The sequence below is a fragment of the Streptomyces sp. NPDC091649 genome (genome assembly GCF_044756785.1).
Lineage (GTDB): Bacteria > Actinomycetota > Actinomycetes > Streptomycetales > Streptomycetaceae > Streptomyces.
The window spans coordinates 327,703-385,373 of sequence record NZ_JBIVTR010000003.1; the positions used below are offsets into that span (position 1 = coordinate 327,703).

Annotated in this window: 46 protein-coding genes (2 of these 46 only partly in view); 27 read left to right on the top strand and 19 right to left on the bottom strand. The window is 71.9% G+C overall.

Features of this window, described 5'->3' with window-relative positions; genetic code table 11:
- Nucleotides 1-307 carry the 5' end (the start) of an NADPH-dependent 2,4-dienoyl-CoA reductase gene (locus ACIQMU_RS09015; RefSeq protein WP_352238725.1) on the bottom strand. 1,709 nt of this gene lie to the left of the window's left edge, so the window shows 307 of its 2,016 coding nt (coding positions 1-307); it begins with the start codon at nucleotides 305-307; the stop codon falls past the left edge of the window.
- A gap of 214 nt (nucleotides 308-521) precedes the next feature.
- Here ACIQMU_RS09015 and ACIQMU_RS09020 point away from each other — a divergent pair, with 214 nt between their 5' ends.
- Complete coding sequence (locus tag ACIQMU_RS09020; protein ID WP_352238724.1) at nucleotides 522-1,049, top strand: DoxX family protein; 528 nt, start codon at nucleotides 522-524, stop codon at nucleotides 1,047-1,049.
- A 140-nt stretch (nucleotides 1,050-1,189) separates the two neighbouring features.
- On the opposite strand, the gene ACIQMU_RS09025 is transcribed toward ACIQMU_RS09020, so the two are convergent.
- Both ACIQMU_RS09025 and ACIQMU_RS09030 read right to left on the bottom strand, forming a co-directional pair.
- Entirely contained in the window at nucleotides 1,190-3,319 is a 2,130-nt protein-coding gene (locus ACIQMU_RS09025; protein WP_352238723.1) for an MMPL family transporter, read from the bottom strand.
- Between the two features lie 141 nt (nucleotides 3,320-3,460).
- Entirely contained in the window at nucleotides 3,461-3,961 is a 501-nt protein-coding gene (locus ACIQMU_RS09030; protein WP_352238722.1) for a helix-turn-helix domain-containing protein, read from the bottom strand.
- A gap of 101 nt (nucleotides 3,962-4,062) precedes the next feature.
- Between ACIQMU_RS09030 and ACIQMU_RS09035 the strand changes: the two genes are divergently transcribed.
- A complete protein-coding gene (locus tag ACIQMU_RS09035; protein WP_352238721.1) occupies nucleotides 4,063-4,902 on the top strand; it encodes a DUF1206 domain-containing protein in 840 nt (279 codons plus the stop codon).
- Between the two features lie 34 nt (nucleotides 4,903-4,936).
- On the opposite strand, the gene ACIQMU_RS09040 is transcribed toward ACIQMU_RS09035, so the two are convergent.
- On the bottom strand, nucleotides 4,937-5,458 hold the full coding sequence (locus ACIQMU_RS09040) for a DUF4383 domain-containing protein (RefSeq protein WP_352238720.1): 522 nt from the start codon (nucleotides 5,456-5,458) through the stop codon (nucleotides 4,937-4,939).
- A gap of 242 nt (nucleotides 5,459-5,700) precedes the next feature.
- Nucleotides 5,701-6,909 carry a cysteine desulfurase-like protein gene (locus ACIQMU_RS09045; RefSeq protein WP_402688530.1) on the bottom strand — a complete coding sequence of 403 codons (1,209 nt, stop codon included), beginning with the start codon at nucleotides 6,907-6,909 and terminating at the stop codon, nucleotides 5,701-5,703.
- Nucleotides 6,910-7,512: 603 nt separating this feature from the next.
- Here ACIQMU_RS09045 and ACIQMU_RS09050 point away from each other — a divergent pair.
- The 6 genes from ACIQMU_RS09050 to ACIQMU_RS09075 are packed head-to-tail and all read left to right on the top strand — an operon-like array spanning nucleotide 7,513 to nucleotide 23,634.
- Nucleotides 7,513-8,478, top strand: coding sequence for a sterol desaturase family protein (locus tag ACIQMU_RS09050; protein ID WP_402688531.1), 966 nt, complete (start codon nucleotides 7,513-7,515; stop codon nucleotides 8,476-8,478).
- A 41-nt stretch (nucleotides 8,479-8,519) separates the two neighbouring features.
- Nucleotides 8,520-17,960: an amino acid adenylation domain-containing protein gene (locus ACIQMU_RS09055; RefSeq protein WP_402688532.1), complete on the top strand. Its 9,441-nt coding sequence runs from the start codon at nucleotides 8,520-8,522 to the stop codon at nucleotides 17,958-17,960.
- Entirely contained in the window at nucleotides 17,950-19,632 is a 1,683-nt protein-coding gene (locus ACIQMU_RS09060) for an NAD(P)/FAD-dependent oxidoreductase (RefSeq protein WP_352238716.1), read from the top strand. The genes ACIQMU_RS09055 and ACIQMU_RS09060 overlap by 11 nt, the downstream gene beginning before the upstream one ends.
- Entirely contained in the window at nucleotides 19,629-21,350 is a 1,722-nt protein-coding gene (locus ACIQMU_RS09065; protein ID WP_402688533.1) for a phytoene desaturase family protein, read from the top strand. Before ACIQMU_RS09060 ends, ACIQMU_RS09065 begins: the two co-directional genes overlap by 4 nt.
- On the top strand, nucleotides 21,347-22,402 hold the full coding sequence (locus ACIQMU_RS09070; protein WP_352238714.1) for an NADP-dependent oxidoreductase: 1,056 nt from the start codon (nucleotides 21,347-21,349) through the stop codon (nucleotides 22,400-22,402). Before ACIQMU_RS09065 ends, ACIQMU_RS09070 begins: the two co-directional genes overlap by 4 nt.
- A gap of 41 nt (nucleotides 22,403-22,443) precedes the next feature.
- Nucleotides 22,444-23,634 (top strand): cytochrome P450, encoded by a 1,191-nt coding sequence (locus ACIQMU_RS09075; RefSeq protein ID WP_402688534.1) that lies wholly within the window; start codon nucleotides 22,444-22,446, stop codon nucleotides 23,632-23,634.
- A 64-nt stretch (nucleotides 23,635-23,698) separates the two neighbouring features.
- On the opposite strand, the gene ACIQMU_RS09080 is transcribed toward ACIQMU_RS09075, so the two are convergent.
- Nucleotides 23,699-24,211 carry a M23 family metallopeptidase gene (locus tag ACIQMU_RS09080; RefSeq protein WP_352238712.1) on the bottom strand — a complete coding sequence of 171 codons (513 nt, stop codon included), beginning with the start codon at nucleotides 24,209-24,211 and terminating at the stop codon, nucleotides 23,699-23,701.
- Nucleotides 24,212-24,538: 327 nt separating this feature from the next.
- Between ACIQMU_RS09080 and ACIQMU_RS09085 the strand changes: the two genes are divergently transcribed.
- Entirely contained in the window at nucleotides 24,539-24,919 is a 381-nt protein-coding gene (locus ACIQMU_RS09085) for a VOC family protein (protein WP_352238711.1), read from the top strand.
- 292 nt (nucleotides 24,920-25,211) lie between these two features.
- Here the strand turns inward: ACIQMU_RS09085 and aztA are convergent, their stop codons facing one another.
- Nucleotides 25,212-25,955, bottom strand: a complete 744-nt coding sequence (gene aztA / locus ACIQMU_RS09090) for a zinc ABC transporter ATP-binding protein AztA (protein WP_402688535.1) — start codon at nucleotides 25,953-25,955, stop codon at nucleotides 25,212-25,214.
- A 15-nt stretch (nucleotides 25,956-25,970) separates the two neighbouring features.
- Between aztA and aztB the strand changes: the two genes are divergently transcribed.
- From aztB to ACIQMU_RS09130, 8 genes are all read left to right on the top strand, one after another.
- Nucleotides 25,971-26,831 carry a zinc ABC transporter permease AztB gene (gene aztB, locus ACIQMU_RS09095; protein WP_352238709.1) on the top strand — a complete coding sequence of 287 codons (861 nt, stop codon included), beginning with the start codon at nucleotides 25,971-25,973 and terminating at the stop codon, nucleotides 26,829-26,831.
- A 21-nt stretch (nucleotides 26,832-26,852) separates the two neighbouring features.
- Nucleotides 26,853-28,088, top strand: coding sequence for a hypothetical protein (locus ACIQMU_RS09100; RefSeq protein ID WP_352238708.1), 1,236 nt, complete (start codon nucleotides 26,853-26,855; stop codon nucleotides 28,086-28,088).
- Nucleotides 28,085-29,056 (top strand): zinc ABC transporter substrate-binding protein AztC, encoded by a 972-nt coding sequence (gene aztC, locus ACIQMU_RS09105; RefSeq protein WP_352238707.1) that lies wholly within the window; start codon nucleotides 28,085-28,087, stop codon nucleotides 29,054-29,056. The genes ACIQMU_RS09100 and aztC overlap by 4 nt, the downstream gene beginning before the upstream one ends.
- A gap of 90 nt (nucleotides 29,057-29,146) precedes the next feature.
- The gene (gene aztD, locus ACIQMU_RS09110; RefSeq protein ID WP_352238706.1) at nucleotides 29,147-30,349 is read left to right on the top strand and encodes a zinc metallochaperone AztD; all 1,203 of its coding nucleotides are present in this window, start codon (nucleotides 29,147-29,149) and stop codon (nucleotides 30,347-30,349) included.
- A 231-nt stretch (nucleotides 30,350-30,580) separates the two neighbouring features.
- Complete coding sequence (locus tag ACIQMU_RS09115; protein ID WP_352238705.1) at nucleotides 30,581-32,083, top strand: Y4yA family PLP-dependent enzyme; 1,503 nt, start codon at nucleotides 30,581-30,583, stop codon at nucleotides 32,081-32,083.
- On the top strand, nucleotides 32,073-33,410 hold the full coding sequence (locus tag ACIQMU_RS09120) for a pyridoxal-phosphate dependent enzyme (RefSeq protein ID WP_352238704.1): 1,338 nt from the start codon (nucleotides 32,073-32,075) through the stop codon (nucleotides 33,408-33,410). The genes ACIQMU_RS09115 and ACIQMU_RS09120 overlap by 11 nt, the downstream gene beginning before the upstream one ends.
- Complete coding sequence (locus tag ACIQMU_RS09125; RefSeq protein ID WP_352238703.1) at nucleotides 33,407-34,630, top strand: aminotransferase class V-fold PLP-dependent enzyme; 1,224 nt, start codon at nucleotides 33,407-33,409, stop codon at nucleotides 34,628-34,630. Before ACIQMU_RS09120 ends, ACIQMU_RS09125 begins: the two co-directional genes overlap by 4 nt.
- An 80-nt stretch (nucleotides 34,631-34,710) precedes the next feature.
- Nucleotides 34,711-35,508: a class I SAM-dependent methyltransferase gene (locus ACIQMU_RS09130; protein WP_352238702.1), complete on the top strand. Its 798-nt coding sequence runs from the start codon at nucleotides 34,711-34,713 to the stop codon at nucleotides 35,506-35,508.
- 58 nt (nucleotides 35,509-35,566) lie between these two features.
- On the opposite strand, the gene ACIQMU_RS09135 is transcribed toward ACIQMU_RS09130, so the two are convergent.
- A complete protein-coding gene (locus ACIQMU_RS09135; RefSeq protein ID WP_352238701.1) occupies nucleotides 35,567-36,127 on the bottom strand; it encodes a GNAT family N-acetyltransferase in 561 nt (186 codons plus the stop codon).
- Between the two features lie 316 nt (nucleotides 36,128-36,443).
- Between ACIQMU_RS09135 and ACIQMU_RS09140 the strand changes: the two genes are divergently transcribed.
- Complete coding sequence (locus ACIQMU_RS09140; protein ID WP_352239000.1) at nucleotides 36,444-36,755, top strand: hypothetical protein; 312 nt, start codon at nucleotides 36,444-36,446, stop codon at nucleotides 36,753-36,755.
- A 91-nt stretch (nucleotides 36,756-36,846) separates the two neighbouring features.
- On the opposite strand, the gene ACIQMU_RS09145 is transcribed toward ACIQMU_RS09140, so the two are convergent.
- From ACIQMU_RS09145 to rpmF, 3 genes are all read right to left on the bottom strand, one after another.
- Nucleotides 36,847-37,410 (bottom strand): DinB family protein, encoded by a 564-nt coding sequence (locus ACIQMU_RS09145; RefSeq protein WP_352238700.1) that lies wholly within the window; start codon nucleotides 37,408-37,410, stop codon nucleotides 36,847-36,849.
- Nucleotides 37,411-37,596: 186 nt separating this feature from the next.
- Nucleotides 37,597-38,784 carry a GTP-binding protein gene (locus tag ACIQMU_RS09150; protein WP_402688536.1) on the bottom strand — a complete coding sequence of 396 codons (1,188 nt, stop codon included), beginning with the start codon at nucleotides 38,782-38,784 and terminating at the stop codon, nucleotides 37,597-37,599.
- A 6-nt stretch (nucleotides 38,785-38,790) separates the two neighbouring features.
- Nucleotides 38,791-38,961, bottom strand: coding sequence for a 50S ribosomal protein L32 (gene rpmF, locus ACIQMU_RS09155; protein WP_352238698.1), 171 nt, complete (start codon nucleotides 38,959-38,961; stop codon nucleotides 38,791-38,793).
- Nucleotides 38,962-39,334: 373 nt separating this feature from the next.
- On the opposite strand from rpmF, the gene panD reads away from it, so the two are divergent.
- Both panD and ACIQMU_RS09165 read left to right on the top strand, forming a co-directional pair.
- Complete coding sequence (panD, locus tag ACIQMU_RS09160; RefSeq protein ID WP_402688537.1) at nucleotides 39,335-39,760, top strand: aspartate 1-decarboxylase; 426 nt, start codon at nucleotides 39,335-39,337, stop codon at nucleotides 39,758-39,760.
- A gap of 63 nt (nucleotides 39,761-39,823) precedes the next feature.
- Nucleotides 39,824-40,177, top strand: a complete 354-nt coding sequence (locus ACIQMU_RS09165) for a GNAT family N-acetyltransferase (protein ID WP_402688538.1) — start codon at nucleotides 39,824-39,826, stop codon at nucleotides 40,175-40,177.
- Between the two features lie 815 nt (nucleotides 40,178-40,992).
- On the opposite strand, the gene ACIQMU_RS09170 is transcribed toward ACIQMU_RS09165, so the two are convergent.
- The 4 genes from ACIQMU_RS09170 to ACIQMU_RS09185 form a co-directional block, all read right to left on the bottom strand.
- Nucleotides 40,993-42,483, bottom strand: coding sequence for a diaminopimelate decarboxylase (locus ACIQMU_RS09170; protein WP_352238695.1), 1,491 nt, complete (start codon nucleotides 42,481-42,483; stop codon nucleotides 40,993-40,995).
- 92 nt (nucleotides 42,484-42,575) lie between these two features.
- Complete coding sequence (locus ACIQMU_RS09175; protein WP_402688539.1) at nucleotides 42,576-43,373, bottom strand: family 1 encapsulin nanocompartment shell protein; 798 nt, start codon at nucleotides 43,371-43,373, stop codon at nucleotides 42,576-42,578.
- Nucleotides 43,373-44,443: a Dyp-type peroxidase gene (locus tag ACIQMU_RS09180; RefSeq protein WP_402688540.1), complete on the bottom strand. Its 1,071-nt coding sequence runs from the start codon at nucleotides 44,441-44,443 to the stop codon at nucleotides 43,373-43,375. Before ACIQMU_RS09180 ends, ACIQMU_RS09175 begins: the two co-directional genes overlap by 1 nt.
- 512 nt (nucleotides 44,444-44,955) lie before the next feature.
- Nucleotides 44,956-45,489 (bottom strand): DUF5709 domain-containing protein, encoded by a 534-nt coding sequence (locus ACIQMU_RS09185; RefSeq protein ID WP_402688541.1) that lies wholly within the window; start codon nucleotides 45,487-45,489, stop codon nucleotides 44,956-44,958.
- 545 nt (nucleotides 45,490-46,034) lie between these two features.
- Here ACIQMU_RS09185 and ACIQMU_RS09190 point away from each other — a divergent pair.
- The 3 genes from ACIQMU_RS09190 (at nucleotide 46,035) to ACIQMU_RS09200 (ending at nucleotide 49,795) form a co-directional block, all read left to right on the top strand.
- Nucleotides 46,035-46,178, top strand: coding sequence for a hypothetical protein (locus tag ACIQMU_RS09190; RefSeq protein ID WP_352238691.1), 144 nt, complete (start codon nucleotides 46,035-46,037; stop codon nucleotides 46,176-46,178).
- Nucleotides 46,179-46,450: 272 nt separating this feature from the next.
- Nucleotides 46,451-47,926, top strand: coding sequence for a UDP-N-acetylmuramoyl-L-alanyl-D-glutamate--2,6-diaminopimelate ligase (locus ACIQMU_RS09195; RefSeq protein WP_352238690.1), 1,476 nt, complete (start codon nucleotides 46,451-46,453; stop codon nucleotides 47,924-47,926).
- A gap of 252 nt (nucleotides 47,927-48,178) precedes the next feature.
- Nucleotides 48,179-49,795 (top strand): carboxylesterase/lipase family protein, encoded by a 1,617-nt coding sequence (locus ACIQMU_RS09200; protein WP_402688542.1) that lies wholly within the window; start codon nucleotides 48,179-48,181, stop codon nucleotides 49,793-49,795.
- A gap of 143 nt (nucleotides 49,796-49,938) precedes the next feature.
- Here the strand turns inward: ACIQMU_RS09200 and ACIQMU_RS09205 are convergent, their stop codons facing one another.
- Nucleotides 49,939-50,301, bottom strand: a complete 363-nt coding sequence (locus tag ACIQMU_RS09205; protein WP_352238688.1) for a hypothetical protein — start codon at nucleotides 50,299-50,301, stop codon at nucleotides 49,939-49,941.
- A 162-nt stretch (nucleotides 50,302-50,463) separates the two neighbouring features.
- On the opposite strand from ACIQMU_RS09205, the gene sigJ reads away from it, so the two are divergent.
- The 3 genes from sigJ (at nucleotide 50,464) to ACIQMU_RS09220 (ending at nucleotide 53,999) form a co-directional block, all read left to right on the top strand.
- A complete protein-coding gene (gene sigJ, locus ACIQMU_RS09210) occupies nucleotides 50,464-51,399 on the top strand; it encodes an RNA polymerase sigma factor SigJ (RefSeq protein WP_402688543.1) in 936 nt (311 codons plus the stop codon).
- Between the two features lie 404 nt (nucleotides 51,400-51,803).
- Nucleotides 51,804-52,949, top strand: coding sequence for a S1 family peptidase (locus tag ACIQMU_RS09215; protein WP_402688544.1), 1,146 nt, complete (start codon nucleotides 51,804-51,806; stop codon nucleotides 52,947-52,949).
- 288 nt (nucleotides 52,950-53,237) lie between these two features.
- Nucleotides 53,238-53,999, top strand: a complete 762-nt coding sequence (locus ACIQMU_RS09220; RefSeq protein WP_352238685.1) for an isocitrate lyase/phosphoenolpyruvate mutase family protein — start codon at nucleotides 53,238-53,240, stop codon at nucleotides 53,997-53,999.
- 63 nt (nucleotides 54,000-54,062) lie between these two features.
- On the opposite strand, the gene ACIQMU_RS09225 is transcribed toward ACIQMU_RS09220, so the two are convergent.
- Genes ACIQMU_RS09225 through ACIQMU_RS09235 form a run of 3 tightly spaced genes read right to left on the bottom strand, consistent with a single transcriptional unit; the run spans nucleotide 54,063 to nucleotide 57,285 of the window.
- Nucleotides 54,063-54,956, bottom strand: a complete 894-nt coding sequence (locus ACIQMU_RS09225) for a carbohydrate ABC transporter permease (protein WP_352238684.1) — start codon at nucleotides 54,954-54,956, stop codon at nucleotides 54,063-54,065.
- Nucleotides 54,949-55,962 (bottom strand): sugar ABC transporter permease, encoded by a 1,014-nt coding sequence (locus ACIQMU_RS09230; protein WP_352238683.1) that lies wholly within the window; start codon nucleotides 55,960-55,962, stop codon nucleotides 54,949-54,951. The genes ACIQMU_RS09225 and ACIQMU_RS09230 overlap by 8 nt, the downstream gene beginning before the upstream one ends.
- Nucleotides 55,963-55,974: 12 nt before the next feature.
- On the bottom strand, nucleotides 55,975-57,285 hold the full coding sequence (locus ACIQMU_RS09235; protein WP_402688545.1) for an ABC transporter substrate-binding protein: 1,311 nt from the start codon (nucleotides 57,283-57,285) through the stop codon (nucleotides 55,975-55,977).
- Between the two features lie 141 nt (nucleotides 57,286-57,426).
- Between ACIQMU_RS09235 and ACIQMU_RS09240 the strand changes: the two genes are divergently transcribed.
- On the top strand, nucleotides 57,427-57,671 hold the beginning of the coding sequence (locus tag ACIQMU_RS09240; RefSeq protein ID WP_402688546.1) for an ROK family protein. It continues 1,090 nt past the right edge of the window; the window shows 245 of its 1,335 coding nt (coding positions 1-245); its start codon is at nucleotides 57,427-57,429; the stop codon falls past the right edge of the window.

The following is a 57,671-nucleotide window of genomic DNA, read 5'->3' on the forward strand; positions in this document are numbered from 1 at the left end:
TCTGCATCGCGATCCGGCCGCCCGCCGCGTGCACCGCCGAGGTGATCTCCCGGTGCTGCTCCGCCTCCGCCTCGGTCGTCATCTTCGCCCCGCCGGGGAAGGAGCAGGCCCGCTCGCTCGGGGCGATGCCGCCGGTGACGATCAGGCCGACGCCGCCCCGGGCGCGCTCGGCGTAGAAGGCCGCCATCCGCTCGAAGCCGTGCTCGGCCTCCTCCAGGCCGGTGTGCATCGAGCCCATGAGCACCCGGTTGGGGAGGGTGGTGAACCCGAGGTCCAGCGGGCTCAGCAAGGTCGGGTACAGGCTCATCCGGGATCTCCTCCGCAGGGGGTCGTCGCGTCAGTTGTAGACCACCCCGAGTCGGCTATGCAACAAGTTGCATAATGATCTGCGTCGCACTCCGGGCCGTGTCCCGCCGGGGCCGCGCCCCGGACGGCCCAGTCCGACCGGGCCCCCGGACCGGGGGCCGACGACAGTGGGAGCCGTAGGAAGCCGCCCCGAACCCACACCCCCGGGAGTCCCCATGGCCAGCGTCAACCGGCGTGATCTCGGTCTGCTCGCCCTGCGCGTCGGAACCGGCGCCGTGCTCGCCGCCCACGGCAGCCAGAAGCTGGCCGGCTGGTTCGGCGGCGGAGGCATCCAGGGCACCACGGCCGCGATGGAGGCGATGGGTTTCCACCCGCCCAAGCACAGCGCGGTGGCCGCCGGGCTCGGCGAGGCGGGCGGCGGCGTGCTGCTGGCGCTGGGCCTCGCCACCCCGGCCGCCGGCGCGGCCGCCGCCGGAGCGATGGCCGGTGCGGTGTCCGTGCATGCCCCGGCGGGCTTCTTCGCCCAGGGCGGCGGCTACGAGTACCCGGCGTTCCTCGGCTTCACCGCTGCGGCGATCGGTCTCACCGGCCCCGGGCGCTACTCCCTGGACCACGCCACCTGCCATGTCTTCGACCGCCCCTGGATGGTCGCGCTGGCCTTCGCGGGCAGCGCGGCCGCGGCCGCCGCCGTGGTCGGCAAGCGCACGAAGGGGCAGGCGGAGCGGCAGCGCGAGGAATCCTGACGAGCGCCCCGCCGCCACGGACCTCCGCCGCCGCAGACCTCCACCGGCGGGGGCCTCCACCGCCGCGGAAGCCCCCGCCGGTGCGGAGGCCCCCGCCGGTGCGGAGGCCCCCCGCCGGCGCGGAGGCCGGGCCGGGCCGCCTACCGGGACGCGGACCCGGCCTCCGCGAGCGTGTCGCTCCGGCCGTCGGCCCCTTCCCTGCTCAGGGCTCCGGGCCACCACGCCTTCGGCCCGATGTCCCGCACCAGCGCCGGTACGAGGAGCGACCGGACGACCAGCGTGTCCAGCAGGACGCCGAAGGCCACGATGAACGCGATCTGGAGCAGGAACGCCAGCGGAATCACACCCAGTGCGGCAAAGGTGGCCGCCAGGACGACGCCCGCCGACGTGATGACCCCTCCGGTCGCGGTCAGCCCGCGCAGAATGCCCTCCCTGGTGCCGTGCCGCAGCGACTCCTCCCGCACCCGGGACATCAGGAAGATGTTGTAGTCGACGCCCAGAGCGACCAGGAACACGAATCCGTACAGCGGCACCGATGAATCCGTGCCGCTGAATCCGAAGACGTGCGTGAAGACCAGTGAGGAGATGCCCAGCGTGGCCAGGAAGTTCAGTGCCACCGTCACCACCAGCAGCACCGGCATCAGCAGCGACCTCAGCAGGAAGACCAGGATCACCAGGATGATCGCCAGCACCACCGGCACGATGAGCGTGCGGTCGTCCTCCGCCGTCCGCTGGGTGTCGTACTGCTGCGCGGTGTAGCCGCCGACCAGGGCGTCCGAGCCGGGCACCGCGTGGACCGCGGTGCGCAGCGCGGCCACCGTCTCCTTGGCGCCGTCGCTGTCGGCCGCGTCCTTGAGGGTCGCGTCGACGCGGACCTTCCCGTCGACGACGAGCGGCTCGCCGCCCGGCCGCCCGCTCGCGCTCACCGGCGCGGCCGAGGCCACGCCTTCGGTGCGTTCGGCCGCCTCGGTCACCTCGGTCAGCCGGTCGGCCGCCGCGACGATCACCACCGGATTGCCCGAGCCGCCGGGGAAGTGCTCGCTCAGCGTCTCCTGTGCGGCCACGGACGGGGCGTCGTTGACGAAGATCTCGTCGAGGGGGACGCCCTTGGAGGTGAGTGTGGGGGCGAACGCGGCACAGGCGATCAGCGCCGCCAGGGTGACCGCCCAGACCTTGCGGGGCGACCGGTCGACGAGGGCGGCGACCTTGTGCCAGACGCCGTGGCCGCCCGACGCCTTCTCGGCGGGCTTCGGCTTCGCCGGCCAGTAGGCGCTGCGGCCAAGGAGCACCAGGACGGCGGGCAGGAAGGTGAGGGCGCTCAGGACGGAGCAGACGATCCCGATGGCACCCACCGGCCCGAGGGCCCGGTTGTTGGTGAGGTCGCTGAGCAGCAGGGCGAGCAGCCCCAGCGCCACCGTCGCGGCGCTGGCCGTGATCGGACCGAAGGACTCGCGCAGCGCGGCCCGCATCGCGGCCATCCGGTCGCCGTGGACGGCGAGCTCCTCCCGGAAGCGGGCGGTGAGCAGCAGCGCGTAGTCCGTCGCCGCCCCGATCACCAGGATCGACAGGATGCCCTGGACCTGGCCGTCCACGCGCACGACGTCGTGGTCGGCGAGGACGTAGACGATCGCGCAGGACAGGGCGAGGGCGAACACGGCGCCGAGGATGATGACGAAGGGCAGCAGCACGCTCCGGTAGACCAGCAGCAGGATCACGAGCACCGTGATCAGGGCGACCCCGAGCAGCAGCCCGTCGATGCCCGCGAAGGCGTCGGACAGGTCGGCCTGCGTGGCGGCGGGTCCCGCCAGCTGGACCGTCGTGCCCGGCACGGACGCGCCCGCCCGCTCGATCTCCTCCAGCACCGTCGGCAGCTCGTCCCCGAGGCCGGGGCTCAGCTGCACGATGCCCTGGAGCGCGAGGCCGTCCTCGGAGGGCAGGGCGGGGGAGGGCTTTCCGACGACGCCGTCGCTCCCGGCGAGTGAGGCGAGGGCGCCGGTGGCCGCCTCCCGCTGTGCGTCGTCGAGCGGCGCGTCGTCGTCCGCCGAGGTCCAGACGAGGATGGCCGGCAGCGTTTCGTTCTGCTGGAACGCCTTCTGGGCCTCGATGACTTGGGTGGACTCGGCGTTCTGGGGCAGGAAGGCCGCCTGGTCGTTGGTGGCGACCTCGCCGAGCTTCCCGGCGTACGGGCCGAGCCCGCCGCCGATACCGAGCCAGGCGATCAGCAGGACGACGGGGATCAGCCAGCGAATCGATCGTGCGGGGGTGGACATGTCTCTCCCGGGGGTGGAGATAACTCAGTGGTTAACCATCTCAATCATTGAAATACATTACGGGGTCGCTCCGCCGGGACCGTACGGGGGTGGCTGCGGCGCGGCCCGTCCTCCCATGGACGCACCGCGCCGGGGAAAATCTCAGCGACGCGCCGGAGGGAGCTCCGCCAGCTCCTCGTTCATGGCGGCGAGGAAGCGCAGGACGGTCGTCAGCTCCGTCCCGCTGAAGCGGGCCCTGGCCCGAGCCGTGGCCTCGGCGAGCGGCATGAAGTAATCACGGGCGGCGGTGCGGGCACTCGGCTCGTAGTACACGTGGACCACCCGGCGGTCGGTGCTCTCCCGGGCCCGCCGGACGTGCCCGGCCCGCTCCAGCCGGTCCAGGCAGGCGGTCACGGCGCCGGAGGTCAGCCCCAGGTGCTCGCGCAGGGCGCCCGGCGTCAGGGGCGACGGGGCGTCGAGGATGGCGGCCAGCGCGTTCACGTCCGTGGGGTGCAGCCGCTGGTTCGTCGCGAACCCGTGGGTCATCCGGTTGATCTCGCCGTTCATCCGGCGCAGCTCGACGGCGAACGCCTGGAGGTCTGCGAGCGGTGCCTCGGATTCCGAGGTGCCGCTCCGGGTCGGTCGGTCCTCGGCGCTGGTCACGCCCTCAGCGTATAGAACCGGAGCTGCCGCGGATCTGTGGTCTCCGCCGTCGGCTCCGGCCCGCGGGGATTCCCTCCGCCGGACCGGGGCAACCGGAGGTCATGGATACCCGTTCAGTAGCAGCACAGGGGCGAGGCCGGGCCAGGCGGGCCGCGAACAGCACCGCGATGGAGGCAGGAGCCCGCGCCGGCTTCGTGGCGCGTGGGGTGATCTACCTCCTCGTGGGCGCCCTCGCTCTGCGGATCGCCCTCTCCGGCGGCGGGAAGCAGGCCGACCGGGGCGGTGCGGTCGCCGAGGTGTCCGGGAGCCCCTTCGGCGGGATCCTCTTGTGGGCGCTCGGCCTGGCCCTGGTGGGGATGGCCGTCTGGCGGCTGTCCGAGGCGTTGTTCGGCCAGACCGGGCCCGACGGCCGCGAGCCCGCCAAGCGGGCCATGGCGGCGGGGCGCAGCGTCTTCTACGGATGTGTGGCCTACTCCGTCCTGTCCTTCGCCGCCGGTGACTCCGGCAGCGGGAGCGGGTCGTCGGACAGGCAGTCGCAGGACGTCACCGCCAGGGCGCTCGACTGGCCGGGCGGCCAGTGGATCGTCGGCGTGGCCGGCGGCGCGGTGGCCTGCGCCGGCCTCTGGATCGCGGTCCGGGCGCTCCTGCGGAAGTTCCACGAACACCTGAAACTGTCGCAGATGTCACGGCGGACCCGCCGCGCCGTCGACTTCACCGGGGTGTTCGGCGGTGCGGCGCGCGGCATCGTCTTCGCCACGGCCGGTGGTTTCGCCGTGGCCGCCGCGATCGGGCACCGGCCCGACCGGTCCAAGGGCATGGACGACACCCTCCGCTCCTTCACCGGCACCCCGGCCGGGCCGTGGCTCCTGGTGGCCGTCGCCCTGGGACTGGTCGCCTTCGGCGTGTTCTCCTGGGCCAACGCCCGCTACCGCAAGGTCTGAATCCGTCACCGCCCGAGAAGGGGCCGTGCGTACTTCACCGTCCGGCCGGGCCGCCCACCGGCACCCTGCCGCGTGCGGCGGCTTCGCGATCCGCCTGCTCCGGGTGGCGGCGGCGCCAGTACGGGTTGTCGTGCGGCAGGCCGCCGGAGACCCGCCCGTACATCCCGAACGTGAGGATCAACAGCCCCATCACGAAGCTGAAGACCACGTTCGACATGCCGAAGTCGAGGATGTTCGCGGGCCGGTCCAGGATGAAGAGGTGACCGAAGCCGCTCAGCAGGAAGAGCGAGCCGACGGTCACGTTCACCGTGGACGCCGTGTTGCCTCCGATCGCCGCTCCCGCGATCAGCACGCCGCCGACGATCACCGAGATCAGGCTGAGGAGACCGTTGGTCGACAGTCCGGCGATCTCGCTGCCGCTGGTGTCGAAGAAGCTCAGCCGGTCCGCGAACCCCAGAAGGCCGAAGGCCAGCAGGATGGCGCCGCAGAGGCCCGCGCCGATGCGGTACACCGTCGCCAGCCGGTGATCGACAGGGAGTTCGTCGCTCAGTTTCATGGCCGTCTCCTGTCAGTGCTGTCACGGGTCGGGGCGCGGGCGCCCCGCTGCCCGAGGGCGGGGCGCCACGCGGAGCCCCGCTGTCTCCAGCGAACCGCGCGGCGACGCGCCGGGCAAGTGATGCTGTCGGCGCCGCCCGCCGTGAGCCCGCGAGCGGGAGACCGCAAGGGAGCGGTACATCGAGGCCGAAACCGCCGCCGTGGCGTGCCTCCGGCGCTCCGCCGGCCGCCGGCCGGGCCCCCTCACCGCAGGAAGTCGGACAGTCCCGTCAGGAGCCGCTCCACGTCCTGCGCGTCGTTGTACGCGCAGAGCCCGACCCGCAGGCCGCCGCTGTCGCCGAGGCCCAGGTGGCGGGAGGCTTCCAGGGCGTAGAACGATCCGGCGGGCGCGTGTACACCCGAGCGGGCGAGCGAGCGGTGGGCGTCCGCCGGATCGCGGCCCTCGAAGGTGAACAGCAGGGTGGGGGTCCGGTCGGCCGCCCGGGAATGCGCCGTCACACCGTCCAGTTCGCCCACCGCTTCCTCGATGGTCCTCCGCAGTGCCCTCTCATGGACGTCGATCGCCGCGTACGCCGACCGCAGCCGCTCGCGGCGTCCGCCCGCCGTGCCGGGGCCGGCCCCCAGATCCGCGAGGAAGTCCACCGCCGCGATGGTCCCCGCCATCGCCTCGTAGGGCAGGGTGCCGAGTTCGAAGCGCTCCGGTACGGCATCGGTGGACGGCGCCAGCTTGTCCGGGCGGAGGGCGCCGAGCACCTCGGGCCGGGCGGCGAGCACGCCGTGATGGGGCCCGAAGAACTTGTACGGGGAACAGACGAAGAAGTCCGCCCCGAGCCGTTCCACGTCGACGGCGTGGTGCGCGGTGAGATGGACCCCGTCCACGTAGAGCAGCGCGCCGGCCCGGTGGACGAGTTCGGCGACGGCCGGGATCTCGGGACGGGTGCCGATGAGGTTGGAGGCGCCGGTGACCGCGACCAGCCGGGTCCGTTCGGTGATCTGCGCGCCGACGGCCTCCGGCGGCAGTTCGCCGGTGTCAGGGGCGAAGTCGGCCCACCGCACCACCGCGCCCACGCGCTCGGCGGCCTGCACCCACGGACGGATGTTGGCATCGTGATCGAGCCGGCTGACCACCACCTCGTCCCCCGGGCTCCAGGACGCGGTCAGAGTGCGCGCGAAGTCGTACGTGAGCTGGGTGGCGCTGCGGCCGAACACGATTCCGGCCGGGTCCGCGCCCAGCAGATCCGCCATCGCCTGCCGGAACCCGAGGACGATCCGCTCCGCGTTCACCTCCCCGGGCAGGGTGCTGCCCCGGATCGACAGGGGCCGGCTCATCGCCTCGCCGATCGCGGCGATGACGGAGGCAGGGGTCTGCGTGCCGCCCGGCCCGTCGAAGTGCGCCGTACCGGACCGCAGGGCGGGGAACTGCGCGCGCACCGCGCCGACGTCGTACGACAAGGGGACTCCTCGATTCACTGATGCACTGCCGGATACCGGTGTGATCATCCCAGGCCGGCGCCCTCCCGCGGAAGGGACGAAGGCCCCTGGTGGCGAGGCAGGCGCCCGCACCGCTCGCGGACCGGGCAATGAGCCGGGGAGCCCGCCCGTGGCGGGGCGCTTTCGGGGCGGTGTTTCCGCGCGGGCGCACCGCCCCCGGCTCCCGCACGCGCCAGAGCGTGAAATATCGCGTTGCGGCGCACCGGAACGCGCCGTCTTTCGGCGTCGCGATCATCCTACGAAGAAACTGCTCGTACACATGAACTCATTTCGGCTGTGCGATTTCTCCGGCATTCCCGTGGCGGGCAAATGTGGTGGGCGAATTTCTCCGGGTCCGTCGCGATTAAAGCCGTGGCAGCGGGAAATAGATGAGCTGGGCTGATGAGGTCGGGGGCATCGGTTCACGCCACGACCGCATGACATCGAGGTCGGGCGTCCCGAAGTCGCCGGCGTGGGGGGCACGGCCGTCATCCGGGGTTTCCTGCCATGCCCGCGGGTGCCCTGAACTGCGCTGATGAGATGCGATGGTCTCTTCCCGTCACTGTCACCTGTGGAGGGTCACGGATGGACGAGCGCGAGCGCTCCACCGATGGCGAAATCTATTCGGCCGAAGTTTCGGCTGCCGTCCCGGCCGGTTTTTCGGCCGACCGGAAGAGCTGGGTCAGCATTGTCCCTGCGTCATTCCTTCGCTCCGTCGCCTACCCCGCTCTTCTCCTCGCCGTCGTTCTCGTGGGGGTGGCCGCATTGTGGCGGCAGTGGGACCCGGCGTGGGTCAGTCCGCTTTTTCTGCTCGGGACCATAGCCTATCTGGCGCTCCTGGAACGGCTGATTCCTTACGACCGGACCTGGCATCCCGGAAAGGATGAATGGCGCTGGTACGGCATCTACTTTCTGCTCACCATGGCCGGAAGTGGACTGGCGCAATTGCTGGTCGCGCTGGCCGTCGGCCTGATCTCGCCCGCGGAGCCGGTCCTCCACCTCGGGGTGGAGGTCCCCGGCGCTCTCCTCGCCGGATCGTTCGTCAGCTACCTGGTGCACCGGCTGGGCCACCGCAACGCCCTGCTCTGGCGACTGCACGGGGTGCACCACGTGCCGGAGAAGGTCAACGTCGCCAACAACGGCGTCAACCACGTCCTGGACATCGTCCTGGCCCAGAGCCTGGTCCAGCTGACCCTGGCCCTCGTCGGGTTCTCCCGCCCCGCGGTGCTGGTGGTCGGACTCTTCGTCGCCGCCCAGGGCTACTTCGTCCACGCCAACATCGATGTCCGCATCGGCCCCCTCAACCATCTGCTGGCCAGCCCCGAGCAGCACCGTCTGCACCACAGCACCGATCTGTCCGAAGCCGGCCACTACGGCTCCGACCTCTCGTGCTGGGACCGCCTCTTCGGCACTTTCACCTGGCGTCCCGGCCGCGAACCCGCCGCCGTCGGTCTCCACGACCCCGCCACCTTCCCGGGCACCGGCGACATCCTCGCCGCCCTCCTGCACCCATGGCGACGCCGACCGGCACCGGGCCCCGGCCCCGGGTGACCGCCGCCCCACGACGCTCCACCACGACTTGAGGAGTTCGAATGGCCGACGCGAACAACCGGGCGTCACGGAACAAGGTGGCGATCATCGGGATGGGCTGCCGCCTGCCCGGCGGCGCCTCGGACCACCGCGCGTACTGGCGGAATCTGGTGGAGGGCAAGGACTGCATCACGCCCACACCCCCCGACCGGTACGACGTCGGGTCCCTCGGCAGCCGGTTCCGCGACAAACCCGGTCGCCTCGTCGGCGGACGCGGGGGGTACATCGACGGCTTCGACGAGTTCGATCCCGCGTTCTTCGGCATCAGCCCCCGCGAGGCCGACCACATGGACCCGCAGCAGCGCAAACTGCTCGAAGTGGCCTGGGAAGCCCTGGAGGACGGCGGCCAGCGGCCTGCCGACCTCGCCGGCGGCGACGTCGCCGTCTACGTCGGCGCGTTCACCCTGGACTACAAGATCCTGCAGTTCGCCGACCTGGGCTTCACCTCGCTGGCCGCCCACACCGCGACCGGGACCATGATGACGATGGTCTCGAACCGCATCTCGCACTGCTTCGACTTCCGCGGCCCCAGCCTCTCCATCGACACCGCGTGCAGTTCCTCCCTGGTCGCCGTGCACCTCGCGTGCCAGGCGCTGAACAGCGGGGAGAGCGACCTCGCGCTGGCCGGCGGCACCCTGCTGCACATGGCCCCGCAGTACACCATCGCGGAGACCAAGGGCGGCTTCCTGTCACCCGAGGGCCGCTCCCGCACGTTCGACGCGGCCGCCGACGGCTACGTACGGGCCGAAGGCGTCGGCCTCGTCGCGCTGAAGAGGCTGGACGACGCCGTACGGGACGGGGACCGGATCCACGCGGTCGTCCTCGGCAGCGGCGTCAACCAGGACGGCCACACCAACGGCATCACCGTGCCCAACCCCGACGCGCAGGTCGACCTCATCCGCCGGGTCTGCGCCGAGGCGGGCATCACCCCCGGGGCGCTCCAGTACATGGAGGCGCACGGCACCTCGACCCCGGTCGGCGACCCGATCGAGGCGAACGCGCTGGCCCGCGCGCTGGCCATCGGCCGGACCCCGGGTGACCGCGCCTACGTCGGCTCGGTCAAGACCAACATCGGGCACACCGAGTCCGCCGCCGGGATCGCCGGACTGATCAAGACGGTCCTGAGCCTCAAGCACCGGACGATCCCGCCCCACATCAACCTGGAGAACCTCAACCCCGCCATCGACCCGGCCACCCTGCCCTACGAGATCCCCACCCGTCCCACCGCCTGGCCGGACCACGAAGGGCCGGCCCGCGCGGGGGTCAACTCCTTCGGCTTCGGCGGCACCAACGCGCACGTCGTCCTGGAGGAGGCGCCACCGATCCCGCCGGACACCCGCCCCACCGCGCCCGACGGGCGACGCTGGAGCATCCTGCCGCTCAGCGCCCGGAACCCGGACGCCCTGGTGGAGATGGCGGCCGGAATCCGGGGCGAACTGACGGGCGGCGACGGCCCGGCCGTGGCCCTCGACGACCTCGGCCACACCCTGGCCCACCGCCGTCAGCACCTGCCCGAGCGTCTGTCCGTCGTCTACTCCTCGCGCGCCTCCCTCGACGAGGCACTGGCCGCCCACCAGCGCGGCGAGGCCCACCCCCGGGTCGTCCGCGGCCGCGTCCGGGACGCCGCCGGCCGGCGGCTGGTCCAGGTCTTCACCGGCATGGGCCCCCAGTGGTGGGGCATGGGCCGCCAACTACTGGCGGAGGAACCGGTCTTCCGCGACGCCGTCACCGCGTGCGACCGGGCGATGAGAGAGTTCGCCGACTGGTCCCTGATCGAGGAGATGACCGCCGACGAGCCGGACTCCCGGATGGGCGAGACCTGGCTCGCCCAGCCCGCGAACTTCGCCGTGCAGGTCGCCCTGGCCGCCCTGTGGCGGTCCCACGGGGTGCGCCCCGACGCGGTGGTCGGCCACAGCACCGGCGAGATCGCCGCCTTCCACGCCGCGGGCGTCTACTCCCTGAGGGACGCGGCCAGGATCGTCGTGCACCGCAGCCGCCTCCAGCAGACCCTCGCCGGGACGGGCGCCATGCTCGCCGTCAGCCTGTCCGAGGACGAGGCGGAGCGACGGGTGCGCCCCTACAGCGACCGCGTCTCCCTCGCCGCCGTCAACAGCCCCACCGCGATCACCCTGGCCGGCGACGAGGCGGCACTGGCCCTGCTGGCCGACGAACTGCGCGCGGAGCGGAAGTTCGCGAAGTTCCTCACCGTCGAAGTGCCCTACCACAGCGTGGGCATGGAACGCATCAAGGACGAACTGCTCGCGGAACTCGCACCGTTGCAGCCCCGCGCGGCCCAGCTGCCGCTGTACCTCACGGGTGTCGAGGGCACCGCGCAGGGCGCGGAACTGGACGCCGCGTACTGGTGGAAGAACGTCCGTGACCGGGTGCGCTTCCGCTCCGCGGTCGACCGCATCGCCGGCGACGGCCACCAGGTGTTCCTGGAGATCGGCCCGCACCCCGTCCTCGGCCACGCGATCCGCGAATGCCTGGAGGCGGCCGGGACGACCGGGCTCACCCTGCCCTCGATCCGCCGCCGGGAGAACGAGAGCGAACGCTTCGCCGCCTCCCTCGGCTCCCTCCACAACCTGGGCGTCACCGTCGACTGGAACGTACTCCAGCCCGCCGGCCGCCCCGTCACCCTCCCCCGCCACCCCTTCCGGCGCGACCGCCACTGGACCGAGCCCCGGCCGGTGGCCCAGGTCCGGCTGGGCCACCGTGACCACCCGCTCCTGGGCCGCCGCACCGACCGTACGGAGCCCGCCTGGCAGGCCCGCCTGGACACCGAGGACCTGCCGTACCTGGCCGACCACCGCATCCAGGACACCGTGGTCTTCCCCGCCGCCGGCTATCTGGAAATGGCCGCCCAGGCCGTCCTGCGGCTCACCGGCGGCACCACCGCCGTCCTCGCCGACATCGAACTGCGCAAGGCGCTCTTCCTGCCGGACGGCGAGGAGCGGACCGTGGAGGTGTCGCTCTCCCTGGAGAACGCGGCCTTCACCATCGCCTCCCCGGCCGGCGAGGACGGGGAACGGGCCGTGCACGCCAGCGGGACCGTCCGCACCGGGCAGCGCCGCCGCACGACCCCGCCGCTCGACGCCCCCGCGATCCGGGCCCGGTCGCTCCGGCGCCTCGACGGCCCCGACTGCTACACGGCGCTGGCCGGCCTCGGCTACCACTACGGCCCCGCCTTCCAGGCCGTCGAGGAGGTGTGGATCGGCGCCGGAGAGGTCCTCGCCCGGATCCGCCCGCCCCGGGCGATCGGCGACGACGCCGCCGGCCACCACCTCCACCCCGTCCTCCTCGACGCCTGCTTCCAGACCCTGCTCACTCCGCTGATCCTCGACCGGCCCGCCCCGGACACCGGCATCAGGCTGCCGCTCTCCCTGGACGAGGTCGCCCTCGAACCCATCGGCGACCAGCCGTTCTGGGCGCACGCCACCCTGCTCCCCGGCGACGCCGGCACCACCCTCGGGAACATCGCCCTGTACGCCGACGACGGGTCGCCGCTCGGCCGCGTCCTCGGATTCCGCGCCGCCGACGTGGAGAAGGCGGCCACCGCTGTCGCCCGGACCACGATCGACTCCTGGCTCGCCGAACCCGTCTGGACCGACTGCCCGCCGCTGCCCGCCGAGGACACCGGCGTACGACCGCGGGAACTCCACGACCATGCCGGGTGCGGGGAGCGGCCAGGAAGCGACGGCGACCGCCGTCCGGCCTCCGCGCAGGGCCACGACTGGCTGGTCCTCGCCGACGCCGGGGGCGTCGCGGACGCCTTCGCCGCTCTGGCCGCGGCCCGGGGCGAACGCTGCCGCCTGGTGCGCCGGGGCGCGGCCTACACCGCCTCCGGAGACGGCGCCACGTTCGTCGTCGACCCCGGGTGCGACGCCGATCTGCGCCGCCTCCTCGCCGACCTGGACCGCGACGGCGGCCCCTTCCAGGGGACCGTCCTGCACCTGTGGAACCTCGACGCACCCGCCCTCGCGGAGTGCGACCGGGCCTCCCTCCGCGACCACACCGGCGCGGGCGCGTACGCGTTGATCGCCCTCGCCCGCCTCCTCTCGGCCCGGGGCGACGAAGGCCGCCTGCACATCGTCACCCGGGGCGCTCAGCCCGCCCTCCCCGGCGAGGGCCCCGAACCCCTCGGAGCGCCCGCCTGGGGCATCGGCCGCGTACTGCGGCACCAGGAGCTGATCGGGCACCCGGGCAAACTCATCGACCTCGACCCCCGGCGGCAGCCGGGACCCGCCGGTGACCGCGCCGAAGCCGAAGCACTCCTCGGCGAGGCCCTGAACGACGACGAGCAGGAGATCGCCCTGCGCGACGGCGGCCGCCGCACCAGCCGCCTCCGCCCCGCCCAGGGCCTGACCCGGCCGCTGCCACTGCGGCTGAGGGCGGACGGAAGCTACCTGGTCACCGGGGCGTTCGGCGCACTCGGCCGACTGCTGTGCCGCACCCTCGTACGACGCGGGGCCCGCCGGATCGTCCTGGTCGGGCGCACCCCCGTCCCGGCCCGGGAGAAGTGGGCCGGCACCGACCCCGCCACCGCCGAGGGCCGGGCCGTGGCCCTGCTCCGCGAGCTGGAGGCGCTCGGCGCGCAGCCCGTCCCGGCGACCCTGGACATCACCAACGAGGACGCCCTGATCGGCTGGCTCGACGCCCACCGGAACAGCGGGGCGCCACCCGTGCGCGGGGTGTTCCACCTCGCGGGGCAGGTACGGGACACGCTCGTCGCCGATCTGGACCGGGCCGCCTTCGACGCCGTCCACGACCCCAAGACCATCGGGGCCCACCTCCTGCACCGGCACCTGCGGGACGAACCCCTCGAACACTTCGTGCTCTTCGCCTCGATCGCCTCCCTGCTGACCACGGCCGGCCAGACCAACTACGCCGCCGGGAACGCCTTCCTGGACGCCCTCGCCCACCACCGCCGCGCCCAGAGCCTGCCCGCCCTCAGCCTGGACTGGGGCCCCTGGGCCACCGGAATGATCGAGGAACTCGGCCTGGTCGACCACTATCTGCACAGCCGCGGCATGAGCTCGCTGTCCCCGGAGGCGGGGATGGCCGTGCTGGAACGCGTCATCGGCCAGGACCACGCCCAGCTGGTCGTCGCCACCGTCGTCGACTGGCCCGTCTTCCTCGCCTGGTACCCCTCCCCGCCACCGCTGGTCGCGGACCTCGCCGCAGCCGCCGCCCCGCCCCGCGACGCCGCCTCCGGCAACGGCTTCCTCGACACCTTCCGCACCGCCGACGAGGAGACCCGCCGCGCCCTGGTCGCCGAGCGGTTCGCCGCCCTCGCCGCCACGGTGCTGCGCACCGGCACGGACCGCGTCGACCCCGCCACCGGACTCGGCGAGCTCGGGCTCGACTCGCTCCTCGCCATGGAGCTACGGGCCCGGATCCACGCCGAACTCGGCGTCTCCCTGCCCGTGGTCGCCCTGCTCAGCGGCACCCCGGCCGGAGAACTCGCCGCCCAGCTCCACGACGGCCTCACCGCCCTGGCCGCGGCCGACGCCTCCGACGGTGCGGCGGGCGCGGTCGAACTCCACCGGGACGAGCGGCAGTATCCGCTGACGCAGAACCAGAAGGCGCTCTGGTTCCTCGAACACCTCAACCCCGGCGGCCACGCGTACAACATCGGCGGCGCGGTCGAGGTGAACGTCACGCTCGAACCGGACCTCATGTTCGAGGCCGTCCGCCGCCTCATCGCCCGGCACCCCGCCCTCCGCACCAACTTCCTCATGATGGACGGGCAGGCCGTGCAGCGGGTCTCCGAGGACGCCGCGAGCGACCTCGCCCTCTTCGACGTCCAGGGCGAGGACTGGGAGACCATCCACGCGACGATCGTCCAGGAGTACCGCAAGCCCTACGACCTCGCCCACGACCCACTGATCCGTTTCCGCCTCTTCAAGCGGGGACCTGACCGCTGGATCATCATGAAGGCCGTCCACCACATCGTCTCCGACGCCATCTCCACCTTCACCTTCATCGATGAACTCCTCGCCGTATACGAGGCGTTGCGCCGCAACCAGGAACCCCAGCTCCCACCGGTCGAGGCCCGCTACCTCGACTTCCTCAACCAGCAGAACACGTTCCTGTCCGGACCCGCGGCGGCCGGAATGCTCGACTACTGGCGCTCCCACCTGCCGGCCGAGGTCCCGCTCCTGGACCTGCCCGTCGACAAGCCGCGCCCGCCGGTCCAGACGCACAACGGGGCCTCGGAGTTCTTCGTCCTCGACGCCACCCTCAGCGCCCGCGTCCACGCGCTGGCCCGCGCCCACGGCGTCACCCCGTTCATGGTGCTGCTGAGCGCGTACTGCCTCCTGCTGCACCGCTACTCCGGGCAGGACCACATCGTCGTCGGCAGCCCGGTGACCGGCCGGACCCGGCAGGACTTCGCCTCCGTCTACGGCTACTTCGTCAACCCGCTGCCCCTGCACGCCGATCTCTCGGAGGACCCGACCGTCACCGAACTGCTGCAGCAGGTCCGCCGGACCGTGCTCGGCGGACTGGACAACCAGGAGTACCCCTTCGTCCTCCTCGTCGAGGAGCTGGGCCTCCAGCACGACCCCAGCCGCTCCGCCGTCTTCCAGGCGATGTTCATCCTCCTCACCCACAAAGTCGCCTCCGAGCAGTACGGATACCGCCTGGACTACATCGAACTGCCGGAGGAGGAAGGGCAGTTCGATATAACACTGTCGGCCTACGAGGACGAGGCCGAAGGCCGCTTCCACTGCGTGTTCAAGTACAACACCGACCTCTTCCTCCCGGAGACCATGCGCCGCATGGCCGCCCACTACACCCGCCTCCTCGACCGGATGACCCACGCTCCGGGCGAACAGCAAGCCTCCCGCCTGGAGATGCTCGGCGACCGGGAGCGGGAGCGGCTCGTGGGGGAGTGGAGCCGCCCGGCCCTGCCGCTCACCGGGCCCGCGGAGCCGTTCACCCCGGTCCACACGCTGATCGGCCGCGTCGCGGCCGAGCACCCCGCGGCCGTCGCCGTGACCACACCCGCGCCGCACGGCGGGGCGCACCGGCTGACCTACGCGGAACTGGACCGGCGGGCCGCCGACACCGCCGCCCGGCTGCGGGCCCTCGGCATCGGCGACGGCTCGGTGGTCGTCCTGTGCCTGGACAAGTCACCCGAGCTGATCATCGCCCTGCTCGGCGTGCTCAAGGCCGGCGCCGCCTACCTCCCGCTCCGGCCCGACCAGCCCGCCGACCGGCTCGCCCACCTCGTGAGGACCACCGGCGCGGCACTCGTCCTCGTCGCGGACGACGCCACACCGGAGCAGACCGGGGCCGTGGCCGTCCCGACGCTCACCCTCGCCGCGCTCGGGCACACCGAACCGCACCCGGACGGACCGGCGCCCGGGACTCGCCCGGAATCAGCCGCGTACGTCATCACCACCTCCGGGTCCACCGGCCGCCCCAAGGCCGTCCGCGTCAGCCACCGCAACCTCGCCTCCGCACACGACTCGTGGCGTCAGGAGTACCGGCTGGAGACGGACGTCCGGGTCCACCTCCAGATGGCCGAACCGTCCTTCGACGTGTTCACCGGCGACCTGGTGCGCGCCCTGTGCTCGGGCGGCACCCTCGTGCTGGCCGACCGCGACCTCCTCTTCGACACGGCCCGGCTCTACCGGACGATGCGTCAGGAGCGGGTCGACTGCGCGGAGTTCGTCCCCGCCGTGATCCGCGGCCTGATGGACCACTGCGCCCGGGAAGGGCTGCGGCTGGACTTCCTGCGGCTGCTGGTCGTCGGCTCGGACGCCTGGAGCGTGGGGGAGTACCGCCGGCTTGCCGAGCTGTGCGGACCGGGCACCCGCCTCCTCAACTCCTACGGCCTCACCGAGGCCACCATCGACAGTGCGTTCTTCGAGGGGCCCGTCGACGACCTGGAACCCGGCGCGATGGTCCCGATCGGCCGGCCCCTGCCCAACACCACCCTCCACGTCCTCGACGCCCACGGTGAACCCGTCCCGCCCGGCGTGCCCGGCGAACTCTGGATCGGCGGCGAGGGAGTCGCCCTCGGCTACGCCGGGGACCCCGAGCAGACCGAGGAGCGCTTCGTCACCCGCAGGCTGGCCAGGGACGCCGACGCCCGGCCCGAACGGCTCTACCGCACCGGCGACATCGCCCGCTGGGACGCGCGCGGCCGCGTCCACCTGCTCGGCCGCACCGACGGACAGGTCAAACTGCGCGGCCACCGCATCGAGATCGGCGACATCGAGGCGCACCTGGCGCAGTGGCCGCCGCTCGCCCGCGCCGTCGTCACCGTACGCCCGGACGCCGGGGGAGAGGCGGCCCTCTGCGCCTACTGCGTACCGTCGCCCGGCGCGACCCTGGACGTCCGGGCCCTGCGCCGCCACCTGGCACGCTCGCTGCCCTCGTACATGATCCCGTCCCACTTCACCGAACTGCCCGCCCTGCCGCTGACCGCCAACGGCAAGGTCGACACGGCCGCTCTGCCCGCTCCCCGGGCCGCGTCGGGGGACCGGCCCCACGAGGAACCCGTGACCCTGTACGAGGTCAGCGTCGCCCGGCACTGGAAGACCTTGCTGGGGCGTGAACAGATCGGCCTGGAGGACGACTTCTTCGAACTCGGCGGCAGCTCGATCAAGCTGATCGAACTCCTCCACCGTCTGCGCACCGAGTTCGGCGTCGGCGTCCCCGTCAGCAGGCTCTACCAGGTCACCACCCTGCACGGCATGGCCGCCACCGTGGAGGACGTCCTGCTCGGCACCACGGCCGACGAACTGCCCAGCCTGACCTTCAACGCCGGACAGGCCCCCGCCCTCTTCTGCTTCCCGCCCGCAGGCGGCCACGGGCTCGTCTACCGGGGCCTGGCGGGGCACCTCCCCGACTACGCCGTCACCGGCTTCAACTACCTCCCCGGCGACGACAAGGTCGCCCGGTACGCCGACCTGATCGAAGCCGCCCGGCCCGACGGCCCCTGCCTCCTGCTGGGCTACTCCCTCGGAGGCAACCTCGCCTTCGAGACGGCCAAGGAGCTGGAGCGGCGAGGCCGCCACGTCGCCCACGTCGTCATCCTGGACTCCCGCCGCATCCTCACCGCGTACGAACCGGACGCCTCGGGCATCGCCGCCTTCGAGACCGAACTCGCCGACCACGTACGCAAGCACACCGGATCCGAGGCCGTCGCCCGCGAGACCCTCGCCCACGCCGCCGAATACCTCGCCTTCTGCGGTCGCACCCCCAACACCGGCACGGTCGCCGCCACGGTCAGCGTCATCACCGACGAGGAGAAGGCCGCCCTGTACGCCGCCGGACAGCACGGCACCTGGCACGGCAGTTCCACCGGCGTCACCGCCGTACTGCGCGGGTCCGGCGTCCACGCCGACATGCTCGACGCCAAGCACCTGCCCCGCAACGCCGAACTGGTCCGCTCCGTCCTGACGGGAGCCCCGGCCCATGGCGGATGACGAGGGAACCGACTGGACCAGCAGGGAACGCACCCCGGGCGCCCCGCCCCGCGTCATCGTCGTCGGCGCGGGCGTGGCCGGCCTCTCCACCGGCGTCTACGCGCAGATGAGCGGCGCCAGGACCCGCGTCTTCGAGAAGCATGTGCTGCCCGGCGGCTGCTGCACCGCATGGTCGCGCGACGGGTACCTCTTCGACTACTGCATCGAATGGCTCATCGGCACCGCCCCGGGCAACGACGCCCACCGGGTGTGGCGCGAACTGGGCGCGCTCGACGGCAAGACCGTCACCAACTTCGAGCTGTTCAACAAGGTGGAGGACGCGACGGGCCGGTCGGTGACGTTCTACAACGACCCCGACCGGCTGGAGGCCCACCTCCTGGAGGTCTCTCCCGCCGACGCCCCGCTGATCCGGGCCTTCACCCGGGACCTGCGGCGCTTCATCGACATCGAGCTGTATCCGTTCCTGACGGCGCCCGCGCTGCGGACCGTCCGGGAACGCGCCCGGACTTTGCGCACGGTCCTCCCCGCGTTCCGGCTGTTCTGGCGGACCGCCGCCACGCCGATGCACGCGTTCGCCGACCGGTTCCAGGACCCCCTGCTGCGCAAGGCGTTCCGCAACATCTTCTTCCAGGACCCCGAGGGCTTCCCCGTGCTGCCGTACCTCTTCAACATGGCGGCCGCCCACCACGGCAACGCGGGCTTCCCGCAGGGTGGTTCGCTCGGCCTCGCCCGTTCCGTCGAGGAGCGCTACAAGAGCCTCGGCGGAACGGTCACCTACCGGGCCCGCACCGAGCGGATCCTGGTCGAGAACGACCGCGCGATCGGCATCGAACTCCGCGGCGGCAAGCGGTACTTCGCTGAACACGTGGTCTCCGCCTGCGACGGCCACACCACCGTCTACGCACTCCTGGGCGGCCGGTACACCGGGCCCCGCGTCGACAAGCTCTACACCGACCTCCTCCACCGCCCCGGCACCCTCTTCCCCGCCGTCGTCTCCGCCTTCGTCGGCCTGCGCGGCGACCTGGGCCCCGACGAGGCGCACAGCACCACGCACCTCCTCGGGCCGGACGACGCCGCCCACCTCCCCGGCGCCCTCCAGGACAGCCTCGTCGTACAGGCGCGCTCCCGCTACTCCGGCGGCTTCGCCCCGCCGGGCCACTCCGTCCTGCACTGCACCTACTTCAGCGACTACGCCCACTGGAAGGACCTGCGCACCCGGGACCGCAAGGAGTACCGCCGGCGCAAGCGCGAAGTCGCCGACTTCGTCCGCGACTTCCTGGAGCGCCGCACCCCCGGCACCGCCGACCGCATCGACATCGTCGAGGTCGCCACGCCCGCCACCACCCACCGCTACACCGGCAACCTCGGCGGCTCCATCCTCGCCTGGAAGGCGTTCTCCGACGCCGACGACGTCGCCGCCCGCCTCGTCGGCAAGGACCGGATGAGGCTGCCCGGACTGAGCGGCTTCTCCATGGCCGGCCAGTGGGTCGGCATGGGCGGCCTGATCCGCGCGGCCTCCACCGGACGCTTCGCCGTCCAGTACCTCTGCCGCGAACTGGGCCTGGAATTCCGGGCCTGGGAGAGCGAGGGCGCCGAACCCTGGCACCCCGGGAAGCTGGGACACCTGCCCCAGCTCGACCGGTGGTCCGCACGGGAGAGCGAGGACTCATGAGCCAGGACCGGAGCGCTCCCAGCGGCACCCGCCGGCCCCGGGAGACGATGATCATCATCGGGGCGGGCCTCGGGGGCCTCTCCACCGGCTGTTACGCCCAGATGAACGGCTACCGCACCCGCATTCTGGAGATGCACGAGATGCCCGGCGGCTGCTGCACCGCCTGGGAGCGCGGCGGCTTCACCCTGGACGCCTGCGTCAGCTGGCTCCTCGGCAGCGGCCCCGGCAACGAGATGCACCGCATCTGGCTGGAGCTCGGAGCCCTGCAGGGGAAGGAGATCCGCCACTTCGACGTCTTCAACATCGTGCGCGGCACGGACGGCCGGGCCGTCCACTTCTACTCCGACCCCGACCGCCTCGAAGCCCACCTGATCAGCCTCTCACCCGCCGACGCCCGGCTGGTACGAAAGTTCTGCGGCCAACTGCGCAGCTTCCGCAAAGCGTTGGCCGTCTACCCCTTTCTCAAGCCCGTCGGACTGATGGGGCGCCGGGAGCGCTGGCGGATGCTCGCCTCGTTCCTCCCGTACGCCAACGCCGTCCGCACCACGATCACCGTCCTGATGACCGACTTCTCCGCGCGGTTCAAGGACCCCCTCCTGCGGGAGGCGTTCAACTTCATCCTGTACGAGAAGCACCCGGCCTTCCCCGTCCTCCCGTTCCACTTCCAGCTCGCCTCGCACGCCAACCTCTCCGCCGGCGTCCCCGAGGGCGGCTCCCTCGGCCTCGCCGAGTCGATCGAGGCCCGCTACCGCCGGCTCGGCGGCGAGGTCTCGTACAACACGAAGGTCGAGACGGTGATCGTCGAGAACGACCGGGCGGTGGGCGTCCGGCTGAGCGACGGCCGGGAACTGCGCGCCGACGTCGTCGTCTCGGCCTGCGACGGCTACACGACGACCATGAAGTTCCTGGAGGGCAGGTACCTGGGCGAGGACTACCGCAAGCTCTACACCCGGACCATCCACGAACCCGGCATGGTCTTCCCCGGCTACTTCACGCTCTTCCTCGGCCTCTCCCGCCCCTTCCCCGAGGGCGACCCCTGCACCACCTACCTCCTCGACGAGGCCACCGCCGCCGAACTGACCGGCATCCGCCACCCCAGCATCAACGTCCAGTTCCGCAGCCGCCACTACCCCGAACTGTCCCCGGACGGCACCACCGTCGTCTACGCCACCTACTTCTGCGACATCGCCCCCTGGCGCGCCCTCGACGAGGGCCCCGAACAGGTCACCCGCACCCGCGGCGGACGGGAGCTGCACACCCTGCCCGTACGGCACGGACGCGGCTACTACGCGGCGAAACGCCGGGCCCGCGAGACGCTCGTCGGCTTCCTGGAGCAGCGCTACCCCGGCCTGCGGGACGCGATCGTCGTCCGCGACGTCTCCAGCCCCCTCACCCAGGTCCGCTACACCGGCAACTACGACGGGACCGTCCTCGGCTGGCAGCCCTTCGTCGAGAGCGGCGAAACCCTCGAAGAACTGGTCAAGAAGCACGGCCCGGGCTTGCCCGGCCTGCGCGACTTCTACCAGTCCGGCGTCTGGGCCACCACCGGCGGGCTCATCCGGGCCGCCGCCGCCGGACGCCACGTCATGCAGTTCGTCTGCCGCGACGACGGCAGGCCCTTCACCGCGTCGCTCGACCTCACCGCACCGCCGCCGACCCACCGCGTCATCCCCGTGCCCGTCCGCCCGGCCGCGGCACCGACGGAGAGGAAGCCGTGAAGATCGCCAAGTGGGTGGTCCGCGAACACGTCGAGGGCGTGCCCGACGTGGACCGCGTCTACGAGAAGGTCACCGAGAACATCGACGTGCACCTCGCCCCCGACGAGATGCTCCTGCGCACCCGGTACGTCTCCGTCGACCCCTACCTCCAGGGCATCGCCCTGGACACCCCGATCGGCGGGCACATGGGCGCGGACTCGATCATGGAGGTGATCGAGGCCGGGCCGCGCGCCGCCCACCGCGTCGGCGACCTCGTACAGGGCTTCGGCGGCTGGCGCACCCACGTGATCAGCACGGGGGCGGCCGAACCCTGGCAGACGGGCACCTTCCCCATGGTCTTCCCGGCGTACCGCAGGCTCGACCCCCGGTGGTACGACGACGCCCTGCCGCTGCCGGCCGCCCTCGGCGTGATGGGCGGCCCCGGCATGACCGCCTGGGGGACCCTCTCCAAATACATGACGATCAGCCCCGGCGACACCCTCGTCGTGAGTGGCGCCTCCGGTGCGGTGGGCTCCCTCGTCGGCCAGCTCGCCGCGCTCGCCGGCGCACGCGTGGTCGGCACCACCTCGTCCCCGGCCAAGGCGGACTACCTCACCGGGCTCGGATTCGACGCGGTGATCGTCTACCGCCACGGGGACGGGGCGGACACCGTGCGCCAGTCACTCGTCCGGGCCGCCCCCGACGGCGTCGACCGCTACTTCGACAACCTCGGCGGCACGGTCACCGACGTGGTGTTCCCCCTGCTCAACATCGGCGGCCAGGTGGCGGTGTGCTGGCAGTGGGCGAGCCAGGTCGGCAACGAGAACACCGGCCCCCGCCTGCTGCCCCACCTGATGTTCCCGCGCGCCACCGTCCGCGGCATCTTCTCCCTGGAGTGGTTCACCGAACAGAACTGGCGGGACCTCCACACCGAGCTGGGCGGCCACGTCCGGCGCGGAGAGGTCGTCTGCGACCAGACCCTGCACCGGGGCTTCGACAGCATCCCCGCCGCCTACAGCAGCCTCTACGACGACCGGGCCGCCAACCGCGGCAAGGTCCTCGTCGAACTCTGACCGACCCGCGCACGCCCCAAAGCCGCTACCCGGGAGGAACGTTGACCACCACCGAGCCCACAGGTCCCGCCCCGAAGCCGATGCACCGCCTGGTCTTCGAGAAACCGGGGCCGCCCCGCCCCGCCGAGCTGCCGGGCGGCGGCCCCGCCTGGCTGGTCAGCCGGTACGACGACGTCCGCCAGGTGCTCTCCGACCCACGGTTCGGCCGGGCCCAGCTGTACGCCGCCGACGCGCCCGCCCTGTCCGACGTACCCGACCTCGTGAACGACCCGGACCTGATGTTCAACCAGGACGGACCCGGCCATCTGCGGCTGCGCCGCACCCTGCGCCGCGCCTTCACCCCGAGAGCCGTCGCCCGCTGGCGTCCCTGGATCGCCGCGATCGTGGAGGACCTCCTCGACCGGCTGGAGGCACGGCAGCGACCGGCCGACCTGGTCGCGGAGTTCACGCTCCCCCTGCCCGTGGCGGTGATCAGCAGGCTGATGGGGCTCGACGAGTCCGCGTGGGACCGGCTGCGGCACTGGAGCGAACACGCCTTCTCCGACGGCACCCACGAGGGCGAACAGGTGGCATCGGTCCTCAAGGAGTTCAGCGCGTTCGGCGCGGACCTCCTCGCCGAGCGGCGCCGGACACCGGGCGAGGACCTGATCAGCGGCCTGGTGGCGGCTGCCGACGAGGAAGGAGACGTCCCCGAGGCCCAGTTGGTCAGCCTGGTGTGCGGTCTTGTCGTCGGCGGCCACGACAGCACGATGACCATGCTCGGCAACGCGCTGCTCTACCTCCTGGGCGAACGCCGCGAGACCTGGTTCCGTCTCGGCGCCGACGAGGAGGCCGCCGGGAACCTCGTGGACCGCCTCATCCACCTCGTTCCGCTGGGCGACGACCGGGGCAGCACCCGCCACGCCGCCACGGACGTCGAGCTCGGCGGGGTGACGATCCCGGCCGGCGCGATCGTGCTCGCCGACTGCGGGATGGCCAACCGGGACCCCGAGGTCTTTCCGCCCGCCACCCTCGACGACCTGTTCGCCCCGCTGGAGGCCCCCACGCTCTCCTTCGGCGCGGGCCCCCACTACTGCCTCGGCGCCTGGCTGGCCCGCACGGAGCTCCACCTCGCCCTGCACCGCCTGGCCGCCCGCTTCCCGGACCTGCGCCTGGCCGCCCCCGCCGGCCCGGTCGTCTGGCGGACCGGAACGACCTCCCGCAGCCCGCTGCGGCTCCGGGTCAGCTGGTAGGGCGCGGGGCGGCGGGGCTTCGGGCGAGACCTTCCTCGGGCCGGCGGGCGGGCGGCCGGCCGTGTCAGGCGTAGTGGTTCACGCTGACCGGGCGCGTCCCGGTGTACGGCGTCCAGCCCTGAAGGGTGGCGGGCAGGCCCACGCGGCTGTTGCAGTCGATCACCTGGAAATGCAGATGCGGTCCCGTGGAAGCGCCCGTGCTGCCCGACCAGCCGACGATCCGGCCCTGGGGGACCCAGTCGCCCGGCTCGTAGAACGACCGGTTCAGGTGCGCGTAGTGAGTGCACTGGCCGTTCGAATGCCGGATGAGCACCTCGATGCCGTTCTGCCAGTACGGCGACCAGTTGGAGAAGACGATGGTTCCGGCCTGCGCGGCGGACACCTCGTAGCCTGCGGGAAGCCCGAAGTCCCAGGCGTACTCGTTGTACGGGCCGGTGTGCGAGTACGTGCCCTCCGGGCCCTGGGTGACCGTGTACGCCTCACCCGCCGGGTACGGCAGCTCGTAGTAGTAGTCCACCGCTGAGGCGGGGGACGCCGCCGCCATCGTGATGCCCACCGCTGTGAGCAGGGAGCTCATTCCTACCGCCATCTGGCGAAGAACCCTCTTCGCACCGCTCATGTGCGACTCCGTTCGTGTCCGCGAGTACCGTCCTCCGCGTCCGTCGGGGCGCGGAACCGCAATTGTGGCGTCGACTTCCGTGTAAGCGAAGGATGTTGCGGATGGTGTCATGATCCTGCCAACGCGTCGCCCGGTGGCCCCGGCGGTGGGCGGGCCGCACCGCCGACATGCCCCGGGAACCGCTGTCCGGGTCAGGGAGGCGGAGGCTCGGGCGAGGGGGCGCGAGTCGTGGGACAACCCTTAGGGTGTGCGGCGACAAGATCCACTGACCGGCCGGGAGATGCCATGCCACTGCAGATCAAGTTGGGTGCGATAACACTCGATTGTCCTGAGCCACTGGTTCTCGCGGAGTTCTACCAGCAGGCCACCGGCCTCGAACCGCATCCGAAGTCGAACGCCGACTTCGCGGGGCTCATCGGCGAGGATCAACTCCTCATCGGCTTTCAGCGGGTCGACGGCTACCGGGCTCCGAGCTGGCCCGGCCAGACAGTCCCCCAGCAGCTGCACCTCTGCTTCAACGTGGGGATCGAGGACGGCCTGGACGAGGTCGAAACCCGACTGCTGGCGCTGGGTGCGGCCAAGCCGGATCACCAGCCTCATGACGAGGCCGAGGCGCGGGTCCTCACCGATCCCGTCGGGCACCCCTTCTGCCTGGTCAGACGCTGACCGTTCGCGCTCGGCCCGGCCGGCCGGTCGGCCCGCCCCGCGTCACGGTTCGGGGGACGGCTGAGGGCGCCGTCTCGTCGTGCCGCGCAGCCGAGCCAGGGACCCGGCGGGACCTGGGCCCGGGTCCGCCGGCCGCAGCGGGGCGTGGCTCGCGTCCGGTCGGCCGCCTCCGCTCCTGACTGCCGCCCGGACCGCGGCGGCGATCGCTGACGCTCCGAGAGGGGCGCTGCGGACGCTTGTGCCGTCCTCGCGCGGAGGCGTACGGGAGTGGGGTTATGTGAGCCGGGGCTCCTCAGAGCGTTCGCCGGATCCGGGTCAGCGAGGACGGGGTGAGGACGCGGTCCGGTCGCCCCTGCCCGGTGAGGCGGCCGTCCTGGAGCAGGAGGCAGGCGTCCGCCGCGCGCGCCACCTCAAGATCATGCGTGGCCTGGACGATCGTCAACCCGTCGGCGACCAGCGCCGTCAGCAGCGCGCCGATCCGCTCCCTCGCCTCCGGATCCAGGCCGGTGGTCGGCTCATCGAGGAGCAGCAGGTCCGACTCCTGCGCCAGACCCTGGGCGATGAGCGCACGTTGACGCTGTCCGCCCGACAGCTCGCCCAGTTGGCGCGAGGCGAGGTCGCCGATGCCGAGCCGGTCGAGCGCCGTGTCCACGGTCGCGTGGTCGTGTGCGGTGAGCCGGCGCCACGGGCCGCGCTCGCCCCAGCGCCCCATCTCCACGGTTTGCCGAACGGTGAGGGGAAGGGTGTCGCCGACTGCTCCGCGCTGCGGCACGAAGGCGGGCGGCCGGTCACCGGTGCGGAGGAGATCGCCGGATGTCGGCTTGATCACACCGGCCAGCACGCCGAGCAGGGTCGACTTGCCGCTGCCGTTCGGGCCGACGAGCACCGTCATGGCCAACGCACTTATTTCCCCGCTCACTTGACGGAGTACCGGGCGCCCCGAATAGCCGGCACACAGCCCCGAGAAGCGGAGGGAGGCGGTCCGACCGAGGGGTGGGGAAGGTGAGGGGAGCGGTTTATTGAACATGATTTTCATTGTACTCTGCGGGGCATGGAATGGTTGACGGTCCCGTTCGAGGTGACTTTCGTGCAGCGGGCCCTGTGGGGCGGGATGCTGGTATCCGCCATCTGTGCGCTGGCGGGCACCTGGGTGGTGCTGAGGGGGATGGCCTTCCTCGGCGACGCCATGTCGCACGGGCTGCTGCCGGGCGTCGCGGTCGCCGCGCTCCTCGGGGGCAATCTGATGGTGGGCGCGGTGGTCAGCGCCGCCGTCATGACCGCGGGCGTCACCGCGCTGGGCCGTACCCCGAGGCTGTCGCAGGACACCGGTATCGGGCTGCTGTTCGTCGGCATGCTCTCGCTCGGCGTGATCATCGTGTCGCGCTCGCAGTCCTTCGCTGTCGACCTCACCGGCTTCCTCTTCGGGGACGTCCTCGCCGTGAGGCGGCAGGATCTCCTCGTGCTCGCGGCGGCGTTGCTCGCGGCGCTGGCGGTGTCGGTCCTCGGGCACCGGGCCTTCCTGGCCCTGGCGTTCGACTCGCGCAAGGCCCACACCCTGGGGCTGCGGCCGCGCCTGGCCCACGCCGTGCTCCTCGGCCTGCTCGGCCTGGCGATCGTCGCCTCGTTCCACATCGTGGGAACGCTGCTCGTCCTCGGGCTGCTCATCGCACCGCCGGCGGCCGCTCTGCCCTGGGCCCGCTCCGTGCGCGGGGTCATGGTGCTCGCCGCTCTGCTCGGCGCCTCGGCCACCTTCGGCGGCCTGTTGCTGTCCTGGCATCTGAGCACCGCGGCCGGTGCGACCGTCGCGGCCCTCGCGGTGAGCCTGTTCTTCCTCTCCCACGTGCTGTCCGGCCTGCGTGACCGTCGCACACGCGAGGTCCACCCCACGGCACCCCTACGCGAAGTCAACTGAAAGAAGTCAGAGGCGATCATCATGACCGTCCGCAGAAACGTCACTCCATGGGCATCGGCCGCACTGGTGCTCACCGCGCTGTTCACCACGAGTTGCGCGGGGAAGGAGCCCAACGCCGGGAGATCCGCGGCGAATCCCCCACCCGCCACTCCGCACGGGTACGTCGAGGGAGCGAAGGAGGCCGCCGAGCAGCAGTCCCGGCTCCTCCTGAACGACCCCGGCAGCGGGAAAACCAGAGTCCTCGACCTCGTCACCGGCAAGGTGCACAGCACGGCCGAGGTGAAGGACGCCGTTCGGCTTTCCATGGACGGCAGGTTCGGCTACCTCCACGCCCCCGGCAGCACCCATGTGCTCGACAGCGGCGCCTGGATGGTCGACCACGGCGACCACGTCCACTACTACAGCGCGGCGACGCGGGACCTGGGTGAGCTTCCTGCGGGCGGCCAAGCGCAGATACGCGGTGATGTCGCCGTGACCGCGGTGACCGACGAGAGCGGTCGCACCCTCCTCTACGACCGCAGCAAGCTGGAGAAGGGGCAGATCGCAACTCCCCGAACCCTGCACGGCACTTACACCGGCGCCGTCGTGCCGTACGAGGAACGCCTGCTCGCCTTCGCGAACAAGGGCAGTGCCACCGAACTCGTCGTCCTCGACCGCAAGGGCGAACACGTGGAGTCCCCGGACGTGACGTGCGAGGCGCCCCGGGGAGACGCCGTCACCCGGCGCGGAGTGATCCTCGGCTGCGCCGACGGGGCCCTGCTCGTGCGTGCGCAGGACGGCGCCTTCACCGCCGAGAAGATCCCGTACGGAAAGCGCGTCCCGGAGGAGGAACGAGCCACCGCCTTCCGCCATCGTCCCGGCAGCGACACCCTCACCGCCCAGGCCGGAGACGAGGGCGTCTGGGTCCTCGACGTGACCGAGCGGACCTGGAAGCGGATGGAGACCGGACCCGTCGTCGCGGTCAACACCGCCGGCGAGGGCTCCCCGCTGCTCGTTCTGGAGACCGACGGCTCCGTACACGGCTATGACATCGCGACCGGAAAGCAGACCGCACGGACCGAGCCGCTGCTGACCGCGGGGGAACGGGACGACTCCGACGCCGGCGCCCCCGTCATCGAGGTCGACCGCAGCCGCGCCTACGTCAACGACCCCGAGGGCAAGCAGGTCTTCGAGATCGACTACAACGACGGCCTGCGCGTCGCACGCTCCTTCGACCTGGACATCGAGCCGGTCCTCATGGCGGAGGCCGGACGATGAGCCGGGCGAAGCGTCGCTCGGGAGCGGGCGCCGCTCGCCCGCGACACCTGATCGCGGTTCTGCTCGCCCTCGTGACCGCCGTGACCGCCACCGCCTGCACCACCGACGACGACCAGCCCAGCATCGTCGTCACGACCAACATCCTCGGCGACGTCACTCGCGAGATCGTCGGCGACGAGGCCGACGTCACCGTCCTGATGAAGCCCAACGCCGACCCGCACTCCTTCGGGCTGTCGGCGGTGCAGGCAGCCGAGCTGGAACAGGCCAATCTGATCGTCTACAACGGGCTGGGCCTGGAGGAGAACGTACTGCGGCACGTGGACGCCGCCCGCGAGTCCGGTGTCGCCACCTTCGCGGCCGGAGAGGCAGCCGACCCGCTCACCTTCCACACCGCCGACGACGGCGGCCCCGAGGGCGAGGAAGGACAGAGCGACCCGCACTTCTGGACCGACCCCGACCGGATGCGCAAAGTCACCGGCCTGCTGGCCGACCAGGTCGTCGAGCACGTCGACAGCGTGGACCCCGGCACCGTACGGGCCAACGCCGACCGCTACGCGAAGCGACTCGCAGACCTCACCACCTGGATGGAGAAGTCCTTCGGCAAAGTCCCCGCGGACCACCGGGCCCTGGTCACCAACCACCATGTCTTCGGCTACCTCGCCGACCGTTTCGACTTCGAGGTGATCGGCGCGGTCATTCCCAGCGGCACCACGCTGGCCTCACCCAGCTCCTCGGACCTGCGCTCCCTCACCGTGGCGATGAAGGGAGCGGGCGTGCGCACGGTCTTCGCCGACTCCTCCCAGCCCAAACGGCTCGCCGAGGTACTGCGGACGGAGATGGGCGGCGGGGTTCGTGTCGTCGAACTCCACTCGGAGTCCCTGACCGCCAAGGGTGCGGGCGCCGACACCTACCTGCGGATGATGCGCGCCAACACCACCGCCATGGTCACCGGCCTGACCGGCGACTGACCCTCCGATCCTCCCGGCACGCCCGCCCATCGGGCGCCGGCTCGTCGTACCCCCATGCCGCCACCGCGCGGCGCAGAAAGGAACAGACCGATGAACAAGTCGATACGCGGCAGAGCCCTCGCGGGCACGGCCCTGGTTCTGGCCGTCTCCACGGTTCTGACCGCCTGTGGAGGAGAGAGCTCCTCCTCCACCGACACCAAGCCCGACGGGACCGCCGGCGCCACGCCCGCGGCGGCGGTCAAGGAGCCGCTGGTCGCCACCTTCGACGGCGGCCTGTACATCCTCGACGGCGAGAGCCTCCAGCTCGCCAAGACCGTTGACCTGCCCGGCTTCAACCGGGTCAACCCCGCAGGCGACAAGGACCACGTCATGGTCTCCACGGACAGCGGATTCCGCGTCCTGGACGCCACCGGCCAGGCCCTGACCGGCATCGAGTACAAGGGCGCCAAGCCGGGCCACGTAGTCCGCCACGCCGCGAAGACCGTGCTCTTCACCGACGGCACCGGAGAGGTCAACGTCTTCGACCCCGCCGCACTGAGCGGAGGCAAGAAGCCGGCAGGACGCACCTACACCTCCGCCGAGCCGCACCACGGTGTCGCCATCGAACTGGCCGACGGCGAACTCGTGAGCACCCTGGGCACCGAGGAGAAGCGCACCGGCGCCCTGGTGCTGGACCGGAACAACAAGGAGATCGCGCGCAGCGAGGACTGTCCCGGTGTCCACGGTGAGGCCGCGGCCAAGGGCGAAGCCGTCGGCGTCGGCTGCGAGGACGGCATCCTGATCTACAAGGACGGCACGTTCACCAAGATCGACTCTCCTGACGACTACGGCCGCATCGGCAACCAGGCCGGCAGCGACGCCTCGCCCGTCCTGCTGGGCGACTACAAGACCGACCCCGAGGCCGAGCTGGAACGCCCCACCCGCGTCTCCCTCATCGACACCGAGAAGAAGAAGCTGCGCCTGGTGGACCTGGGCACCAGCTACTCCTTCCGCTCGCTGGCCCGCGGCCCGCACGGCGAGGCCCTGGTCCTCGGAACCGACGGCGCCATCCACGTCATCGACCCGGACACCGGCGAGATCGAGAAGAAGATCCCCGCCGTGGGCGACTGGCAGGAGCCGCTGGACTGGCAGCAGGCCCGGCCCACCCTGTTCGTGCGCGGGCACGTCGCGTACGTCTCCGAGCCCGGCAAGAAGGCGCTGCACGCCATCGACGTGGAGACGGGGAAGAAGATCACCTCCGTCACCCTGCCGAAGAGCACCAATGAGCTGTCGGGCGTCGTCGCCGGACACTGACCACCTCGACCGTACGTGTGCCCTCGCCGCCGCCCCGGCTTGCCCCCGCGACGGCGAGGGCACACGCAACCACGGCGGCGCGCTCGACCGCGGCCTCAACGCCCTCTCCCCGAGCACAGGACCGCGCTCCGGGAACCGGACCGGTGAGGCTTAGGAGCGGTTGTACCTGGAAACGACTACTCCCGAGCGATCGCCGCTTCGGTGGTCGGCCGACACCGGGAGAGGTCTTACGTGGACGCGCCCTTATATCTGAGGCCCAGGGTGGAACCGCCGCTCGCCGCACTGCTGACGGACCGGCTCTTCCTGCACTCGCTCGTCGACGCTCTGGGCTCGCCGCTCAATGTGCTGCTCCCCGAGACCGTGGCCGAGAACGCCGCCCGCTTCCGTGCCGTCTACCGCCGTCACCGTCTCACCGGGCGCGTGTACTTCGCACACAAGGCGAATCGTTCCAGCGCCCTGCTGCGACGACTGGCGGCGGAGGACCCGGCCGCCGTCGGCGTCGACGTCGCCTCCGTGGCGGAGCTGAGGCACGCACTGGGGTGCGGATTCACCGGCGACCGCATCATGGCCACCGGCCCCAAGGACGCCGCGTTCCTCTGGCTGGCGGCCCGCGTCGGCGCGACCGTCAACCTGGACTCGCCCGGCGAACTCGATCGGCTCTCCGGCCTGGTGCGCGCGCACGGGCTCGGCCGGGTCGCCGTGCTGGTGCGCCTGTCGGGGTTCGAGCACGCCTCCGGCCGCGAGGGAGCGGGCACCCGGCTGCTCTCCCGGCACAGCCGGTTCGGCACTCCCGTACGGGGCGCCGAGGCGCTGCTGTCGGCGCTCGAACGCAACGCGGAGACAGTGGAGTTCGTCGGCGCCGCTTACCACCTCGACACCACCGGCGTCGAGGAGAAGGCGCGGGCGCTGGAGCAGTGCGTGCTGTTCATGGACGCATGCCGGGCACGGGGGTTCTCGCCGCGCGCCCTCGACATCGGGGGTGGGTTCGGCGTCGGATACGTCGCCGAGGCGCAGGAGTGGGAGCGGTGGACCACCGCGCTGACCGAGGCGGTGCTCGGTGTCCGCCCGCCGTTGACCTGGCGCGGTCACGGATACGGGCTGCGCAACGAGGGCGGCACGGTCCGCGGTGCCGCCGCGCTGTACCCCGCGCACCGTCCCACCGCGGGCCCCGGTTACCTCGACGAGCTGCTCTCCCTGCCCGCGCCGGTGCTGGGCCGCCCGCCCGCCACCCTCCTGCTGGAGCACCTCCACGACCTGTACATCGAACCGGGGCGCTCTCTCGTCGACCAGTGCGGACTGTCGCTCGCGCGCGTGCTGGACGTACGCCCCGTGGACACGGACTCCGGACACCACCTGGTCCACCTCGCCATGAACGCGGGCGACATGAGCCTGGAGGAGCACGGAGTCCTGGTGGACCCCGTGCTGCTGCCGCGCGCGGAAGCGGCGGCCGGTGACGGGGGGCCGATCGGCGTCTACCTCACGGGCAACCTCTGCCTGGAAGGCGACCTCATCACGCGCCGCTCGGTCTACCTGCCCCGGCTGCCGCGAGCGGGAGACCTGCTGGCTTTCGTCAACACCGCCGGATACGCCATGGACTTCCACGCCCACCGCGCGCAGCGGCAGCCGGTCGCGCGGACGGTCGCGGTGGAGCGGAGGGGCGAGTCCTGGAACTGGTGCCCGGACGAGGACTACTGGCCGATCACACCCGTGGGGGAGCCGTCGTATGAGGTATGACAGCATCACCGAGGCCATAGGCAACACGCCTCTGGTGCGCATAGATCCCGCCGTGCACGGCCTGCGCAACGTCGACCTCTACGCCAAACTGGAGATGCTCAACCCGTTCGGGTCTGTCAAGGACCGGCCCGCGTGGCACATGGCCCGGCCCCACCTGGAGGCTGCCGCCGACGGTGACGGGACGGTGGTGGAACTTTCCAGCGGCAACACCGCCAAGGCGCTGGCCCTGCTGGCCGGTATGCACGGCGTGAAATTCAAGAGCGTCACCAACCGCATGCGCGTACCCGAGATCAAGGAACTCCTGCTGCTCATCGGCGCGGAGATCGAGGAACTCCCCGGGCGCAGCGAGTGCCTCGATCCGACCGACACGGACGACCCGCTGACGCACTTCCACCGGGCGCTCTCCGACCCGGGAAGCACGTATCTGCACACCGATCAGTACTTCAACCCCCGCAACGTCGAGGCCCACGCGGAGGGCACCGGCCCCGAGATCGTGAAGGATCTGGACGGCCGGGCGCCGGACTGGTTCATCGCCTGCGTGGGTACGGCCGGTTCGTCGACCGGTGTCGCCAGGGTCCTGCGCGAGCACGACCAGCGCGTGCGGGTCCTCGGCCTGGTCGCCCACAAGTCGGACTTCATACCGGGCATCCGCACCATCGACGAGGTCCACCAGGTCGGCCTGTTCGACCCGGCGACGTACGACATCATCGAGTCGGTCACCTCGGACGAGGCCATCGACGGCATGATCACCCTGATCCGCCGCTGCGGACTGCTGAGCGGACCGACCGGCGGCGCCGCCTACCAAGGGGCGGTTCGGCAACTGCGGTACGCCGACGACGAGCTGGACGGGACGGGGCAGCGCCGCACGGCGGTGTTCATCGTGTGCGACCGGGCCGAGAGCTACCTCAGCTATGTGCGCCAGCGGCGCCCGGAGCTCCTGGGCCGAACGGGCCGTGGGCGGTCCGCGGCGGCCGTCACCGACGCCGAGGCCCGTGCGGAGGCTCGCGTCATCGGGGTGGACGACGCCCGGCGCTGGTCTGCCGAGGGCGATCCTCGTCCACTCGTCGTCGACCTGCGCAGCCCGCACGCCTACGCCGCCCTGCACATCGAGGGCTCGGTCAACATCGTCGACGAGGTGTTCGAGGACCTGCTCCGTGGGGGGCTCCCCTTCAGTAAGCGCACGCCCGTACTGCTCGCCTGTCCCGTCGGCGAGAAATCACTGCGCTACGCTGCCGCACTGTCCCGGATGGGCCACCCGGACGTCCGCAGTCTGGCCGGCGGGATCGTCGCCTGGCGGGACGCGGGCGCACCGCTGGTGCGCGAATGAGCCCGGCCGGCCCGCTCCCCTCCCCGGAGCCTGAGAACCCGCTCTGGCAGCAGGAAGCGAGGGAACAGTTCCCCATCGTCACCGCGCACCCCGAGCTGGCATACCTCGACAGCGCTGCCACGTCCCAGAAGCCACGTGCCGTGCTGGAGGCCGTTCAGACCTACCTCACGACGTCGAACGCCAACGCCGGCCGCGGCACCTACCCCTGGGCCAACCGGACGACGGAGCTGGTGGAGTCGACCCGGGAACGGGTCAAGGAGTTCCTCCACGACCCCGAACCGGGCCGCTCCGGCGTCCACTTCACCAGTGGCACCACCGAGGGCCTGCGTACCGTCGCCCGGGACTGGCTCGTGCCGTACCTCACCGACGGGGACGAGATCCTCGTGCCGTACGCCGACCACCGGGCCAACCTCGACCCCTGGATCGAGGCCCGGCGGCTGCTGGCCGAGCGCGGCGTCGACGTGCGGGTGCGGGCGCTGCCGTACCAAGCGGGCTCCGGGGACTACGACCATCTGGCCCTGGACCGGGCCGTGGGCCCGCGGACCCGCTTCGTGGCCGCCACCCACGTCCACCACGTCTACGGCGGCGACATGAACGTGCACCGCGTCCGAGAAGCGGTCGGCCCGGACGTGGCCATCTGCCTGGACGCGGCGCAGAGCGTCGGCCACCTGCCCGTCCACCTCGACGATCCCTCCCTCGACGTGGACTTCGTGGTCTTCTCCGGGCACAAGGCGATGGCTCTGCCGGGCTCAGGGGCGGTCTGGGCGCGCAACGCGCGGGGGCCGGTGTTCCGGCCGGACGGCTGGCAGGGTACGCCCAACACGACGGGCATCGTCTCGCTGCGGGCCGCTCTCGACTGGCTCGACACGATCGGACCGGAGCGCGTCGCGCACTGGACGACCATGCTGACCACCCGGCTGACGGACCGGCTCGGGCGCCTGGGTCCGTACGAGGTCGTCGGCTGTCGCGCGAGCCTGGCCGCCGACTCCGCCCTGCCCGCCGAGCAGCGCCGACGCGGCATCGTCACCTTCCGGCACCGCGACATCCCCTCAGACGATCTCGGGTTCATTCTCTTCAGCCACGGCTTCATGGTGCGGGCCGACCATCTGTGCCAGGCCGGCTCGGACGGCCGGGACGCCTCGGTGCGCGTGAGCCTGCACGTGTACAACACGGTGGAGGAGATCGACCGGCTGCTGACCGTCCTCGCGTCGTTGGCGTGAATGGCAATTGATAATCGTTACCATCTGTAGATCCGTCGGTGCCCCCGCACGGACGAGAGACAGACGAGGTGACGCACGCTATGGGTGTGAGCATGGCGACGGCCAGGACCTGGGTCGAGCGCTGGGAACGCCAGCAGGAGCGGTACGCGGTGGACCGCGAGGAGCGGTTCACCGTGATCGCCGATGTCGTCGAGCACACCGTCGTCGGCCGCGCCGACCCCCTGCTGCTGGACCTCGGGTGCGGCCCCGGCTCCCTGGCAGCCCGGCTCGCCGACCGGTTCCCGCACGCCGAGATCGTGGCCGCCGACATGGACCCCGTGCTGCTGGAACTGGCGCGCACCCACCATGCCGACGCCGCCCGCTACGTCGACACCGTCATCGGAGCGGACGGCTGGGCCGACGCCCTCCCGCTGGGCCGTCCCTTGGACGCCGCCGTCTCGACGACCGCGCTGCACTACCTGTCCGAGCCGGTGCTGCTGCGCACCTACCGTGCCCTCGCGTCCCTGCTGCGCCCCGGCGGCGTCCTGGTCAACGGGGACCACTTCCCGCCGGACGCGGCGGCCTGCTCGGGGCTCACCGCCCATGTGGGCCGTCGCAGGTCCGAGCGCACGGGCGGCCACGAGCGCGAGGACTGGCAGTCCTGGTGGGACGCCGCGGCTCGGGACCCCGAACTGGCCGACCTGCTCGACGAACGCCGGCGGCGCCATGCGCTCCAGGCCGGCGGCGGCGACGAGCAGGTCACGGTGAGCCGACACGCCGCACTGCTGCGTCGGGCCGGCTTCGCCCACGTCGCGCCGGTCTGGCAGTTCGGAGACAGCGCCGTACTGGTGGCCGTCATGGGGGACACGGGCGGGCTGCCCGCTCCCGCCGGAACCTGAGGTCAGTGGCGGGAGCGGACGCTTGAGGCCGTTGGGGGGACGGGAGTCGCCGCGGCTCTCACAGGGCCAGACTCATCAGGATGTCGTCGCGGTCGTCGCCGGGGGCCACGCGCAGTGCGCCCGGCCACCTGCCGACCTCCGTCCAGCCCGCCTTGCGGTAGAACTCCTCCAGCCCCAGACCTGACCGTACGGCGAGCTGCAACCGCTCCAGCCTCATCTCGTCGCGCGCGACGCCCTGGGCGTGCCGCGTCATCGCGGCGCCGACGCCTCTGCCCCGGAAGCGCACGTGTGTCTGGACGTGGTTCAAGACGCCGCAGTGCGCCGCGAGGGGATGTGCCTCGCGGCGCAGCAGCAGCCAGCCCGCGAGTGCGCCGTCCACCGTCGCCACGAGGAGTCTGCTGTGGTCGGGGGAGAGTTCCCGAGTGATCCTCTCGACCGCCGGGCGGAGCGCGGCCTCGGTCACCGGCGGGAGCGGGCAGCCCATCGGGACGACGGCCCCTCCCGCGTTGACGACCGCCGTCCAGCATGCGACGAGGTCCCGCCGGACGGAGTCGGTGGCGTCATGGGGCCGGCTGAGTTGGGCGATCGTGGTGCCGGGTGCCGTCTCGGACGCTGTCACACCCGCCAGCTTGCCAGCACCTCGCGGATCTCCGCCAGGAGTCGCCGAACGGGGGCGTGCCCTGCCGACCGGGGGCGTGCCCTGCCGACCGGGGAGGCCGGCCATTCAGCAGGTCCCGGAGTGGACAGTGCACACCGAAGCCGGCGAAATGCATACTCGGGAATAGCACCGAGAATCGTTATCGATAGCACGCCGGGTAATTAGCCTGCTTGCCGAGGCACGTGCTCTGTGGGAGCCTCGGCCGCGAGGGTGGAAAACAGGAGAACGCTGAAAGGAACTGCCGCCGCGAAAAGCGCGGTGGTCTGAATTCATGGAGATGAGTGAAGTGGCGACATCCCTGCAACATCAACCGCACCCCGGTCATGACCATGCGCACGCCGCGGGCTGCGGGCACGTGGCGGTCCCTCACGGCGATCATGTCGACTACGTGCACGACGGGCACCTGCACCGCGAGCACGACGGCCACGTGGACGAGTGCGAGGTCGCCGAGCACCGGGAGCATTCCGAACACGCCCACGCACACGGCGAGGGCTGCGGGCATGTGGCGGTTCCCCACGGTGACCACATGGACTACCTGCACGACGGCCACCGGCACGCGGCTCACGGGGGCCACTGGGACGACCACTGACTGTTTCGCGTGCGCCATTCGAGAATGCGGAATGCACCCCATTCTCGGGGGTGCGTTCCGCGTGCTTGCTGTCACGCTGACAGGTGATCAGTCATATTCGGCGCGGTACGGCTCCGTCCTGCCGGTGATAGAGGTCGCGCAGCAGGGAAATCTCGGCGCCGTGATGGATCAGCTCCCTGTTGACGTGCAGGACCCTGTTCTCCATGGGAAACCGCTCGGGACCCGCGAGGGGCGGATTGTCCAGGTCGGCGTCCGAGAGCTCGCGGACCCCCGCGTTCCATCTCCCGTACATCTCATCGAGCTGATTCAGCGCCTCGTCAGCGGTCCCCGCGTACGCGAATGCCTGGGTTTCGAGGTCCTGGCCGCCGAAGTGCCATCCGACCCGGTAGCCCAGGCAGGAGACGATGATGTGCGCCAGCCGCCAGGCAATCGTGGTCACCGGCGCAGGCACCGGGGCAGGGGACGCGAAGTCCATCGTCCATTCCCCCGAGCCTTCCGAGACCGGTGCGGCCGACGTGCCACGTGGGCGGATGCTCCAGCAGCCGCGCACCGGCTCCCAGAAGTACTCCTCGTCGGTAAGACCCTCCAGCCGTGGCCGCAGGTTCTTGCTCCAGTACCAGTCCAACTGGTCCGCGAGTCGCTCGCTTCTCGTCATTTCCGCACACTACATACGGCGGAATCCTGGCCGCGCCCCTCGCGGACGGCCGGGAGCGGCGGCGGAGCGTCTCCTGTACCGCACCCGGTTCCGGCTTCCTTCCGCCGGCCATGAGCGGCCTCTCCCGAGCAGGTGTGCACCGGGCCGGACGGTGCCGTGGCTGCGACCACCGCCCGGCCCGGAGTTTCAGCGCCCCGCCACGGTGGTGAGGGGGTCGTGCTCATGCGCGCGGAGATCGTCGAAGCCGTGGGTGTCCCAGGCGGGGAAGGGGTCGGCCGCCGGCCGGGCTTCGGCTTCCCGCATGAGGCAGGCGGTCAGGGCTGCCCGCAGGCGCGCCGCCTTGAGCTGGGTTCCGATGAAGACGAGTTCCTGGACGTGGAGGCGGTCGGTGTCGCGAGCGGAGTAGGGCTCGAAGCGCACCACTGAACCCGCTTGGGACCACAGCCCCGTTACACGGGAGCGAGTGGCGAGGGTGAAGAAGCCCTTCGATCTGAGGACCTGTCCGTACATGCCGCTGTCCAGCGCCTCCGTCACGAACGACCACAGTCGCCCGGGGTGGAAGGGAGTGTCTGAACGGAAGACGGTCGAGGAGATGCCGTACTCCTCCGTCTCGGGAACGTGGTCACCGTTGAGTTCCCTGACCCAGCCCGGAGCCTGCTGCGCCCGCTCCAGATCGAACCTCGCGGTGCCCAGGACTTCGCCGACCGGTACGCGGCCCCGCTCGGCGGACACGACACGGGCGGCAGGGTTGAGCCGCGAGAGGGTGGCTCGGAGCAGGTCGGCGGAGGTGGTGTCGACGAGGTCGATCTTGTTGAGAACGATGACGTCGGCGAACTCGATCTGATCCATCAGCAGATCGCTGACGGTGCGTTCGTCGTCCTCGTACTGGTCAAGGCCGCGTTGGGTCAGCTCGTCGCCTCCGGCCAGTTCGGGCAGGAAGTTGGCGGCGTCGACGAGCGTGACCATGGTGTCCGGACGGGCCAGGTCACCGAGGGTGGCGCCGTCCTCGCGGGCGAAGGCGAAGGTCGCCGCCACCGGCATGGGCTCGGAGATGCCGGAGGACTCGATGAGGAGGTAGTCGAAACGCCCCTCGCGCGCCAGCCGGTCGACTTCCTCCAGCAAATCGTCGCGCAGGGTGCAGCAGATGCACCCGTTGGTCATCTCGACCAGGCGCTCCTCGGTGCGCGACAGGGCGGATCCACTGCCGCGTACGAGGGTGGCGTCGATGTTCACCTCGCTCATGTCGTTGACGATGACGGCGACGCGCAGGCCCTCGCGGTTACCGAGGACGTGGTTGAGCAGGGTGGTCTTTCCGGCGCCGAGGAAACCCGACAGCACGGTGACGGGGAGGCGCGGCGAGGGTGCGTCGTGCATGCCGTGTCAGCTCTCGGGGCGGAGCAGACCCCGCTCGTACGCCTTGGCGAGCCGTTGGGGTACGAGGTGGGGAGCGCCGTCCACCGTGACCGTCACCAACTGGGATGGTGTGGCCTTCCACTGCGCGCGGCGGTGCCGGGTGTTGCTGCGCGACATCTTGCGTTTGGGTACGGCCATGGTGACCTCCGGGTGCGATCGGTGAGCGAGGCAGACGCTACATGAAAATGAATGTCATTGCTATCCGTGTGGCCGTCCGTGCCTCGACTCCAGGGGCCACTCCGGTCGACGGCGCCGTCCCGGCCTCTGCCGGCGAGGGGGTGTCCGACCGCGCTGACGCCCGTTCTGCCGGGCGTCCCGGACGGGGGGCGGCCTTCCGGGCGGGCGGCGCGGCCGTGCTTCGGTTTTCCGCCCGGAAGTCCAGGTGATGTTCCTGGCCCGTGGACCAGGCCGGTGGTCCATGGGATCTTCGTGTTCGATGCCTTCGCTGTACAGTGAAGGACGCCCTTGACCTGCACAAAGCGGGCAGGGAGCCGTCTTCGAGGAGTCCACAGTGCTGCGTACCATGTTCAAGTCCAAGATTCATCGGGCCACCGTCACCCAGGCCGACCTGCACTATGTGGGTTCCGTGACGATCGACGCCGCCCTGATGGAGGCCGCCGACCTGCTGCCCGGCGAGCTGGTCCATATCGTTGACATCGACAACGGGGCCCGCCTGGAGACGTACGTCATCGAAGGAGAGCGCGGTTCCGGCGTCATCGGAATCAACGGCGCGGCCGCGCATCTCGTGCACCCCGGTGACCTGGTCATCCTGATCAGCTACGCACAGGTCGACGACGCGGAGGCCCGTGCCCTCGTGCCGCGGGTGGTGCACGTGGACGCGGACAACCGGATCGCGGCGCTCGGTGCGGACGCCTCGGCGCCGGTTCCCGGGACCCGCACGGAGCGGAGCCCGCACGCTGTTGTCGCGGGCGGCTGAGTCCGCCGTCCGCGTTTCCCGGGCGAGCGACGTCCTGGGCTGACGAACGAGGAAGCAGGAGCCATGGCGGAGAGCGCGGCTGTAGAGATCAGGGACGACCGGGAACGCGGCAGCCTCGTGGCGTACGAGGACGGCCGGCCGGCCGGGACCGTGGCCTACTTCGCCATGGAGCCGGCCCCCGGCGCACTCGTGGCCGTGCACACGGTCGTCCGGCCCGAACACGAGGGCAAGGGCATCGCGGGGGCGCTCGTCCGGGAGTTCTACGCCATGGCCGCGCGCGAGGGTGTCGCCGTCGTACCGCTCTGCCCGTACGCGGCGAAGTGGGCTCAGCGCCACCCCGACGAGGCGCCCGAGGCGTCGGCCGAGCTCGTCCGTGAGGCGGAGCGGCAGCTCAGGAACCATCCCGAACTGTTCTGACCCGGGCATCTCACGCGCGCGGGTCCGCAGGGGCCGTGCTCCAGGGCGAGCCGGGCGCCGGGCGCCTCTTCGGAACGGGGGCCCGGTCGTCCGGATGGGCGTCGTCGGCGACGACATGCGGTGGGGGCACGGGGCGCCTTTCACGCCGGAGGCCCGGGTCGTGGACCCGGAAGGTCCAAGCGCGTCGCCGGAGTCCTGCCCCCTCCGGACCGCCCGGCGCGTACCACTGCCGCCGGGCGCACGTGTGGATTCGGCAGGCGCGGGCAGCCGCATCGGGAGACGGTGGAGGGAAGCTCCATCTGTCCTTTTCGTGCCGTTGTGGAGGATCGCGATGACCCACCCGTACCCCGACCCCGTACCGCCCTCGCCGACTCCTCCCCCCGTACCGGGCCCGCCCACTCCGGTACCCAGCCCGCCGCCCGTCCCCCCGGGCCCCGGGCCGATGCCGCCCGGTCCGGCACCGGACCCGATCCCGCAGCCGCCCGGGCCGAGCCCGGACCCCGTACCGGAACCGGAGCCCGAGCCCCAGCCCGCCGGGACGTGACGGCGGCCCGGTTCCGGCCCGCCCCGGCAGGACCGGGGCGGGCCGGACTGCCGGCGGCTCTCTGCCCGGGTCCGGAGGCGAACGGCCGGGAGAGGGACGGCACCGCGTCATGGCGGTCGGTCCTGAGCACGGAGACCATGCGTTCCACCAGTCCGGCCCGACCGGGCGCCCGGCGCCGCACGGGGCCGTTCCATGCGGCGACGCGGCGTTCCGTGCCGTGCCGCGAGGTCCGTTCCGTGCGGTTCCGCTCCGGCAAGCTGGCCCCGCCGGCTCAGTCGTCCCGCTCGATCAGCGCGTCCGCGTGCGCGAGGCCGCTCTCCGCCGCAATGTCGTCCATCGACTGAGCGTCCCGCACGGTCGTGAAGGTCACCGCTCCGCCGCGCCCCGACCGCTCCCGTCCCGCGTCGTCCTCACTCACCTCGTTCCGGCCCGCGTCATCCTGGCCCCGGCCGTCCTCTTCCGCCACCGCCCGGAAGGCGTACACCGCGGGACGGGGCAGGCTGTTGTACGCCCACGGGGTGGAGAAGTAGTACGCCCCCGTGTCGTACAGCACGACCACATCGTCCTCGGCCAGCTCCGGCAGCTCCCTGCCGTACGCCACCACGTCCCCCGCGAAGCAGCACGGCCCCGCGATGTCCTGCGCCAGTACCGGGCCCTCCTTGGGGGCGCCGTCCGGGCCGAACGCCGCGATCCGCAACGGCCAGGCGTCGGGCATGAGGACGGTACGGGTGGCGATCTGGGCTCCCGCGTGGGTGAGCGCGATCCGGCGGCCTCCGGCGTCCTTCGTGTACTCCACCCGGGCCCCGATGAATCCGTTCTTCGCCAGCAGCGACCGGCCGAACTCCGTGACGAGCGAGTAGCGCCCGGAGAAGAGGCCCGGCGCGGCCGCCGTCAGGGCCGCCACATACTCCGTGAAGGTCGGGTGCACGGTCTCGCCGGCGAAGTTGACCGGAAGCCCGCCACCGATGTCGAGACTGGTGACCTGCCGGACGCCCAGGGTGTCGTTGATCTCCTCGGCCAGCTCGTACGTCCGGGCCACCCCGGCCGCGATCAGCTCCAACGGGCAGCCCTGGGAACCGACATGGGCGTGCAGCCGGGTCAGCCACGGCCGCTCCCGGAAGGCTCTGACGATCGCCTCGCGGGCCCCCGGGTCACGGAGCGCCACCCCGAACTTCGACGTGTCCGTCGCGGTGCTCATCGGTCCGATCGAGCCACCGCCGACCTGGGGGTTGACCCGGAGCCCGATGACCGAGGCGGTGCCGGGATTCCGGAGGGTGTCGACGCGGCGCAGTTCGTCGAGGCTGTCGGCGTTGACGGCCACGCCGAGGGCGAGCGCCAGCCGGATCTCCTCACGGGTCTTGGCGGGGGAGTCGAGGACCACACGGGACGCGGTGAATCCCGCCTCCAGGGCCAGCCGCAGCTCGCCGGGGCTCGCCACCTCGCACCCCATGCCCCGGTCGGCGAGCAGCCGCAGTACCGGGATGAGCGAGCACGCCTTGGCCGCGAACGTGTGCAGCACCCCGGGCGTCGCGGCGAAGGCGTCGTGCAGGGCCACGACGGAGGCCCGCACCCCGTCCGTGTCGATGAACCCGGCGACCGGGCCGCTCTCGCCCAGCAGCCCCTGCTCGACGGCAGCCCGGACGACGGCGTCGAAGCGTGCGGGTGCGTCGAGGCGTGCGGCGTCCAGATGTGCGGTGGAGTCCAGGGAAGCGGGGGTCGGTGCGGTGCCGCCCCCGTGGTGTGCGGAAGTCGTCTGCGTCATGCGGCCAGAGTCCCTGATGGCTGCCCCCGGGTCGTCGGCGGAACGGGGGCGCTCGGCCGCCCGGCCTCGCGCGGGTGAGCGCCCCCGGGCGGTCAGGCGATCAGGCCGACCACGGCTTCCGGCGTCAGCATCCGGAAGGTGAACGCCTGCTGGAAGTAGAGGTGGACGCTGGTGGCGTCGTGGTCCGCGTAGCCGATCGACAGGTCCTGGCCCAGGCAGAGTTCGAAGTCCCCGCCCCGGGTGGACAGCAGCACTCCGCCCTTGACCGCGGGCGCCCACAGGATCTCGTCGTCCACCAGGCGGCTCAGATGTGTCTTGACCGGATATCCGTGGTCCGAGGTCTCGGCCGCCTCGGTGAACGCGTCCGCGCCGAGCAGCAGCCGGTACGGTCCGTCGACACCGGCCAGCCGGAGCCGCGTCACGGCCTGGCCGACCGCCACCGGGTAGTCCCGTGCGTCGGCCGGCAACGGCAGTGGATCGTGCGAGGAGCCGTCCCGCAGACCGGTGATCCCGGCCGCCCCGTACCCGTCGATGACCGCCATGTCCTCGGCGAAGGCACAGGTGCGCGCGGCGTCCTTGACCGGTTGCCAGTCGCTGTCGGCGGAGCCGCGCTCCACATCGTCCACGGCCCGGCGGGTCACCGTGAACGGCACCCGCCACTCGATGACCGGCATGGACGTACGGGCCTGGGCCACCACGTCCGGGGTGGGCGGGTCGATGCCGGTCAGATGGCCGTCGCCGACGGCGGCCAGCGTCGGACCCGCCGGATCGGACACGTCGACGACCCGGCGGCCGGCGACGTGGCGGCGGAAGGTGCGCCGGGCCTCCTCCTCGATCTCGCCCCAGGCGGACGGGGTGACCGGTGCGAGTTCGCGGTGCAGATTTTTCATCACTGGGCACTTTCCTGCAGGCTGCCGATGCGCAGCGAACCGTGGTCGGGACCTGCCGCGACCGGCTCCTGCCGGACCGGTGCGGGCACTGGTTCCGGCCTGTCCCCGGATCGGGCCAGGACGGGCGGGGGCGGCGGAGCGTCGAGGAAGCCGGCGCGGGGGGCGAAGAAGAGGGAGCCGGTGACCGCCGTGGAGAAGTCGAGGATGCGGTCGTGCGTCCCGGGCGGATCCCCGAGGAACATATTGCGGAGCATCCGCTCGGTCACGTCGGGATCGGCGGCGTACCCGATGAAGTACGTACCGAACTCGCCGTCCCGGAAGCTCCCGAACGGCATGTTCGCCCGCAGGATGTCGCGCTCGGCGCCGTCCGGGTCGGTGATCGTGTTGAGCGCGATGTGGGAGTCGGCGGGCTTGTCCTCGTCGGGGAACTCCACGTCCTCGAACTTGGTGCGGCCGATGACGCGTTCCTGCTCCTCGACGGGGAGCGCGTTCCAGGCGGCCAGATCGTGCAGATACTTCTGCACGACGACGTAGCTGCCGCCCTCGAACGGTGGATCGTCCGCGCCGACCAGCGCGGCTGACCGGGCGTCGTCGCCGACGGGGTTCTCCGTACCGTCCACGAAGCCGAGCAGGTCCCGGTGATCGAGATAGCGGAAGCCGTGCGTCTCGTCCACGATCCGCAGGGCCCCGCCGAGCTTGTCGAGCAACTGGGCCGCCCACGCGTAGCAGACGTCCATCCGCTCCGCCCGGATGTGCAGCAGCACGTCTCCGGGGGTCGCCGGTGCGTGGTGCAGCGGCCCTCGCAGCTCCGGAAACGGGTGGAGGCGAGCCGGGCGCGGCCCGGCGAACAGGCGGTCCCAGGCGCTGGAGCCGAAGCCCGCCACACAGGCGAGACCGGAGTCCGGGTACCGGAAGCCGAGCGACCGCGCGACGGCCGCGAGGTCCGGCAGCACGTCCCGCACCGCGCTCTCACCGCCCGGCTCGATGGTGCCGACGAGAAACAGCGCCGCACTGGTCAACGGCCCCACGACGGGCTGGACGGAGACGGGCTCGGGGACGGGGTCGGGCATGCGCGCACTCCACTACGACGGTGTATGGGCGGTGGTGCGTGGGCGTCGAGGACGGACGGTGGTGCGTGGGCGGACGGCGGTGGTGCGTGGGCGGCGAGAAGGGGGTGCGCGGCCGGGCGGTTGCGAGGAGGGGCGGCGAGGTGGGCCGGCGGTGCCGGGGGGCTGGGGGACGGACGGACGGCGATACGTGGGTGGGGCGAGGAACCGACCGTGGCGCCGTACCGGACCACGAGGAACGGACAGCGGTGTGTCGGCGACCGGGGACGGTGACAGGCAACTGGGCTCGCAGCCACTAACCCACGTCGCGCGACCAGCCGCATCCCGGGAGCGCCGGCCGGGGGAGCGCCCGCCGGGCCGCGCACCGGCCGGCTCGGCTCGGCCCTCGAATCCCCGGCGCGGTGGCCGAACCGGTGGTGCGGACCCGTCGGGGAGTGCGGGCGCGGGGACCGCCGTGCTCACGGGAGCGGGCCGCCGCCCTCTTCGGTGCGGGCGAGCGCTCGCCCGCGGCCCGCTCAGGGCGACGGCGAGGCGGCCGTGTCGCCGCCGGCGGGGCCGGACCCGGGTGCCGGACCGGCCTCCAGGAGCGCGTCGTCGTCCCCCGGCTCGGGGATCACGTGCATGGCGGCCTCCTCGGCCGACGCCGCCGCGCCGTCGATGCCCACGTCACCGGCGGTGAGGGTGGCCGGGGCGCGCCCGTCGGCCTGCTGGCTCAGCCGGCCGGCGCGGGCGACGCCGACCTCGTCGTCCCAGGGCTCCCCGTCACCGCCCGCCAGATCGCCCACACCGTCACCGGCGAAGCCGTCGGAATCGGGTACTTCCCTGGTCAGCCGTGTTTCGAGGGACTCGCCGGTGTGCTGCTCACGGGCCGTGGTGCCGAGGCCGTCCACGGCCCACGGGCGGTCCGGAGGCGAGTACCCCTCGTCCAGGGGGTCGCCGGTGCCGGACGGATCCATGAGCGTGTCCTCGGCGCCGAGCTGCTCTCCGGGGTCGGAAGCCTCGGGCTCCTGGGGCTGGTAGACGTCGTCCCCCCAGTCGGTGTCGCTCATGGCGCGTCCTTTCCTCCAGGAGTACCGATACCGGTGTCCCTGTACGCAATTGCACTCCGGTCCCGCGCCGACCGCAAAGGGAAGATCGGATTCCGGTGCTCGGCCCTTGCTCGGCCGGTGCTCGGCCGGGGGCTCGTCGAGCCCCCGGCGCGGGGTCGGGCACGCGACGTCCGCACCGTCGAATGTCCTGGCACGCGACGTCCGCACCGTCGAATGTCCTGGCACGGGGCGGCCTCCCGCGTCCTGGTACGGGGCGGCCTCCCGCGTCCTGGTACGGGGCGGCCTCCCGCGTCCTGGCACGGGTTGGCTTCCTGGACGGCCGGAAGGGCAGCGGCCGCCCGGCGGCGTGGTGCCGCCGACGGGCCACGCCCCCGCTCAGCCGGCTGCCGGGGCTGCCCCCGCATGCTCCCCACCGCCTCCCCACCGCCTCCCCACCGCCTCCCCCCTCCGGTGGCCCGCCCTCGATGTCCATCGCGGCATCCGCCCCGGTGACTGCCCCGGTCGGGGCGGACGGGGGGTCTTCCCACCCCACGTACACTCGCCCCATGGGACGCAGCGCAGAGCCGAGGACACGCCCGCACCGGGCCGCCTCCGCGCTGCCCCCGGCCGCCGCTCTCGCGGCTGTGCCTCCGGTGCCCGCCGACGCGGCGCCGGGAACGGGCCGTACCGCACTGCACGGCCACGGCTAGCGCTCTACGCGGCGGTGCCTGACAGCTGCACCCGGCGTTCCCGGCCCCGGCGTCATCGCCTCTCGGCCCGCCCCGACTCCTCTCCGCCCCACCCCTCCGTCACCACCTCTCCGGCCCGCTGAGCGCCGGAGCCCACCCTCGCCTCCGGCGTTCGCCGGACGCGAGCGTCACGACCGGCTCCACAGCACCACGCGGCCCATGGCGCACCCGCCCGGGCCGCTTCCCGGCGACGGCCGCACCACCCGGCCCGCGCCGCACTCGAAGGGATCATCGTGAAGCTGAGCGACCTCATGGCCGGGCAGGACCACCACGTGCTGCGGGGGACGGCCGCCCGCACGGACGTCACCGCCGGGGCGACGTTCGACGCTGACCGGGTCACCCCGGGTTCCGTATTCGCCGCGGTGCCCGGCCACGCCGCCGGCGGTCCGGAAGCGGTCGCCCCGGCGGTGGCTCGCGGCGCCGTCGCCGTACTCGTGGACGAACAGGCGCCGCCGCTGCCCGCGGCGCTGGGCGACGTGTGCGCCGTACGCGTCCCCGACGTCCGCAAGGCCGCCGCGGTCCTCGCCTCCCGCTACTTCGGCGAACCGGGCCGGGCGATGGACCTGATCGCCATCACCGGGACCAACGGCAAGACCTCCGTCTCGTACATGACGGAGTCGGTGCTGCGGCTCGCCGAGGGAACCCGGGTCGGAGTGATCGGTACCGCCGGCAGCCGCATCGGGGACGAGCCCATCCCGATGCCTCCTTCGGTGCTCACCACCCCGGAATCGCCCGATCTGCAGTATCTGCTGGGGCACATGCGCGACCGCGCCACCGGCAGCGTCGTCCTGGAAGCCACCTCCATGGGACTGCTGACGCACCGGCTGGACCGTACGTTCATCGACGTCGGCGTCTTCACCAACCTCACCCAGGACCACCTCGACGACCACGGCACCATGGCGAACTACCGGGACGCCAAACTCCGCCTCTTCCAGGGACTGTGCCGCCGCGCCGTGGTCAACGCCGACGACCCGGTCGGCGCCGGGATCAGGGAGCTGATGCCCGACGCCGTGACCACCTACGCGCTGGACGGCGACGCGGACTACCGCGCGAGCGACCTCACCGTGGACGCCTCGGGCACCCGGTTCACCCTGCACCACGACGGCCGCAAGTACCCGGCGGCGATTCCCTCGCCGGGCCGGTTCTCGGTGTCCAACGCGCTGGCCACCGTGGCCGCCTGCCACCTCCTCGGCCACGGCCTGGCCGGTCTGGTCGACGCGCTGGAACGAATGCCGCAGATCCCCGGCCGATTCGAACGCCTCCACACGCCCGGCGGCACCTCGGTGATCGTGGACTACGCCCACTCGCCGGACTCGCTCAGCAAGGTCCTCACCACGATCCGCGGCTTCGCCCGGGGCCGACTCATCACCGTCTTCGGCTGCGGCGGCGACCGGGACACCACCAAGCGCGCCGAGATGGGCGCCATCGCCGGGGCCCATTCCGACCTGTGCGTCCTGACGTCCGACAATCCCCGTCACGAGGACCCCGAGGCCATTCTCGACCAGATCGCCCCGGGCATCGCGTCGACCGGGACGCCGTTCGAGCGGATCACCGACCGCCGCCTGGCCATCGCCGCCGCGCTGGTGGAGGCGGGACCGGCCGACATCGTGCTCATCGCGGGCAAGGGCAGCGAACCCCACCAGAGCGTCCGGGGCGAGCTGCTGCCGTTCAGCGACATGGCCACCGTGCGCGAGCTGATCGGCGCGTAGGCGCGCGCACGCGCAGGCGTGCGGGTGGACGGTCGGGCCCGCGCCAGGAACGCCCGCGCACGGGAACGCCCGCGCCCAGGAACGCCCGCGCACAGGCGCACACCCCGCACACCGGTACGGCCGTGGGCGGGGGCGCGGATCGGCAACTGCGCAGGCGAAGATCAATCCGTTGGCCGTCGCATCCGTCGGGCTGGAATGCTGGGCCGGCCGCACCGATCGCCGGAGGCGGCCGGAGCAGGAGGAGCGGCAGCCGTGGACGTCTACACGACGAAGTCCGGGATGGTACGGGGGCTGCGCGCGGCCCGGGACCCCGGCATCGTCGCCGTACTCGGACTGCCGTACGCGGCACCGCCTTTCGGAGCGCGACGGTTCCGGGAGCCCCAGCCGCCGGAGCCCTGGGAGGGCGTGCGCGACTGCACCGCTTTCGGCCCCGTCGCCCCCCAGTCGGCCGAACTGCCGGGCGCGCCGGCCTGGTCGCCCGGTGACGAGGACATCCTCACGCTGAACATCTGGACGCCCGCCGACGGCCCGGGGGACCTGCCCGTGCTGGTCTGGATCCACGGCGGCGCGTACGCCTTCGGGTCCTCGGCCCAGCCCGACTTCGACGGCACCGTACTGGCAGGGCAGGGGCTGGTCGTCGTCACCCTGAACAGCCGCCTCGGCTTCGAGGGGTTCGGCCATGTGCCCGCCGCCCACGGCGGCACACCCTCCGCCGACACCGCCGACGGCACACGCTTCCCCGCCGCGGCCACCACCGGCCCCTTCCCCGACAACCGGGGCCTGCTCGACCAGATCGCCGCCCTGGAGTGGGTCCGCGACAACATCTCCGCGTTCGGCGGTTCGCCCGAGCGGGTCACTCTGGCCGGGCAGTCGTCGGGCGCCACTTCCGCGGCCTGTCTGACCGTGGCCGAGCGGGCGCGGGGCCTGTTCGGCCGGGCCGTCCTGCACAGCGCCGTCAACGCCTTCGCCACCCTGGAGCAGGCGGCCCGCACCACGGCGGAGGTCGCCGCTGCGGCCGGTGTGCCCGCCACCCGAGCCGGGCTCCTCGCCGCCCCGCCCGAGACGCTGGTGGCGGCCACGGACCAGGTCTGCGAACGGTACGCGCGCGATCCCGCATCGGGGCAGCGCCACTACGACCCGGCGATCCACGGCCCGGTCGCCGACGGGGTCCTCCTGACCGCCGACCCGCTGGCGGCCCTGGCGGCCGGGGCGGGCGGCGCGGTGGAGCTGCTGGTCTGCCACACCACGGAGGAGTACTGGCTCCTGGACGCGGTCGGCAGCAGTGCGAAGATCACGACCGACGAGCAACTGGCGGCCTTCGCCGCCGACTACGGGCTCCCGGCGCCGCTCGTGGAGGGGCACCGCGAGCGCCTGCCGGACGCGCCGGTCCTCGATGTCTACCTGTCCCTCTACTCCGGCCTCCTGTTCGCCGAATACAGCACCCGCCTGGCCGAGGCCCACGCTCATGCGGGTGGTCGCGCCTTCCTCGCCCGCTTCGACCGCCGCCGGGACCGTGCGGGGCAACGGGTGCGTGCCTGGCACTGCGCGGACATCCCGTTCGCCTTCGGCAACCTCCACGAGGAGAGCGTCCACTTCCTGGTCGGCGGCCCGCCCGGCGCGGCCGACCAGGAACTCTCCCGGCGCATGACGCGTGCCTGGGCCCGGTTCGCGGCGCAGGGCGACCCTGGCTGGGACCACCTCGGCGCACCCGCCGCGAGCGGGGCGACGGTACGGGTCTGGCGTACGGCGGAGGAGGAGGCGGACGCCGCACGGCGGCCGGGAGACGTGTGGGCCGAGGGCGGGCGCGGAGCGGAGGACGGCTTCCGCGACCTGTGGCGTACGGCCGGTCTGCCCCTGCTGGCCCCCTGAGGGCACGCGGCCCGGCCGAGGCGCACCGCCCGCCCCCGAGGGTCCGGGCGAGGGGCCGCCCCGCCGAGGCGAGGCCGGTCCCTCGCCGGGGCGAAGCCGCCCGCACGAGCCCGGCGGGTGCGTGACACCGGCATCCGCGGACTTCAGCGCCGTGCCAGGGCCAGCACGCTCAGCCCGAACATCAGCACGCCCAAGGGGAGATGGACCGACGGAACGTGCACGATGCCGACCGCCACCTGGACCGAGGCAAGGATCAGGAAGCCGGACGCGTGCAGGACGGGGCGCGGCGAGCCGCCGCCCGGCTTCCAGGCGAGCACCGCGGCGAGTACGTACAGCATCGACGCCCCGTACATCACGCGCGCTCCGACGCTGTGCAGCGTCTCCCCGTAGGACGAGGTCATCAGCAGTCCGGAGGAGACCGCCTGGAGAAAGATGGTCAGGGTCTGCAGAGCGATCGCGATCCGCAGAAAGGAAAAGCCGTGCCGTGTCGTCGTCCGGGTGGTCATGCCACGCCCCCTGTGCTCTCCGCCCGTGGGCGGTCGATCGATAAGGTCTCACCAGTCCGACGAAACGGGCCCGCGAAAGGTCAGGCGACGGCCGGGCGAAGGGCGGGCGGGGGCCGGGCGAAACGCCGGGCCGGGGGGGCAGGCGAGGAGGGGGCCGAAAGCATGGGGGCGCTGGGGTCGGGTACCGGCGGGATTGCCGGTGAGCGCGGTCAACTGATCAATGTCGCCTACCGGTTGCTGGGATCGCTCGCCGAGTCCGAGGACGCCGTGCAGGATGCCTACGCGCGCTGGTACGCCCTGCCGCGCAGCCGGCGGGAGGAGATCGTGTCGCCCGGCGCCTGGCTGACGACGGTGACCAGCCGCCTCTGCCTGGACGTGCTCGGCTCGGCGCGGGTCCGGCGTGAACGCTACGTCGGCGCGTGGCTGCCCGACCCGCTGCCCGCCCCCGTCGTACGCGCGCACGGCCATGGCTCCGACCCCGCCGACCGGATGATCCTGGACGAATCGGTGGCCATGGCCTTCCTCGTCGTCCTGGAGACGATGACCCCCGCCGAGCGGGTGTCGTTCGTCCTGCACGACGTCTTCCGTTACCCCTTCGCCGAGATCGCCGGTGTCCTCGGCCGGACCCCCGCCGCCTGCAAGCAGCTCGCGGCCTCCGCCCGGCGCCGGGTCCCGGCCGCCCCGGTCCCGGCGGCGGCGGACGCACGGACGGAAGCGGTGCGGCGCGTGAAGGAGGCGTGGGAGAACAAGGACATCGCGGCTCTCGTCGACATCCTCGACCCGGCCGCCGTGATGACCGCGGACGGTGGCGGCCTGGCCGGTGCCGCCCTGCGCCCCGTCGAGGGAAGCGCGCGGATCGCCCCGTACATGGTCGCCGTCGCGGACCGGGCTCCGGGGCTCGTGCTGCTGGAACGGTCGGTCAACGGTGCGCCCGGCCTGGTGGGGCGGCGGGACGGCGTCGTCGTGACCGTGGCCTCGTTCGACTTCGTCGAGGGCCGCGTCTCGCGGATCTGGGTGGTCCGCAACCCGGAGAAACTGCGGACCTGGGCCTCTCACCAGGGCGGCGAGGAGGAGGCCGGGGCGCCACGCGAGCGCTGACCGCATGAGCTCGCCGACCGCATCGGGTCAACGAAAGCCCGGGACAGGCGACGTGATGCCCCGACACTCCCGGTGACCCGCCCCGGGGAGGCGTTCGGGGGCCGCGCCCGGGCCGGGAACAGCCCGGGATCCGCCCCGCCTCCTCCGGCCCGGATGCGCCCACCGTTCGCAGAACGCCGGATGTCGGCCGGAACGCTGTGTCATCCGCCGACGGTCGGTGTTCACGCTCCTTTCAACCGGCACCGCACACGTCGTGTGTGATTGGCATGGACCTGACTATGGAACTCCGCTACAGTCCGGGACGGCGTACCTGAGAGCGCTCTCACCCAGTACGGCCAGCATGCGTTCCCGGGCGCCTCCCGTTCCACCCCCACGTCGCTGGAACAACAGGAAGGGTCACTCCCTTGAGACACGCAACCGTGCTGCGGACCGGTCTGTCCGCACTTCTGCTCCTCGGCGCCTGGGCGGCCGCCGGCCCGTCGTCCGCCTCCGCCGCCCCCTCCGACTCCGCGCGGGCCCCGGCCTCCGCCGCTCTGCTCACCGCGATGCAGCGCGACCTCGGCCTCAGTGAGGGCCAGGCCCGCGCCCGGCTCGCCGACGAGAAGGCGGCCACCGCCCTGGAGCCGAAGGCGCAGCGCGCCGCGGGCTCCGCCTACGGCGGCTCCTGGTTCGACGCGAAGTCCGGCAAGCTGATCGTGGCCGTCACGAACGCCGAAAAGGCCGAGGCCGTACGGGCCGCCGGCGCCGGCGCCCGGCTCGTCGAGAACTCGGCCGAGCGGCTCGACGCGGCGAAGGCGCGCATCGACGCCCTGCCCGCACCGGCCGGGGTGAGCAGCTGGCACGTCGACCCGGCGTCCAGCAGCGTCATCGTGAACGTCGTCGCCTCCGAGCAGCGTGACAACGATGTCCGCTCCTTTGTCGCCAAGGCCCGTGAGGCCGGGCCCGTGACCGTGAAGACGACCGCCGAAGCTCCGCAGACCTTCGCCGCGGGGACGGTCGGAGGTGATCCGTACTACACGGGCAACGTCCGCTGTTCGATCGGATTCTCCGTCCATGGCGGCTTCGTCACCGCCGGGCACTGCGGCGGCGCCGGTCAGTCCGTGCGCGGCTGGGACGGCTCGGCCATCGGCCACTTCCAGGGCTCGTCCTTCCCCGGCAACGACTACGCCTGGGTGAACGTGGCCAACGGCTGGTGGACCGTGCCGGTCGTCCTCGGCTGGGGCACCGTCTCCGACCAGCTCGTCCGCGGTTCGAACGAGGCGCCGATCGGCGCCTCGATCTGCCGCTCCGGTTCCACCACGCGCTGGCACTGCGGCAGGGTCCTCGCCAAGAACGAGACGGTCAACTACAGCCAGGGCGCCGTGCACCAGATGACCAAGACGAGCGTCTGCGCCGAGGGCGGCGACTCCGGCGGTTCGTTCATCAGCGGCGACCAGGCCCAGGGCGTCACCTCCGGCGGCTGGGGCAACTGCTCCGGCGGTGGGGAGACCTGGTATCAGCCGGTCAACGAGATCCTCAACCGGTACGGGCTGACGCTGCACACCGCGTGATCCGGGGGAGCCGCCCCGCCGTCCTCCCCGGCGGAGCGGCTCCAGCCGGCGGGGGCGCCGTCCCGCGCCGAGGCGTACGCGGTCCGGACCTCCGACGATGCGCAGGACGGGAACCGAGCCCGTGAGGCTGCTCGCTCTTCGAGTGCTCGGCGGCCGCCGGACAGGGCCTGGCGTGCACCGCGGTGGATCTGGACCCCGCGCCCCGAACCGTTCGGATGCGGCCGGCACACCTCAGCGGTTCCAGGACCCCACTCGTGCACAGCGGCTGGGAACGGTAGCGTCCCCGGCATGGACTCTCGTACCACCGTTGAGCGCGCTCAACGCCTCAAGCAACTGCACGCCGCGTACAAGCCGCTCGTGCTGCCGACCGTATGGGACGTCTGGTCCGCGCGGACGGCAGCCGATGCCGGGTTCCCCGCGCTGACCATCGGCAGCCATCCGCTGGCCGGGTCCCGGGGGGCCGACGACCAGGAGGGGCAGACCTTCGAGGAGGTGCTCGCCGCCGTCAGGCCGATCATCGCGGCGGTCGACGTTCCCGTCTCCGTGGACCTGGAGGCCGGCTACGGGCAGAAGCCCGCGGACCTCGTCGCCGGTCTCATCGAGGCCGGCGGCGTCGGTCTCAACATCGAGGACACCGTCCACTCGGAGGGCGGACGCGTGCGCAGCACGCAGGAGCACGCGGGCTACATCGCCGGACTGCGCGCGGCGGCCGACGACGCGGGGGTCCCGGTCTGGGTCAACGGACGCACCGACCTCTTCCTGCACGCGGAGAACCCCTCCGACGTCCTCGACGAGGCGATCGAGCGACTGCGCGCCATGGAGCAGGCCGGCGCCGACAGCGTCTACCCGGTGCGTATTCAGGACAACGACGACCTGCTCGCGGCGGTGACCGGATCCGTCGCCATTCCCGTGAACTCCACAGCTCATCCCGTCAAGCACGATCTTGAGCGCTTCCGCCGTCTCGGCGTCGGCCGGATCACCTACGGTCCGCTGCTGCAGTTCGCGGTGACGGACGCGATGAAGGACATGCTCGGGCCGTGGGCACCCTGACGGCTGCCGGCCCGGCTCGTGTTCGCCGGCGCGGGGGTGGTGGACGGCTTCCGTCGGCCGGCGTCACTTGACCGCTCCCGCCGTCAGGCCGGCGACCAGGTACCGCTGGAGGAGCAGGAACCCGGCGACGATCGGGACGCTGACGACGAGGGAGGCGGCCATGACCTGGTTCCAGTACACGTCGTTCTGCGTGGCGTAGCCCTGGAGGCCGACGGAGAGGGTCCGGGTGGCGTCGTTCGTCATGACGGAGGCGAAGAGCACTTCGCCCCAGGCCGTCATGAAGGAGTAGACGGACACGGCGACGATCCCGGGCACGGCGGCCGGCACGACGACCTGGAAGAGGGCGCGGACCGGGCCGCAGCCGTCGACCAGGGCCGCTTCGTCCAGGTCTCGGGGGATGGAGTCGAAGTACCCGATCAGCATCCAGATGGAGAACGGAAGCGAGAACGTCAGATAGGTGAGGACGAGTCCGCCGCGCGAGCCGTACAGGGCGACGCCGGTGCTGTTGCCGATGTTGACGAAGATGAGGAACAGCGGAAGCAGGAAGAGGATCCCCGGGAACATCTGGGTGGACAGCACCGTGACGGTGAAGACCCGCTTGCCCCGGAAGCGGTAGCGGCTCACCGCATAGGCGGAGAACACCGCGATGGTCACCGACAGCACCGTCGCCGAGCCCGCCACGATCAGCGAGTTGACGAAGTACTTGGCGAGCGGGACCGTCTCCCAGATGTCGAAGTACGGCCGGATCGTCAGCGTGGACGGGACCCACTGGAACTTCCCCGACACGTCCTGGAGCGGCTTCAGCGAGCTGCTGACCATCACGTAGACGGGCAGCAGGACGAAGCCGGCGAGCAGGGTCAGGACGATGCGCCGGGTCCAGAGGAAGGACTGCGGCGCCGCCATCGGCGAGCGGGTCCGCGACCGTGCGGCGCGGGCCGGCCGCGTGAGGCTAGACATCGGAGCCCTTCCTTCCGCGCGAGGTGAGGAACAGGTAGCCGGCCGTCACCAGCAGTAGGAAGAGCAGCAGCAGGACCGACATCGCGGAACCGGTGCCGAAGTTCCAGGTGACGAAAGACGACTGGTAGATGTGGATCGAGATCAGGTCCGCGCTCTCCGGCGCCGATTTCCCGAACAGGACGTACGGAGTGTTGAAGTCGTTGAACGTCCACAGGAAGAGCACCAGGACCAGGACCTGGTTGACCGGGCGCAGCGAGGGCAGCGTGATCCGGCGGATCTGCTGCCAGACGCCGGCGCCGTCGATCGAGGCGGCTTCGTACAGTTCGCGCGGGATGTTCTGGAGCCCCGCCATCAGCATGAGGAAGGCGAACGGCCAGCCCTTCCACACCGAGACGATGATCAGGGTGTAGAGGCTGTTGTCGCCGATCAGCCAGAACGACGGTTCGTCGGTGATGCCGAGCTGGTCGTGCAGGACGTGGTTGATCAGGCCGTTGTCCCGCTGGAACATGAAGGCCCAGGTGATGACGGCCGCGTAGACCGGCAGGGCGTAGGGGACGAGGAAGAGGGCCCGCAGGATGCCCCGGCCCCGGAAGCTCTCCTGGAGGAGGATCGCCGCCGCGGTGCCGAGCAGCCAGGCGAACCCGACCGAGAAGAACGTGAAGACGCACGTGACGAGGAAGGAGTGGAGCAGGGCCTCGCCGATCGGCGCGTCGAAGTCGACGGCGATCCCGTAGTTGTCGAATCCGGTCCAGGGCGCCGCTCCCCAGTCGTTGATGAAGAACTGCGTGAGCTGACGGAAGCTCATCACGATCCCGATGGCCATCGGGACGATGTGGATGAGCAGTTCCAGCAGGACGGCGGGCAGGAGCAGGAGGTAGGGCAGTCCGCCTCGGCGGATCCGGTCGGGGATGCGCGGCAGCCTTCTGCGCGCACCCCCGGTGTCCCGGCTCGCGCCCTTGCCGGCCGACGTGCCGGCCTCGGCGTCCGTGGTGATGGTGGCGGTCATGGGATCAGGGCCTCACTGCTGCATCGTCTGCTGCGCCTTTTCCAGGCGTGCCCTGACGGACTTTTCGGTCACGGGGCGTCCGGCCGCCGCGTCCGCCCACAGTTCCTTGACGGCGGTCCCCACGGCCGTCTCGAACTGCGACTCGTTCGGGACTTGGGGGAGAGGTGCGGCGCTGGTGGCGAGCGTGTCGCGGAGGACCTTGAGGTCGGGGGCCCCGAACGCCTCGTCGGCCTGTGCGGCCTTGACCGGCGGGATCGATCCGTAGGTCTTGTTCAGCAGCTTCTGCTCGGCGTCGCTCGTCATGAACTTCACGAACTTCTTCGCGCCGTCGATGTTGTCGCTGTTCTTGAAGACGGCCATGTTGATGCCCGCGACCATGGAGTTGGTCTGCTTGCCGGCGCCCGGGACGCCGGAGGGGACCGGCACCGGGGCGGCGCCCCAGTCCTCGGGCTTCATGCCCTGGGCGGCGAAGGTGGAGGCGGCGGCCTGCCACAGCACCATCGCCGTCCTGCCCTTGGCGAAGTCGGTGAGCGACTGGTTCTGGGCGTACTCCGCGTTGCCCGGAGCGATTATCTTGTCCTTGGCCATGAAGTCGATGTACTGCTTCACCGCCGCGACCGCCTTGTCCGAGGTGAAGGTCGCCCTGCCCTCCTCGTCGAAGAAGTCGGCGCCGTGCTGCCGGCCCAGGACGAAGGTCTGGTGGATGTTGTTGGAGAGGTTGCCGCCTTCGGCGCCCAGACCCCACTTGCCGTCCTTGGACAGCTTCTTGCCGACCGCGACCAGCTCGTCCCAGGTGGCCGGCGGCTTCTCGACGCCGGCCTCGGCGAACATCTTCTTGTTGTAGTAGAGGGCGTACGCCAGGGAGTACAGCGGCACGGCGGCGGGAGGCTCGCCCGCCTTGCCGGCCGAGGCGACCGCCGAGTCGACGAAGCGGTCCCGGCCGCCGATCGCCTCGAAGTTCTCCTCGTCCCACGGCAGGAGCGCGCCGGTCGCCTGGAGCGAGGCCGTCCAGGTGTTGCCGATGTTCAGCACGTCCGGGCCCTGGCCGGAGGCGGTGGCGGCGAGGATCCGGTTCAGCAGGTCGGCCCACGGCACGACCTCCAGCTTCACCTCGATCCCGGTCTCCTTCTCGAACTTCTTCAGCTCGGGAGTGAGGATCTCCTTGTCGGCCTCGATGCTGGGGCCCTGGTTGGACGCCCAGTAGGTGAGGGTCTTCGGCGACTGGTTGCCGCCGCCCGACGTCGTGCCGCCGCCACAGCCCGTGGCGGCCGCGGCGACGGCGAGGGCGAGGGTGACGGCACTGGCGGCTCTGACATGACGCATGCGAGGTGGCCCCTTTCCGGGGATGGCTGCGTTCGGGAACCGAACGGCCTCCATGACTTAAATTATGCCGTGATTTAAGAGGTGAGAGAAGGTCGCGTCAAGGTGTGGGACCGGGTATGTTCCTCAACGGGAAGGAGCAACATGGCCGAGCGCAACAGACGGACCGTGCGTGACCTGCGGCGGGGCAACCGGGCGAGGGTGTTGCAACGGTTGTATTTCGACGGCCCGTTGAGCCGTCAGGAGCTCGGACCGGTGACGGGGCTGAGTTCGGGATCCATCAGCAACGTCGTCGCCGAACTGTCCGCCGAGGGACTGCTGGAGGAGGCCGGCGTCGTCGACTCGGACGGTGGCCGCCCCCGTACGCTGCTGCGCGTCGCCCCGGACGG

Coding starts and splice junctions, on each gene's coding strand:
- ACIQMU_RS09235 (WP_402688545.1), bottom strand. CDS start 57,285: ATGCGTCATGTCAGAGCCGCCAGTGCCGTCACCCTCGCCCTCGCCGTC.
- ACIQMU_RS09140 (WP_352239000.1), top strand. CDS start 36,444: ATGAGTGAAGTGGCGACATCCCTGCAACATCAACCGCACCCCGGTCAT.
- ACIQMU_RS09190 (WP_352238691.1), top strand. CDS start 46,035: ATGGGACGCAGCGCAGAGCCGAGGACACGCCCGCACCGGGCCGCCTCC.
- ACIQMU_RS09145 (WP_352238700.1), bottom strand. CDS start 37,410: ATGACGAGAAGCGAGCGACTCGCGGACCAGTTGGACTGGTACTGGAGC.
- ACIQMU_RS09125 (WP_352238703.1), top strand. CDS start 33,407: ATGAGCCCGGCCGGCCCGCTCCCCTCCCCGGAGCCTGAGAACCCGCTC.
- sigJ (WP_402688543.1), top strand. CDS start 50,464: ATGGGGGCGCTGGGGTCGGGTACCGGCGGGATTGCCGGTGAGCGCGGT.
- ACIQMU_RS09150 (WP_402688536.1), bottom strand. CDS start 38,784: ATGCACGACGCACCCTCGCCGCGCCTCCCCGTCACCGTGCTGTCGGGT.
- aztA (WP_402688535.1), bottom strand. CDS start 25,955: ATGAAAATCATGTTCAATAAACCGCTCCCCTCACCTTCCCCACCCCTC.
- ACIQMU_RS09050 (WP_402688531.1), top strand. CDS start 7,513: ATGGACGAGCGCGAGCGCTCCACCGATGGCGAAATCTATTCGGCCGAA.
- aztD (WP_352238706.1), top strand. CDS start 29,147: ATGAACAAGTCGATACGCGGCAGAGCCCTCGCGGGCACGGCCCTGGTT.
- ACIQMU_RS09225 (WP_352238684.1), bottom strand. CDS start 54,956: ATGTCTAGCCTCACGCGGCCGGCCCGCGCCGCACGGTCGCGGACCCGC.
- ACIQMU_RS09180 (WP_402688540.1), bottom strand. CDS start 44,443: ATGCCCGACCCCGTCCCCGAGCCCGTCTCCGTCCAGCCCGTCGTGGGG.
- ACIQMU_RS09100 (WP_352238708.1), top strand. CDS start 26,853: ATGACCGTCCGCAGAAACGTCACTCCATGGGCATCGGCCGCACTGGTG.
- ACIQMU_RS09065 (WP_402688533.1), top strand. CDS start 19,629: ATGAGCCAGGACCGGAGCGCTCCCAGCGGCACCCGCCGGCCCCGGGAG.
- ACIQMU_RS09025 (WP_352238723.1), bottom strand. CDS start 3,319: ATGTCCACCCCCGCACGATCGATTCGCTGGCTGATCCCCGTCGTCCTG.
- ACIQMU_RS09175 (WP_402688539.1), bottom strand. CDS start 43,373: ATGAAAAATCTGCACCGCGAACTCGCACCGGTCACCCCGTCCGCCTGG.
- rpmF (WP_352238698.1), bottom strand. CDS start 38,961: ATGGCCGTACCCAAACGCAAGATGTCGCGCAGCAACACCCGGCACCGC.
- ACIQMU_RS09060 (WP_352238716.1), top strand. CDS start 17,950: ATGGCGGATGACGAGGGAACCGACTGGACCAGCAGGGAACGCACCCCG.
- ACIQMU_RS09040 (WP_352238720.1), bottom strand. CDS start 5,458: ATGAAACTGAGCGACGAACTCCCTGTCGATCACCGGCTGGCGACGGTG.
- ACIQMU_RS09170 (WP_352238695.1), bottom strand. CDS start 42,483: ATGACGCAGACGACTTCCGCACACCACGGGGGCGGCACCGCACCGACC.
- ACIQMU_RS09035 (WP_352238721.1), top strand. CDS start 4,063: ATGGATACCCGTTCAGTAGCAGCACAGGGGCGAGGCCGGGCCAGGCGG.
- ACIQMU_RS09120 (WP_352238704.1), top strand. CDS start 32,073: ATGAGGTATGACAGCATCACCGAGGCCATAGGCAACACGCCTCTGGTG.
- aztC (WP_352238707.1), top strand. CDS start 28,085: ATGAGCCGGGCGAAGCGTCGCTCGGGAGCGGGCGCCGCTCGCCCGCGA.
- ACIQMU_RS09165 (WP_402688538.1), top strand. CDS start 39,824: ATGGCGGAGAGCGCGGCTGTAGAGATCAGGGACGACCGGGAACGCGGC.
- ACIQMU_RS09185 (WP_402688541.1), bottom strand. CDS start 45,489: ATGAGCGACACCGACTGGGGGGACGACGTCTACCAGCCCCAGGAGCCC.
- ACIQMU_RS09220 (WP_352238685.1), top strand. CDS start 53,238: ATGGACTCTCGTACCACCGTTGAGCGCGCTCAACGCCTCAAGCAACTG.
- ACIQMU_RS09080 (WP_352238712.1), bottom strand. CDS start 24,211: ATGAGCTCCCTGCTCACAGCGGTGGGCATCACGATGGCGGCGGCGTCC.
- ACIQMU_RS09205 (WP_352238688.1), bottom strand. CDS start 50,301: ATGACCACCCGGACGACGACACGGCACGGCTTTTCCTTTCTGCGGATC.
- aztB (WP_352238709.1), top strand. CDS start 25,971: ATGGAATGGTTGACGGTCCCGTTCGAGGTGACTTTCGTGCAGCGGGCC.
- ACIQMU_RS09230 (WP_352238683.1), bottom strand. CDS start 55,962: ATGACCGCCACCATCACCACGGACGCCGAGGCCGGCACGTCGGCCGGC.
- ACIQMU_RS09085 (WP_352238711.1), top strand. CDS start 24,539: ATGCCACTGCAGATCAAGTTGGGTGCGATAACACTCGATTGTCCTGAG.
- ACIQMU_RS09130 (WP_352238702.1), top strand. CDS start 34,711: ATGGGTGTGAGCATGGCGACGGCCAGGACCTGGGTCGAGCGCTGGGAA.
- ACIQMU_RS09055 (WP_402688532.1), top strand. CDS start 8,520: ATGGCCGACGCGAACAACCGGGCGTCACGGAACAAGGTGGCGATCATC.
- ACIQMU_RS09020 (WP_352238724.1), top strand. CDS start 522: ATGGCCAGCGTCAACCGGCGTGATCTCGGTCTGCTCGCCCTGCGCGTC.